39 protein-coding genes and 2 pseudogenes (1 of these 41 cut by a window edge) are annotated in these 42,744 nt (G+C 71.2%); 22 read left to right on the forward strand and 19 right to left on the reverse strand.

Annotation, left to right across the window (positions count from 1 at the left end):
• Window positions 1-309, reverse strand: partial view of a sugar phosphate isomerase/epimerase family protein gene (locus IF78_RS0103720; RefSeq protein WP_031478640.1) — the beginning only. It extends 618 nt beyond the left edge of the window; 309 of the gene's 927 nt are visible here — the first part of the coding sequence; its start codon is at window positions 307-309; the stop codon falls past the left edge of the window.
• 123 nt (window positions 310-432) lie between these two features.
• Between IF78_RS0103720 and iolC the strand changes: the two genes are divergently transcribed.
• The 6 genes and pseudogenes from iolC (at window position 433) to IF78_RS0103745 (ending at window position 7,477) form a co-directional block, all read left to right on the forward strand.
• A complete protein-coding gene (iolC, locus tag IF78_RS0103725) occupies window positions 433-1,383 on the forward strand; it encodes a 5-dehydro-2-deoxygluconokinase (protein ID WP_031478641.1) in 951 nt (316 codons plus the stop codon).
• The gene (locus tag IF78_RS0103730) at window positions 1,380-2,261 is read left to right on the forward strand and encodes a Cgl0159 family (beta/alpha)8-fold protein (RefSeq protein WP_031478643.1); all 882 of its coding nucleotides are present in this window, start codon (window positions 1,380-1,382) and stop codon (window positions 2,259-2,261) included. Before iolC ends, IF78_RS0103730 begins: the two co-directional genes overlap by 4 nt.
• Before the next feature lie 19 nt (window positions 2,262-2,280).
• Window positions 2,281-2,427 (forward strand): annotated as a pseudogene (locus IF78_RS50785) (5-deoxy-glucuronate isomerase); the annotation flags it as partial.
• A 50-nt stretch (window positions 2,428-2,477) separates the two neighbouring features.
• Window positions 2,478-4,361: a 3D-(3,5/4)-trihydroxycyclohexane-1,2-dione acylhydrolase (decyclizing) gene (iolD, locus tag IF78_RS0103735; RefSeq protein WP_031478644.1), complete on the forward strand. Its 1,884-nt coding sequence runs from the start codon at window positions 2,478-2,480 to the stop codon at window positions 4,359-4,361.
• A 14-nt stretch (window positions 4,362-4,375) separates the two neighbouring features.
• Window positions 4,376-5,878, forward strand: coding sequence for a CoA-acylating methylmalonate-semialdehyde dehydrogenase (gene mmsA, locus IF78_RS0103740; protein WP_031478645.1), 1,503 nt, complete (start codon window positions 4,376-4,378; stop codon window positions 5,876-5,878).
• Window positions 5,879-6,079: 201 nt separating this feature from the next.
• The gene (locus IF78_RS0103745; protein ID WP_031478647.1) at window positions 6,080-7,477 is read left to right on the forward strand and encodes an APC family permease; all 1,398 of its coding nucleotides are present in this window, start codon (window positions 6,080-6,082) and stop codon (window positions 7,475-7,477) included.
• A gap of 28 nt (window positions 7,478-7,505) precedes the next feature.
• On the opposite strand, the gene IF78_RS0103750 is transcribed toward IF78_RS0103745, so the two are convergent.
• From IF78_RS0103750 to IF78_RS0103760, 3 genes and pseudogenes are all read right to left on the reverse strand, one after another.
• On the reverse strand, window positions 7,506-8,339 hold the full coding sequence (locus tag IF78_RS0103750; RefSeq protein ID WP_078662290.1) for an AAC(3) family N-acetyltransferase: 834 nt from the start codon (window positions 8,337-8,339) through the stop codon (window positions 7,506-7,508).
• Between the two features lie 44 nt (window positions 8,340-8,383).
• Window positions 8,384-9,469 (reverse strand): annotated as a pseudogene (locus IF78_RS0103755) (FxsB family cyclophane-forming radical SAM/SPASM peptide maturase); the annotation flags it as partial.
• Window positions 9,470-9,624: 155 nt separating this feature from the next.
• The gene (locus tag IF78_RS0103760) at window positions 9,625-10,455 is read right to left on the reverse strand and encodes a hypothetical protein (RefSeq protein ID WP_158751258.1); all 831 of its coding nucleotides are present in this window, start codon (window positions 10,453-10,455) and stop codon (window positions 9,625-9,627) included.
• Between the two features lie 186 nt (window positions 10,456-10,641).
• On the opposite strand from IF78_RS0103760, the gene IF78_RS0103765 reads away from it, so the two are divergent.
• From IF78_RS0103765 to IF78_RS0103785, 5 genes are all read left to right on the forward strand, one after another.
• Window positions 10,642-13,293, forward strand: a complete 2,652-nt coding sequence (locus IF78_RS0103765) for a CocE/NonD family hydrolase (RefSeq protein ID WP_031478653.1) — start codon at window positions 10,642-10,644, stop codon at window positions 13,291-13,293.
• Window positions 13,290-14,153 (forward strand): ABC transporter permease, encoded by an 864-nt coding sequence (locus tag IF78_RS0103770; protein WP_031478655.1) that lies wholly within the window; start codon window positions 13,290-13,292, stop codon window positions 14,151-14,153. Before IF78_RS0103765 ends, IF78_RS0103770 begins: the two co-directional genes overlap by 4 nt.
• 147 nt (window positions 14,154-14,300) lie before the next feature.
• Window positions 14,301-15,839 (forward strand): vWA domain-containing protein, encoded by a 1,539-nt coding sequence (locus IF78_RS0103775; RefSeq protein ID WP_031478656.1) that lies wholly within the window; start codon window positions 14,301-14,303, stop codon window positions 15,837-15,839.
• 279 nt (window positions 15,840-16,118) lie between these two features.
• The gene (locus tag IF78_RS0103780; protein ID WP_031478657.1) at window positions 16,119-18,062 is read left to right on the forward strand and encodes an AMP-dependent synthetase/ligase; all 1,944 of its coding nucleotides are present in this window, start codon (window positions 16,119-16,121) and stop codon (window positions 18,060-18,062) included.
• Window positions 18,063-18,184: 122 nt separating this feature from the next.
• Complete coding sequence (locus IF78_RS0103785) at window positions 18,185-19,492, forward strand: glycoside hydrolase family 26 protein (protein WP_031478658.1); 1,308 nt, start codon at window positions 18,185-18,187, stop codon at window positions 19,490-19,492.
• Here IF78_RS0103785 and IF78_RS0103790 read toward each other — a convergent pair.
• Genes IF78_RS0103790 through IF78_RS0103825 form a run of 8 tightly spaced genes read right to left on the reverse strand, consistent with a single transcriptional unit; the run spans window position 19,483 to window position 28,877 of the window.
• Window positions 19,483-20,595, reverse strand: coding sequence for a GNAT family N-acetyltransferase (locus IF78_RS0103790; protein WP_031478660.1), 1,113 nt, complete (start codon window positions 20,593-20,595; stop codon window positions 19,483-19,485). The genes IF78_RS0103785 and IF78_RS0103790 overlap by 10 nt on opposite strands.
• On the reverse strand, window positions 20,592-21,263 hold the full coding sequence (locus tag IF78_RS0103795) for a YveK family protein (RefSeq protein WP_031478661.1): 672 nt from the start codon (window positions 21,261-21,263) through the stop codon (window positions 20,592-20,594). The genes IF78_RS0103790 and IF78_RS0103795 overlap by 4 nt, the downstream gene beginning before the upstream one ends.
• Window positions 21,260-22,402 carry a glycosyltransferase gene (locus tag IF78_RS0103800; protein ID WP_031478662.1) on the reverse strand — a complete coding sequence of 381 codons (1,143 nt, stop codon included), beginning with the start codon at window positions 22,400-22,402 and terminating at the stop codon, window positions 21,260-21,262. The genes IF78_RS0103795 and IF78_RS0103800 overlap by 4 nt, the downstream gene beginning before the upstream one ends.
• Window positions 22,399-23,190, reverse strand: coding sequence for a polysaccharide deacetylase family protein (locus IF78_RS0103805; protein WP_031478664.1), 792 nt, complete (start codon window positions 23,188-23,190; stop codon window positions 22,399-22,401). Before IF78_RS0103805 ends, IF78_RS0103800 begins: the two co-directional genes overlap by 4 nt.
• The gene (gene murJ / locus IF78_RS0103810) at window positions 23,180-24,925 is read right to left on the reverse strand and encodes a murein biosynthesis integral membrane protein MurJ (RefSeq protein WP_031478666.1); all 1,746 of its coding nucleotides are present in this window, start codon (window positions 24,923-24,925) and stop codon (window positions 23,180-23,182) included. Before murJ ends, IF78_RS0103805 begins: the two co-directional genes overlap by 11 nt.
• Window positions 24,922-26,220 carry an O-antigen ligase family protein gene (locus IF78_RS0103815; RefSeq protein WP_031478667.1) on the reverse strand — a complete coding sequence of 433 codons (1,299 nt, stop codon included), beginning with the start codon at window positions 26,218-26,220 and terminating at the stop codon, window positions 24,922-24,924. Before IF78_RS0103815 ends, murJ begins: the two co-directional genes overlap by 4 nt.
• Before the next feature lie 54 nt (window positions 26,221-26,274).
• The gene (locus IF78_RS0103820; RefSeq protein ID WP_031478669.1) at window positions 26,275-27,741 is read right to left on the reverse strand and encodes an exopolysaccharide biosynthesis polyprenyl glycosylphosphotransferase; all 1,467 of its coding nucleotides are present in this window, start codon (window positions 27,739-27,741) and stop codon (window positions 26,275-26,277) included.
• Complete coding sequence (locus IF78_RS0103825; RefSeq protein WP_031478670.1) at window positions 27,738-28,877, reverse strand: glycosyltransferase; 1,140 nt, start codon at window positions 28,875-28,877, stop codon at window positions 27,738-27,740. The genes IF78_RS0103820 and IF78_RS0103825 overlap by 4 nt, the downstream gene beginning before the upstream one ends.
• Before the next feature lie 650 nt (window positions 28,878-29,527).
• On the opposite strand from IF78_RS0103825, the gene IF78_RS0103830 reads away from it, so the two are divergent.
• A complete protein-coding gene (locus IF78_RS0103830; RefSeq protein WP_031478671.1) occupies window positions 29,528-29,833 on the forward strand; it encodes a hypothetical protein in 306 nt (101 codons plus the stop codon).
• Between the two features lie 366 nt (window positions 29,834-30,199).
• On the opposite strand, the gene IF78_RS0103835 is transcribed toward IF78_RS0103830, so the two are convergent.
• From IF78_RS0103835 to IF78_RS0103850, 4 genes are all read right to left on the reverse strand, one after another.
• Window positions 30,200-30,520: a hypothetical protein gene (locus tag IF78_RS0103835; RefSeq protein WP_031478672.1), complete on the reverse strand. Its 321-nt coding sequence runs from the start codon at window positions 30,518-30,520 to the stop codon at window positions 30,200-30,202.
• 59 nt (window positions 30,521-30,579) lie between these two features.
• The gene (locus tag IF78_RS0103840; protein WP_031478674.1) at window positions 30,580-30,900 is read right to left on the reverse strand and encodes a hypothetical protein; all 321 of its coding nucleotides are present in this window, start codon (window positions 30,898-30,900) and stop codon (window positions 30,580-30,582) included.
• A gap of 62 nt (window positions 30,901-30,962) precedes the next feature.
• The gene (locus IF78_RS0103845) at window positions 30,963-31,301 is read right to left on the reverse strand and encodes a hypothetical protein (RefSeq protein ID WP_031478675.1); all 339 of its coding nucleotides are present in this window, start codon (window positions 31,299-31,301) and stop codon (window positions 30,963-30,965) included.
• A 317-nt stretch (window positions 31,302-31,618) separates the two neighbouring features.
• Complete coding sequence (locus IF78_RS0103850) at window positions 31,619-32,026, reverse strand: hypothetical protein (RefSeq protein WP_234439756.1); 408 nt, start codon at window positions 32,024-32,026, stop codon at window positions 31,619-31,621.
• A gap of 248 nt (window positions 32,027-32,274) precedes the next feature.
• Between IF78_RS0103850 and IF78_RS0103855 the strand changes: the two genes are divergently transcribed.
• The 5 genes from IF78_RS0103855 (at window position 32,275) to IF78_RS0103875 (ending at window position 35,685) form a co-directional block, all read left to right on the forward strand.
• On the forward strand, window positions 32,275-32,988 hold the full coding sequence (locus IF78_RS0103855; RefSeq protein ID WP_031478678.1) for a glycoside hydrolase family 16 protein: 714 nt from the start codon (window positions 32,275-32,277) through the stop codon (window positions 32,986-32,988).
• Complete coding sequence (locus tag IF78_RS0103860) at window positions 32,982-33,587, forward strand: vitamin K epoxide reductase family protein (protein WP_107049873.1); 606 nt, start codon at window positions 32,982-32,984, stop codon at window positions 33,585-33,587. The genes IF78_RS0103855 and IF78_RS0103860 overlap by 7 nt, the downstream gene beginning before the upstream one ends.
• Window positions 33,588-33,677: 90 nt before the next feature.
• Window positions 33,678-34,175, forward strand: coding sequence for a tyrosinase family oxidase copper chaperone (locus IF78_RS0103865; protein WP_031478680.1), 498 nt, complete (start codon window positions 33,678-33,680; stop codon window positions 34,173-34,175).
• On the forward strand, window positions 34,159-35,019 hold the full coding sequence (locus tag IF78_RS0103870; RefSeq protein ID WP_031478681.1) for a tyrosinase family protein: 861 nt from the start codon (window positions 34,159-34,161) through the stop codon (window positions 35,017-35,019). The genes IF78_RS0103865 and IF78_RS0103870 overlap by 17 nt, the downstream gene beginning before the upstream one ends.
• A gap of 72 nt (window positions 35,020-35,091) precedes the next feature.
• Window positions 35,092-35,685 carry a DUF2087 domain-containing protein gene (locus IF78_RS0103875; protein WP_031478682.1) on the forward strand — a complete coding sequence of 198 codons (594 nt, stop codon included), beginning with the start codon at window positions 35,092-35,094 and terminating at the stop codon, window positions 35,683-35,685.
• An 83-nt stretch (window positions 35,686-35,768) separates the two neighbouring features.
• Here the strand turns inward: IF78_RS0103875 and IF78_RS0103880 are convergent, their stop codons facing one another.
• Window positions 35,769-36,728, reverse strand: coding sequence for a D-2-hydroxyacid dehydrogenase family protein (locus IF78_RS0103880; protein ID WP_031478683.1), 960 nt, complete (start codon window positions 36,726-36,728; stop codon window positions 35,769-35,771).
• Window positions 36,729-36,843: 115 nt separating this feature from the next.
• Window positions 36,844-37,515 (reverse strand): ScbR family autoregulator-binding transcription factor, encoded by a 672-nt coding sequence (locus IF78_RS0103885; RefSeq protein ID WP_031478684.1) that lies wholly within the window; start codon window positions 37,513-37,515, stop codon window positions 36,844-36,846.
• 120 nt (window positions 37,516-37,635) lie between these two features.
• On the opposite strand from IF78_RS0103885, the gene IF78_RS0103890 reads away from it, so the two are divergent.
• From IF78_RS0103890 to IF78_RS0103900, 3 genes are all read left to right on the forward strand, one after another.
• Window positions 37,636-38,673, forward strand: coding sequence for a ScbA/BarX family gamma-butyrolactone biosynthesis protein (locus tag IF78_RS0103890; protein WP_078662291.1), 1,038 nt, complete (start codon window positions 37,636-37,638; stop codon window positions 38,671-38,673).
• Between the two features lie 36 nt (window positions 38,674-38,709).
• The gene (locus tag IF78_RS0103895) at window positions 38,710-39,651 is read left to right on the forward strand and encodes an NAD-dependent epimerase/dehydratase family protein (protein WP_031478687.1); all 942 of its coding nucleotides are present in this window, start codon (window positions 38,710-38,712) and stop codon (window positions 39,649-39,651) included.
• 95 nt (window positions 39,652-39,746) lie between these two features.
• Window positions 39,747-40,520 carry an SDR family oxidoreductase gene (locus tag IF78_RS0103900; RefSeq protein ID WP_234439757.1) on the forward strand — a complete coding sequence of 258 codons (774 nt, stop codon included), beginning with the start codon at window positions 39,747-39,749 and terminating at the stop codon, window positions 40,518-40,520.
• Window positions 40,521-40,534: 14 nt separating this feature from the next.
• Here the strand turns inward: IF78_RS0103900 and IF78_RS0103905 are convergent, their stop codons facing one another.
• Window positions 40,535-41,221: a ScbR family autoregulator-binding transcription factor gene (locus tag IF78_RS0103905; protein WP_051827484.1), complete on the reverse strand. Its 687-nt coding sequence runs from the start codon at window positions 41,219-41,221 to the stop codon at window positions 40,535-40,537.
• Window positions 41,222-41,744: 523 nt separating this feature from the next.
• Here IF78_RS0103905 and IF78_RS0103910 point away from each other — a divergent pair.
• The gene (locus IF78_RS0103910) at window positions 41,745-42,389 is read left to right on the forward strand and encodes a response regulator transcription factor (protein WP_425314593.1); all 645 of its coding nucleotides are present in this window, start codon (window positions 41,745-41,747) and stop codon (window positions 42,387-42,389) included.
• 258 nt (window positions 42,390-42,647) lie between these two features.
• The coding region (locus IF78_RS45675) for a biotin carboxylase N-terminal domain-containing protein (protein WP_279617129.1) at window positions 42,648-42,744 on the forward strand (97 nt) is incomplete at its 3' end.

The following is a 42,744-nucleotide window of genomic DNA, read 5'->3' on the forward strand; positions in this document are numbered from 1 at the left end:
CGCGACGTGCGCCCAGGTCTTCTCCCAGACGGCCTCGCCGTGGTGCAGGCCGGTGAACACGGTGCCGGCCGACACCTTGAGACCCCTGCGCGCCACCTCCTCGGAGAGGACCGCGGGGTCGGTCGGCAGGTACCCGTACGGGCCCAGCTCGATCCACTCGTAGCCGGACTCGGCGACCTCGTCGAGGAAGCGCTGCCAGGGGACCTGCTGAGGGTCGTCGGGGAACCACACACCCCACGAGTCGGGAGCCGACCCGATGCGGATGCGGGAGAGACCAGGAGAAGGCGACTGAGGTGACAACGACGTCATGGCGGTCAGCCTCCGGGCAGGGGAACGCGCTGTCAAGGTCTGGTCCGAATGTCTGGACAAAACATTGACAGGGCTGTGTGGGTCGGACTACAAAGCCGGGAGAGCCGATACGAAGGGAACGCGATGGCGCACGACCTGATCACCATGGGGCGGATCGGAGTGGACCTCTACCCGCTGCAGACCGGCGTCCCGCTGCCGCAGGTCACCTCCTTCGGCAAGTTCCTCGGCGGCTCGGCGACGAACGTCGCGGTCGCCGCGGCCCGCCTGGGACGCCGTACCGCGGTGATCACCCGCACCGGCGACGACCCCTTCGGCACCTACCTCCACGAGGCCCTCCAGGGCTTCGGCGTCGACGACCGCTGGGTCACCCCGGTCCCCGGCCTGCCCACCCCGGTCACCTTCTGCGAGGTCTTCCCGCCGGACGACTTCCCGCTGTACTTCTACCGGCAGCCCAAGGCCCCGGACCTGGAGATCGACGCCCACGAGCTCGACCTCGACGCCATCCGAGGCGCCCGGATCTTCTGGATCACCGGCACCGGCCTGAGCGAGGAGCCCAGCCGTACGGCGACGCTCGCGGCCCTCGCCCACCGCGCCAAGTCCGGCATCACGGTCTTCGACCTCGACTGGCGCCCCATGTTCTGGACGGACCCGGACGCGGCCCGCCCGTTCTACGCCGAGGCCCTCAAGCACACCACCGTCGCCGTCGGCAACCTCGACGAGGTGGAGGTCGCCACCGGCGTACGCGAGCCCCACGCAGCCGCCCGCGCACTGCTGGACGCCGGTGTCGAGATCGCGGTCGTCAAGCAGGGCCCCAAGGGCGTCCTCGCCGTCAACAGCAAGGGTGACCAGGCCGAGGTCCCGCCCCTGCCGGTCGACGTCCTCAACGGGCTCGGTGCCGGTGACGCCTTCGGCGGCTCCCTCTGCCACGGTCTGCTCGAGGGCTGGGAGCTGGAGAAGATCATGCGGCACGCCAACGCGGCCGGCGCCATCGTCGCCTCCCGCCTGGAGTGCTCGTCCGCGATGCCGACGCCGGACGAGATCGAGGCCGCCCTTGCCGCGGGGGCCGTCAAGTGACCGTCGACATCGCCGAACTCGTGCGCCTGCGCACCCAGCGCCCCGAGGCGATAGCGGAGGCCGCGGCCCGCCGCACCCGCAGGCCCCTCCTCGGCGACTCCGGCCGGCTGATGATCGTCGCCGCCGACCACCCGGCCCGCGGCGCCCTCGGCGTCGGCGACCGGGGGCTCGCCATGGCCAACCGCGCCGACCTGCTGCAGCGCCTCTGCCTGGCGCTGTCCCGCCCCGGTGTCGACGGCGTCCTCGCGACCGCCGACATCCTCGACGACCTGCTCCTGCTCGGCGCCCTCGACGGCAAGGTCGTCATGGGCTCGATGAACCGCGGCGGCCTGCAGGGCGCCGCCTTCGAGCTCGACGACCGCTTCACCGGCCACCGCCCCGAGGACATCCAGCGCCTCGGCTTCGACGCCGGCAAGCTGCTCCTGCGCATCGACTACGCCGACCCGGGGTCGCTGACCACCATGGAGTCGACCGCCCGCGCCATCGACGACATGGCCGCGCGTCGACTCCCGGTCTTCGTCGAGCCGTTCATCAGCCACCGCACCCCCGAGGGCAAGGTCAGGAACGACCTGTCCGCCGAGGCCGTCACCAAGTCCATCGCCATCGCCTCGGGTCTCGGCGGCACCTCCGCCTACACCTGGCTGAAGCTGCCGGTCACCGACAACCCCGACGACATGGCCGAGGTCATGGCGACGTCCACGCTGCCCGCCGTGCTGCTCGGCGGCGAGGTCGGGGACGACCAGGAGGGGGCGTACGAGAAATGGCGCGGCGCACTCCAACTGCCCACCGTGCGGGGCCTGGTGGTCGGCCGTTCGCTGCTCTACCCGGCGGACGGGGACGTCGCGGCCGCGGTGGACACTGCCGTAGGACTGCTGTGAGGTCCCCATGACCACGAGCCGTACGTTCCGCCCACCGATCGCCTCCGGCGCGGGTAGCCGCTTTGCTTTGGCAGGAGCGAAGTGCGAGCGAAGACTCCCCGCCCGCTACGGCCCCGCGCCGGAGGTCCCCGAGACGGCCCGTCGAGTCGTACGGGGCGGCGGAACCGTACGTGAGTGGCGGATCCACTTCCGCCCGGACCACACGGAGGGTTACCGATGACCTCAACGACGAGGGCCACGGTCGCACAGGCGCTCGTCCGCTTCCTGTCCGCCCAGTACACCGAGCGCGACGGAGTACGACAGCGCCTGATCGGCGCCACCTGGGGCATCTTCGGCCACGGCAACGTCGCCGGGATCGGCCAGGCGCTCATCGAGTACGGCGAGGTCATGCCGTACCACCAGGGCCGCAACGAACAGGCGATGGTGCACGCGGCGGTCGGTTACGCGCGCCAGTCCAACCGCCTGTCCACGCACGCCGTGACCACCTCGATCGGCCCCGGCGCGACCAACCTCGTCACCGGCGCCGCCCTCGCCACCGTCAACCACCTCCCGGTCCTGCTCCTCCCCGGCGACATCTTCGCCACCCGCCCCGCCGACCCGGTCCTCCAGCAGCTCGAAGTGCCGTACGCGGGCGATGTTTCGGTCAACGACTGTCTGCGCCCGGTGTCGAAGTACTTCGACCGGATCACGCGCCCCGAAGCCCTGATCCCGTCCGCGCTGAATGCCATGCGTGTGCTGACGGACCCCGTCGAGACCGGCGCCGTCACGCTGGCGCTGCCGCAGGACGTGCAGGCCGAGGCGTACGACTGGCCGGACGACTTCTTCGCCGAGCGCACCTGGGTCGTCCGCCGCCCGGGGGCGGACCCGACCGAACTCGCCGAAGCGGTACGGGCGATCAGGTCCGCCCGCAGGCCCCTGATCATCGCCGGCGGCGGCGTCCACCACAGCCGCGCCGAGGAGGCCCTCGCCGAGTTCGCGGAGGCCACCCGCATCCCCGTCGCCTCCACACAGGCCGGCAAGGGCTCCCTGCGCTACGACCACCCCCAGGACGTCGGCGGAGTCGGCCACACCGGCACCGCCACCGCCGACGAACTCGCCCGCACCGCCGACCTGGTGATCGGCGTCGGCACCCGCTACACCGACTTCACCACCGCCTCCGGCACCCTCTTCGCCGGCGAGGGTGTCCGCTTCCTCAACCTCAACATCGCGCCCTTCGACGGCCACAAGCTCGCCGGGATGCCGCTGATCGCGGACGCCCGCAGCGGCCTGCAGGAGCTGACGGCCGCCCTCGACATGCACGCGCACCGGGTCGCCGACGGCTACCTCGCCGAGTACACCGAGGACAAGGAGCGCTGGGAGCAGCGCGTCGACGCCTGCTACGAGGCGGACGAGCCGGACGTACGGCCGACACAGCCGCAGGTGCTCGGGGCCCTGGACGCTCTGGTGGACGAGTCGGACGTGATCATCAACGCGGCCGGCTCCCTCCCCGGCGATCTGCACAAGCTGTGGCGCGCGCGCTCGCGGGACCAGTACCACCTGGAGTACGGCTACTCCTGCATGGGCTACGAGATCCCGGCCGCGATCGGCGTGAAGCTGGCCGCTCCCGAGCGCAACGTGTGGGCGTTCGTCGGCGACGGCACGTATCTGATGATGCCGACGGAGATCGTGACCGCCGTGCAGGAGGGCGTCGCGATCAAGGTGTTGCTGGTGCAGAACCACGGGTACGCGTCCATCGGCGGACTGTCCGAGGAGACGGGCGCCGAGCGTTTCGGCACGGCCTACCGCTACCGCGCGGACGACGGCACCTTCACAGGCGCCCCGCTCCCAGTCGACCTGGCCGCCAACGCCGCGAGCCTCGGCATGCGGGTGCTGCGCGCGAAGACCGTACGGGATCTGCGCGAGGCGCTCGCGCAGGCCCGGGCCGCCGACACTCCCACATGTGTCTACGTCGAGACCCAAACGGCAGACACAGTGTCGGGCCCGCCGCCGGCGCAGGCCTGGTGGGATGTTCCCGTGGCCGAGACCGCGACCCGACCGTCGGCGGTCAAGGCACGGGAGCTGTACGAACGGCACGTCTCGACCCGACGCCGCCATCTGTGAAGGAGAAACCGGTCATGACGAAGATCGTCAACCACTGGATCGGCGGCAAGACCGTCGAAGGCGCGTCGGGCACGTTCGGGCCGGTCACCGACCCGGCGACCGGCGCGGTCACCACGAAGGTCGCGTTCGCCTCGGTCGACGAGGTGGACGCGGCGGTCGCGGCCGCCAAGGAGGCCTTCGTGACGTGGGGCCAGTCCTCGCTGGCCCAGCGCACCTCGATCCTGTTCAAGTTCCGGGCGCTGCTGGACGCCCACCGCGACGAGATCGCCGAGCTGATCACCGCCGAGCACGGCAAGGTGCACTCCGACGCGCTCGGCGAGGTGGCACGTGGCCTGGAGATCGTCGACCTCGCGTGCGGCATCAACGTGCAGTTGAAGGGCGAGCTGTCGACGCAGGTCGCCAGCCGGGTCGACGTCTCGTCCATCCGGCAGCCGCTGGGTGTCGTCGCGGGCATCACGCCGTTCAACTTCCCGGCGATGGTGCCGATGTGGATGTTCCCCATCGCCATCGCGTGCGGCAACACCTTCGTGCTGAAGCCGAGCGAGAAGGACCCGTCGGCGTCGGTCAAGCTCGCCGAACTGCTGGCGGAGGCCGGTCTCCCGGACGGCGTCTTCAACGTCGTGCACGGCGACAAGGTGGCCGTCGACCGCCTCCTCGAGCACCCCGACGTCAAGGCGGTGTCGTTCGTCGGCTCGACCCCGATCGCCCGCTACATCCACACCACCGCCTCCGCCAACCACAAGCGCGTCCAGGCGCTCGGCGGCGCCAAGAACCACATGCTGGTCCTGCCGGACGCCGACCTGGACGCGGCGGCGGACGCGGCCGTATCGGCGGCGTACGGCTCGGCGGGCGAACGCTGCATGGCCATCTCCGCGGTCGTGGCCGTCGGCTCGATCGGCGACGAGCTGGTGGAGAAGATCCGCGAGCGCGCCGAGAAGATCAAGATCGGCCCCGGCAACGACCCGACCTCTGAGATGGGCCCGCTGATCACCAAGGTCCACCGCGACAAGGTGGCGTCGTACGTCGAGGGCGCGGCGGCCGAGGGCTGCGAGGTCGTCCTCGACGGCACCGGCTACACGGTCGACGGCTTCGAGGACGGCCACTGGATCGGCATCTCCCTGCTCGACAAGGTGCCGACCAGCGCGAAGGCGTACCAGGACGAGATCTTCGGCCCCGTCCTGTGCGTGCTGCGCGCCGAGACGTACGAGGACGGCGTGGCGCTGATCAACAGCTCGCCGTTCGGCAACGGCACCGCGATCTTCACCCGGGACGGCGGCGCCGCCCGCCGCTTCCAACTGGAGATCGAGGCGGGCATGGTCGGCGTCAACGTCCCGATCCCGGTCCCCGTCGGCTACCACAGCTTCGGTGGCTGGAAGGACTCGCTCTTCGGCGACCACCACATCTACGGCAACGACGGCACGCACTTCTACACCCGCGGCAAGGTCGTCACCACCCGCTGGCCCGACCCGGCGGACGCCCCCTCCGGCGTCGACCTCGGGTTCCCGCGCAACCACTGACGCCGAGCGTGTGGGGCCGTCCGGATCGCGGACGGCCCCATTTTTTTTGCGGGCCCGCGCTGCGATTCCCGCAGGCCCGGAAGTCGCGTTGTATTGCGGCTTGAACGCAACGTTAACACGCGTCAAGATGCCATCTGACAACGAATTCCGTAGGTAATCAGCCATTGACGTGATGTTTTCCGTCAATGTTGCATCCCCCTCGTGACCGACACCCTCACCCCTGTCGAGGGCGCCGTCGTCAAGGCGTCGGACAGCCCCCAGAAGCTCAAGCGCTCGATCGGCGTCGTCGGCGGCACCCTGCTCACGCTCTCCTGCGTGACCCCCGCCTCCACCCTGTTCGTCGTCGTCCCCGACCTGTTCGGCTCGCTGGGCACCGCCACCGCCCTCACGATCGCCATCGGCTCCCTCCTCTGCATCGCCGTGGCGTTCTGCTACTCGGAGCTGGGCACCCTCATCCCCAGCGCGGGCGGCGAGTACGCGATGGTGTCCACGCTGGCCGGACGGCTGGCGGGCTGGCTGGTCTTCGTACTGTCCCTGCTGGTCGTCATGATCGTGCCGCCGGTGATCGCGATGGGCACGGCCGACTACCTCGCCCCGATCGTCGATCTCGACCCGTCCATGGCGGGCGCCGCCGTCATGCTGCTCGCCACCCTCGCCGGCCTGCTCGACCTGCGCGCCAACGCCTGGATCACCGGCGTCTTCCTGGTCCTGGAGGTCATCGCCGCGGCCGTCGTGGCGGTCCTGGGCTTCGCCCACTCCGAGCGCGGACCCGGCAGCCTGGTCTCGCTGGAGGTGGCCGGCGCGGACGGCCGTACGGACACGGTGACGGCCCTGCTGATCGTCTCCGGGCTCGCGATCGCCCTCTTCGTCACCCAGGGCTTCTCGACCGCCGTCTACCTCTCCGAGGAAATGGACGACCCGCGCCGCAACGTCGCCCGCACGGTCCTGGCCACCCTCGGCATCTCGGCTGTGATCATCCTGGTCCCGGTCGTCGCCATCACGCTCGGCGCGTCGAACCTCGACGAACTGACCGGCGGCGACATCGGCACCATGGTGACGGCCTGGTCCAACTCCGCCGTCGGCACCTTCGTCAGCCTCTGCGTGGCGCTCGCGATCGTCAACGCGGGCATCGTGATGGTCATCCAGAACTCCCGCGTCCTGTTCGCCTCCGCCCGCGACAAGGCGTGGCCCGAGCCGGTCAACAACGTCCTGGCCAAGCTCGGCCGCTTCGGCTCCCCGTGGGTAGCCACCCTCGCGGTGGGCGTGCCCGGCGCGGCGCTGTGCTTCGTCGATCTCGACACGTTGTACGGCGTCACGGGGGTCTCGGTGACCGGGATGTACCTGCTCGTGGCGGTGGCCGCGCTGCTGGCCCGCCGAGGCACCCACAAGCACGGGTCGGCGTGGCGCATGCCGCTGTGGCCCGCGATGCCGGTGCTGCTGATCGTGGTGCTGGTGTACATCCTGAGCCAACAGGAGACGGAGTACCTGCTGTGGACGAGCGGCATTACGGCGGTCGCGACTCTGTACTGGGCCCTCTACCTCCGCCCGCGCCGCGACACCCGCTGGCTGGTGACGCTCCCGGAGGACGCGCGGTCCTGAGCCGGCGTAGGGCGACAACGGGTCCTGGCTACCCTCTGCCGGAACCTGTGCGGTGGACCGGCAGCCACCGGACCGCGTGATCGACGGCCGTCCTGAAAGCGAACAGCCGTGCCGTGGCCCTGCCCACCGTCGCGGTCCGGATGGCGGCGCCGCTCCGTTCGAAGGAGGCGCCGACCTCCGCGAAGTCGCTGTCGTCGAGTGCCACGTCCGTGTAACTCCACCAGGTCCGGGCACCCCGGTCCCGGATCACGCAGTGGTACTCGCGGACCGGCTTCTCGGGCACGCGGTATTCGGCCAGGTGGAACGCGGTGCACGAGGCGAAGCCCACGCCGAGGAGCAACACCTCGGCCCCCATGTCGTACAGCTTGGCCATGGGGGAGTCCTCGCCGAGGTGGCAGCGCGGTGCATGGCCGGAGACGATCTGCCGGGCGAGCGGGCCGATGGCCGCGAACGAGGTCTGGGGATGATCGCTTCGCAAGGCCTCGGGATGCGTGCGCACCTCCTCGGCGAGGCGCCCGGTCGACCGGGCCGGTGTGCGAGCGGGATCGAACGGAGGCATCCGCCGGCGCACCTCCGCTACCTGTGTGGAGGTCAGCCCTTGCACGCTCTGCCAATACAGGGGGGAAGTGTCGGAGTTCTCCGGGGTGAAGGTGGGCACCACCAGGGTGCCGTCGGGGCCGAGGGCGGCCCGGAGCGCGCGCACCACTGTGCGGCTGCCGCCCCGCACCGGCCCCAGGCCACGCAGTGAGGAGTGGGTCAACAGGACCCCGCCGCGGCGGACACCGAGGGCGCGGAGCTCCTCGGTCAGGGTCTCCTCGTCCAAGGCCGACCGGTGCGTGGGGCCGCCGAGTCTGTGCGCCATGACCACCCCTTTCAGTTCTGGCCGCCGTGGGCGGACGCCGGGAAGCGGTCCCGGAAATGACGGATCAGCTTGGCCAGGTCGGGGCAGTGGACCGACGGGTTGTCGAATCCGTTGCCGGAGCGGAAGCGGTGTGCGTACAGGCCACCGCCGCACACCCGGACCAGCGGGCACGACCTGCATGTGGCGCACAGGTCCGCCAGTCCCCGGCGCCGCTCCCGCAGGCCTGGATGGTCGGCGACGTCGTCGAGGCTGTGGGAGAAGACGTCCATGCCGGTCGCCGCCGCGCCGTCGTAAGCCGTCTTGAGCGAGTCCGCCTGCTCGATGGTGCCGTCCGTCTCGATCACCACATGGTCCACCGAGGCGGTCCCCATGGACTCCACGAAACTCGGGCCGCCCGCAAGCAGACTGAGGATGGAGGCGAAGAAGCGCACCGGCACGGGACGGCCGGTTGCGAACCACTCGTCGGCGATGGTGATCAGCCAGTCGGCGTAGGGGGTGTCCGCGCCGCCCGGACGCGCGGGCGGACGGTCCCACGTGGCGTGGGGCAGCAGGAAGTCGATCCGCGGAGGGGCCAGTTCCAGTAGGGCCGAGTAAACCCGCAGCGGATCGTTCTCGGGATCGACGGTGCACAGCAGCCCCGCGAAAAGGTGCCGGTAGCGAGGCTGCCGCAGGAGCCGGATGCCTCGCTGGACGTGCTCGTGACTGCCGCGGCCGTCCCGGAAGCGGCGGTGGCGGTCGTGCGCCGACCTGTCGCCGTCCAGCGAAACGCCGACCTTGATGTCGTACTCCTCGAAGAGCTGGCAGAAGCGCTCGTCGAGTCGTACGGCGTTCGTCTGGATGCGAAGGTCCAGCCTGCAGTGACCGTCCAGAGCCCTGTGCAGTTCCTCCGCCATGCGGCGCAGGCGCGCGTGCCCGGCCAGCAACGGCTCGCCGCCGTGCAGGATGACGTGCATGGTGTCGAGCCCGTGGGAGGCGGCGTGTTCGGCGATGCGTGCGGCCGACTGTGAGATCACTTCGGGGGGCATGACGGGTGGCCGGCCACGCCAGCTGTGGTCGGCGTGCTCGTACACGTAGCAGTGGTCACAGGCCAGATCGCAACGGCTGTGCACCTTGAGGACGAACTGCTGCAACGCCCGGGCGGCAGGACGGGTCCCGCCGTCCTCAGATGCAGGAATTGAACGTGACGGGCCAGTCTCCGTCGGCACTGTGCGCCTCCACCTCCTCCGCCAGCTCGTTCGCCGCCCGGAACTGAGCCGGGACGCGCCCGGAGGACGCACCGGGCTCTTCACGACTCTTGAGCGAGAGCGCTGCGTATCTCGATTTCGGCTGCCCGGAGGCAGTGGAGGATTCGCTCATGTGTGTCTCCCACGGCATCGATTACCCGTATGCGGACGTAAACGTTGTCGAGCAAAGAGATCGCGGGCGCCGAGAAGCGTGCGGTGTACAGGCCGTCCCGGTCGACCGTGACGCCGAGCGGTGTGCCGACGCCGAGCGCGTGCAGATCGAAGTCCTTTCCGAGGCGCAGACCCAGTGCTTCGAGTTCGGCGACGGCGGCCGCGTATCCCAGCCACTGGACGTCCGCAGCGACAACCAGCTGGCCTTTGGGCTGCACGTGGTACGCCACGCTCTCGAGCGTGGCGCTGTGCATTCCGCCGTTGCGGAGGCCGACGACCCAGACGAGCGCCGGCCGTCCTCGCAACCGCGTCCTCCTGTTCCTCGCGTTCATGTCTCGGTTCACGTAGCCGTTCCAGCCGATGATCGGTCGGACCGCTCTCGCGAACTGAGCACGCCCGAGCACAAAGGCCAGACAGACGGCCAGCAGACTGCAGAGCGCCTCCGCGTCCAGCAGGGCAAGGCGCCACGGCCACTGCTCTTTGCGGGCCGGAGACAGATTCATCCTGGTCGCTTCCCAGAACACCATGGCGGTCAGTGCGACGAGCAGAACGACGGGTGTGGTGAAGAGCATCGGATTGCGGCGTACTCGGTGCTGGCGGTCGTCGAGATGCCCTGATCCCGGCAGAGGCGCGGGCGTGCCACCTGTCATGAAGTTGTTCTCCGCCTTCGTCCAGCGGTCGCTCGGGTGTCGCACAGTGTGACAGCGCAGGAAATGTCCCACCAGAAGCTTTTCCAGACAGTTCAGGAGCCTTTTTCCGGACGGTTGGCAGGCGGCGCCACGGTGCCGAGCGATGCCTCCGTACCGCGCCCGTGGTATGCCGCCGCCCCCTCGTACGCCCGTGGGAGGGCAACAGGTTCGGCCCTCGGTCGATAACTCGCCGACAGGTTGGCCCCGTACCGTTGAAGCATGGATCTTCGACTGTCCGGACTGCGAGGACGCGTACGGAGGCCGCGACGGTGGATCGCCGCCGCGGCCTCCGTCGTGGTCCTCGCCGGTGCCGGGACATGGACGGCCGTCGCCGACGACGACGCGCCGCCGGTGCAGAGCACCGACCGGGTCATGGACATGGGCGACGGGGTGCGCGTCGACACCTCGTACTTCACCGGCGCCGGGAGTGGCCGCCGCCCCGCCGTCCTCCTCGCACACGGCTTCGGCGGCAGCAAGGACGACGTACGGCAGCAGGCCGAGGACCTCGCCCGGGACGGGTACGCGGTGCTGACCTGGTCGGCCCGTGGCTTCGGCAGGTCGACCGGCAAGGTCGGACTGAACGACCCGAAGGGCGAGGTCGCCGACGTCTCCAGGCTGCTGGACTGGCTGGCGAAGCAGCCCCAGGTCGAGCTGGACAAGACCGGCGACCCCCGGGTCGGCATGGCGGGCGCCTCGTACGGCGGCGCCATCTCGCTGCTGGGCGCCGGGTACGACGACCGGGTGGACGCCATCGCCCCGGCGATCACGTACTGGAACCTCGCGGACGCCCTGTTCCCGAACGGCGTGTTCAAGAAGCTCTGGGCCGGCATCTTCGTCAACTCGGCCGGCGGCTGCTCCAAGTTCGAGACGCGGATCTGCGAGATGTACGACCGTGTCGCCGAGTCCGGCACCCCCGACGCCCGGGCGCGCACCATGCTGGAGGAGCGCTCGCCGTCCGCCGTCGGCGACCGCATCAAGGTGCCCACCCTGCTCATGCAGGGCCAGTCCGACTCCCTCTTCCCGCTCGGCCAGGCCGACCAGGCCGCGAAGGCCATCCGTGCCAACGGCGCCCCGGTCGACGTCGACTGGATCTCCGGCGGTCATGACGGCGGCGACATGGAGACGAGCCGGATCCAGGGGCGCGTGAAGTCCTGGTTCGACCGCTACCTCAAGGACGACAAGGCCGCCGACACCGGCCCGGCCTTCCGCGTCACCCGCACCGGAGGCGTCGACTCCACCGACGGCCAGGCCACGCTGCGCGGGGCGAGCGCGGACGCGTACCCCGGCCTGGAGAGCGGCCGGAAGGCCATCGCCCTCACCGGTGGCGAGCAGAGCTTCGCCAACCCGGCCGGCGCCAGCCCGCCCGCCGTCTCCGCCCTGCCCGGCCTCGGCGGCGCGGGCGGCCTCTCGCAGCTGTCCTCGCTCGGCATCGGGGTGTCGCTGGACTTCCCGGGCCAGTTCGCCGCGTTCGAGTCGGCTCCGGTCGGCGACAACCTGCGCGTCACCGGCTCCCCGACGGCGACCGTCCACGTGAAGTCGACCAGCGAGGACGCGGTGCTCTTCGCCAAGGTCTACGACGTCGGCCCCGACGGCACCCAGCAGGTGCTGCCGTCGCAGCTGGTCACGCCCCTGCGCGTCGAGAACGCCAAGTCCGGCGAGGACGTGACGATCACGCTCCCCGCCATCGACTACGGCATCGAGCAGGGCCACCGCCTGCGCCTGGTCCTCTCCTCCACGGACCTCGGCTACGCCTCCCCGGCCGCCCCGGCGACGTACACCGTCTCCCTGAAGGGCGACCTCTCCGTCCCGACCGCGCCCGGCGTGAGCACCGCCGCCGCGGCGCTGCCGTCCTGGGTGTGGTGGCTGCCGATCAGCGCCGCGCTGATCGCCGCGGCCCTGCTGCTGACGGCCCGCCGCCGCACCGCCACCCCCGCGCCCGACCCGGAACTGGCCGAGGTCCCGCTCCAGATCACCGACCTGAGCAAGCGGTACGCGGGCTCCCAGGACCGTTACGCGGTACGGGACCTGTCCTTCCGCGTCGAGAAGGGCCAGGTCCTCGGCCTGCTCGGCCCGAACGGCGCGGGCAAGACGACGACACTGCGCATGCTGATGGGCCTGATCAAGCCGGACGCCGGCGAGATCCGTGTCTTCGGTCATGCGATCCGCCCGGGCGCACCCGTCCTCTCCCGGGTCGGCGCCTTCGTGGAGGGCGCGGGCTTCCTGCCGCACCTGTCCGGCCGGGAGAACCTGGAGCTGTACTGGCAGGCCACCGGCCGCCCGCCGGAGGACGCCCACCTCGACGAGGCCCTGGAGATCGCCGGACTCGGCGACGCGCTCGCCCGCGCGGTGCGCACGTACTCCCAGGGCATGCGCCAGCGCCTCGCCATAGCCCAGGCCATGCTGGGCCTCCCGGACCTCCTCATCCTCGACGAACCGACCAACGGTCTCGACCCGCCGCAGATCCGCGAGATGCGCGAGGTGATGATCCGCTACGCGGCCGCCGGCCGTACGGTGATCGTCTCCAGCCATCTCCTGGCGGAGGTCGAGCAGTCCTGCACCCACCTCGTGGTGATGGACCGCGGCCGCCTCGTGCAGGCCGGCCCGGTCGCCGAGATCATCGGCTCCGGCGACACACTGCTCGTCGGCACGGCCGAGCCCGTCGAGGAGCCGGTCGTGGAGAAGGTGGCGGCGCTGCCCGGCATCGCCTCGGCGATCAGCACCGACGAGGGCATGCTCGTCCGCCTGGACACCGACGGCAGCGCACAACGCCTGATCGCCGAACTCGTACGGCTGGAGGTGCCCGTCCAGTCGGTGGGCCCCCACCGCCGCCTGGAAGACGCCTTCCTCACCCTGATCGGAGGTTCCGCATGAGCACGCTCGCCGAGCGCACCGAGGTCGCCTCCGGCTACCGGGCGGGCCGTACGCTGCCCCTGAGGGTCGAGCTGATCCGCCAGCTCAAGCGGCGCCGGACGCTGGTCATGTTCGGCATCCTCGCCGTCCTGCCGTTCGTGCTGGTCGCCGCGTTCGCGATCGGCGGCGAGCCGGACGGCGGCGGTGACCGCATCACACTGATGGACACGGCGACGGCGTCCGGCGCGAACTTCGCCGCCGTGAACCTGTTCGTCTCCGCGGGCTTCCTGCTGGTCATCCCCGTCGCGCTGTTCTGCGGGGACACGGTGGCGTCGGAGGCCGGCTGGTCCTCCCTGCGCTACCTGCTGGCCGCGCCCGTGCCCCGGGCCCGCCTGCTGTGGTCCAAGCTCGTGGTGGCGCTGGGGCTCAGCCTGGCCGCGATGGTCATCCTGCCCGTGGTCGCGCTGGCCGTCGGCACGGCGGCCTACGGCTGGGGTCCCCTGCAGATCCCGACCGGCGGCTCGCTGGCCACGGGGACGGCCGCGCAGCGCCTGCTGGTCGTCGTGGCGTACATCTTCGTCTCCCAACTGGTCACCGCGGGCCTGGCGTTCTGGCTCTCCACCAAGACGGACGCCGCGCTCGGCGCGGTCGGCGGCGCGGTCGGCCTGACCATCGTCGGCAACGTCCTCGACGCGGTGACGGCCCTCGGCGACTGGCGCCACTTCCTGCCCGCGCACTGGCAGTTCGCCTGGGCGGACGCCGTACAGCCCCGTCCCGAGTGGTCCGGCATGATCCAGGGCACCGCGATTTCCATAACGTACGCCCTCGTGCTGTTCGCGCTGGCCTTCCGCGGTTTTGCCCGCAAGGACATCGTGTCGTAGGTCAACGGAAGATCACCCACCGGTCTCAACAGTCCGCCCCCGTGCCCTCTTCGAGACTCATCCGCAACGCTCCGTAGCGCACGTTCCGGCCCCCTGGCCCGTCAAAGTCGCAGAAGTCGACGTCAACGGACCAAGGGGGCACGGACGATGGAGCGGCACCGAATACGAGGGCTCCTCGCCATCACCGCGGCGGGCGGCCTACTGCTCACCGGCTGCGGGAAGGGCGACAGCGGGGACTCCTCGGCGGACAAGAACGGCGGCAGCTACGCCAGCGGCTTCCCGGCCCCCGACCACGGCAACGGCGGCACGGGGGAGCACGAGGAGGGCGACGACTCGGACTCCCGCGAGTTCGCGCCCGCCCCCGACTACCTCTCCACCTTCGCCCTGGACGTCGACACCGCCTCCTACGGCTACGCCCGCCGCACCCTCGCCGAGGGAAGCCTGCCCGACCCGTCCACGGTCCGCCCCGAGGAGTTCGTCAACAGCTTCCGCCAGGACTACGACCGCCCCGACGGCAACGGCTTCACGGTCACCGTCGACGGCGCCCGCACCGAACGCGGGGACTGGTCCCTGGTCCGCGTGGGCCTGGCCACCCGCCCGGCCGAGGACGCGGGCGAACGCCCGCCCGCCGCGCTGACCTTCGTGATCGACGTCTCCGGCTCGATGGCGGAACCGGGCCGCCTGGACCTGGCCAAGGAATCCCTCGGTGTGATGACGAACCGCCTGCGCGACGACGACTCGGTCGCCATCGTCACCTTCAGCGACGAGGCGGAGAGGGTGCTGCCGATGACCCGCCTCGGCGGCAACCGGGACGAGATCCACGACGCGATAGACAGCCTGGAGCCCACGGACTCGACCAACCTGGGCGCAGGTGTGGAGACGGGCTACGAAACAGCGGAGGAAGGCCTCCGCTCGGGCGCCACGAACCGCGTCGTACTCGTCTCGGACGCCCTGGCCAACACCGGCGACACCGACGCGGACACCATCCTCGAACGCATCTCCGCCGAGCGCCGCGAACACGGCATCACCCTCTTCGGCGTGGGCGTCGGCAGCGACTACGGCGACGCCCTGATGGAACGCCTGGCCGACAAGGGTGACGGTCACACGGTGTACGTCTCCGGTGAGGAGGAGGCCCGCGAGGTCTTCTGCGAGGAGCTGCCTCAGAACATCGACCTCACGGCCCGCGACGCCAAGGCCCAGGTGGCCTTCGACCAGACCACGGTCTCCGAGTTCCGACTCATCGGCTACGACAACCGCCGGGTCGCCGACGAGGACTTCCGCGACGACAGCGTCGACGGCGGCGAGACCGGCCCCGGCCACACGGTGACGGCCCTGTACGCCGTCCACACCCGCCCCGGCGCGGAAGGCCACCTCGCCACGGCGAGCGTCCGCTGGCTCGACCCCGAGTCCCGGGCCCCGCACGAGGAGTCGGGTCGGCTGGAGACCGGTTCCCTGGAGGACTCCGTCTGGGGCGCGAGCCCCCGCTTCCAGGTCACGGCCACGGCCGCCTACTTCGCCGACGCCCTCCGCCTCGGCGACGACCGCCGGACCGCCCTGCCGGGTTCCACCCACCTGGGCGAACTGGCCGACCGCGCGGACGAGCTGGCGACCACGACGGAGGACGAGGAGGTAGCCGGCCTCGCCGAGGCGATCCACCGGGCAAGCGACCTGACGGGCCAGGACTGACCCGCCGCCGGCGCCGAGAGGTGCCCGGCGCTGTGGCTGGGCGGGGGTGGTGGGTCGCGCGGCCCGGCGCGACGGGGTGCCGCTGCGCCACCCGTGCCGCCCCAGCGGCACGACTGCCCGCAGCTAGGGCAGGGACGCCGGAGGACGCGCACCCCCACCGAACAGCGACGGGCCGCCGCAGGCACCCCCGGCCCAACCGCCGGAGGCACAGGCATTGACCTTCCGCTACGCGCGAGTAAGTTGACCCCCCAGTAAGTCCGACTGGCACCGGGAGCCGACATGGGCGTACGCAAGGATCTGAAGCGGGCGAAGCAGCGCACTGACCTGATGGCGCGCACCAGGGTCGAGATCACGAAGGACGGCCACGGAGTGGTCCGCGAGGCCCGCACCCCACCCCTCGCCCCCCACCCGACCACCGGCACCACCGCCGACCTCCCCTACACCAACGCGGCCGAGGCCCCCGACGCCGTGATCCTCCGCCGCAAGCGGGACACCACCTGGCACCCGGTCACCGCCACCGCCTTCGCGCGCGAAGTCACCGCCGTGGCCAAGGGATTGATCGCGGCGGGACTCGAACCCGGCGGCCGCGTAGCCGTGATGTCCCGCACCCGCTACGAATGGACGGTCCTGGACTTCGCCATATGGGCCGCGGGCGGCCAGACCGTCCCCATTTACGCGACCTCCTCCGCCGACCAGGTGGAGTGGATCGTCCGCGACTCGGGCGCCCGCTACGTCATCACCGAGACGGACGAGAACACCGAGACGGTGAGGACGGGCACGGCCGGCCATCAACCGCCGCCGCAGATATGGCAGTTGGACGCGGCGCAGGCACAGACGCACGCGACCGACGCCCTCACCACCCTCACCGACCTCGGCCGCGACCTCCCCGACGACGAGGTCACCAAGCGCCGCGCGGCCCTCACCCCCGACACCATCGCCACCGTCTGCTACACCTCCGGCACCACCGGCCGGCCGAAGGGCTGCGTCCTCACCCACGCCAACCTCCACGCCGAGGCCGCCAACACGGTCGAACTGCTGCACCCCATCTTCAAAGAGGTCACCCAGCAGACCGCCTCGACCCTCCTCTTCCTCCCCCTCGCCCACATCCTCGGCCGCACCCTCCAGATCGCCTGCCTGATGGCCCGCATCGAGATCGGCTACTGCCCGAGCATCAAGCCCGACGAACTCCGCCCGGCCCTCAGGGAGTTCCGCCCCACCTTCCTCGTCGGCGTTCCGTACCTCTTCGAGAAGATCCACGACACCGGCCGCGCGACAGCGGAGAAGATCGGCCGTGGGGCGTCGTTCGACCGCGCCGACCGCATCGGCGTCCGCTTCGGCGAGGCGTACCTGAACAAGTTCCTCGGCACCGGCAAGGGCCCCGGCCCCCGCCTCTACGCCGCCTGGGCCCTGTACGACCTGCTGGTCTACCGCCGTATCCGCAAGGAACTCGGCGGGCGCATGCGCTATGCCATCAGCGGTGGGAGCCCCCTCGACCGTAACCTCAACCTGTTCTTCTACGCCGCCGGAATCCTCGTCTACGAGGGCTACGGCCTGACGGAGACCACGGCCGCCGCCACCATCGTCCCGCCCCTGAAACCCCGCCCGGGCACGGTCGGCCGGCCGGTCCCCGGCACCGCCGTCCGGATCGCCGAGGACGGCGAGGTGCTCATCAAGGGCGGCATCGTCTTCGGCTCGTACTGGAACAACCCGTCCGCCACCGACGCCGTCCTCCAGGACGACTGGTTCGCCACCGGCGACCTCGGCTCCCTCGACGAGGACGGCTACCTCACCATCACCGGCCGCAAGAAGGACATCCTCGTCACGTCCGGCGGCAAGAACGTCTCCCCGGCGGTCCTGGAGGACCGGCTGCGCAGCCGGTCGCCCATCGGCCAGTGCCTCGTCGTGGGCGACAACCGGCCCTTCGTCGGCGCCCTGATCACCCTCGACCCCGAGGCGGTGGCCCACTGGCTCGCCGTACGCAAGATGCCCGCCGACACCCCGATGGCCCACGTGGTCAAGGACCCCCGGATGCGCGCCGACGTCCAGAAGGCCGTCGACTACGCCAACGAGGCCGTCTCCCGGGCCGAGTCGATCCGCGCGTTCGTCCTGGTGGAGGGCGAGTTCAACGAGGACAACGGCATGCTCACACCGTCCCTGAAGGTCAAGCGGCACGCGGTGATGGCGGCGTACGCGGACGAGATCGAGGCGCTGTACGGCAAGTGAGCGACCGTTCGCGGTCACTCGTGCGGGCGATCCATGCCGAGCCCGTGCGCTCGATTGGTGCATTAAGCGTATATATGGCCATACGTCACTGAACGGGAGGGAGCTGTCCACAAGGAGGACGCATGGCCCCTGAACACCGCCGGTCGAGTTCCAGGCGCCCAAGGCGACTGAGGCGACTGGCGTTCCTCACCGCCGGAGTCGTCGCGTCGTCAGCCCTGCTCCCGGGCCCGGCCTTCGCGGCCGACGCCGCATCCCGCCCCGACCCGCCGCACACCGCGACACCCACACCCCCGGAGCCCACGCACTCCCCACCGGGAGCATCCGCGCGCGGCCCGGCGTTCGGGGCGTACCTCCACTACGGTCCCGTCGGCCTGGAGCGCATGAAGCAGCTGAGCCGCTGGCTCGGCGGCCACGAACTGCGCGTGGGGCACACCTATCTGCCGGGGGACGCCTGGCACAACATCGAGGGTGCGCACGGCTTCCTCGACAGCTGGGCCAAGTGGCGGCGGGCCAAGGCCGACCGGCTGCTCGTGCTCAACGTGCCGATGATGGAGCGCAACGAGGAGAACGTCCCCGACTGGGCGGTCAGAAAGCTGCTGCGGCGCGCCGCGGACGGCGCGTTCGACGACCACTTCAAGGTGCTGGCCGAGCGACTGGTCGGCCTGGGCGTGCCCGACACCGTCATCGTGCTCGGCTGGGAGATGAACGGCGTCACCTACACCCACCGCTGCGGCCCCGACCCGGACAGCTGGAAGCGGTACTGGCAACGCATCGTCACCGTCATGCGCTCGGTCCCCGGACAGAGGTTCAGGTTCGACTTCGCCCCGAGCCGGGGCATGGACGCCATTCCCTGGCCGGAGTGCTACCCGGGCGACGAGTTCGTCGACATCCTCGGCATGGACGCGTACGACCAGCCGCGCGGGCTCGACTTCGACGAGCAGGTGTCCGAGCCCTACGGCCTCCAGCACCACGTGGACTTCGCGCGCCGGCACGGCAAGCCGATCTCGTATCCGGAATGGGGCCTGTTCCGCAACGGCGACAACATCACGTGGATGCTGCGCATGCTCGCGTGGATGGACGAGCACAAGCCGGTGTACAACACCATCACCGACTACTGCCCGCACGGCGTCTGGCTGTGCTCCGACAACCCCCGGGCCTCCGCCCTGTACCGCGTACTGCTGTCCAGCCCCCTCCTGCCGCGGCCGGAACCGGGGCCGCCGGTCCCCGTCCCGACCGCGCCGACGGATTCCGCCGGCCCGGACCCGGCATCGATGCCGTCCAAGCCGCCGACGCCCAGGCCTGCGCCGACGCCGACACCCATGCCCTCCGAGCTGCCCCACTGCACATTGCTGGACCTCGCGAACTGGTTCGAGCACCAGATCGGCGGCAAGCTCTCCCTCTGCCTGCAGTGGGCTGAGCGCTACCGGTGACCGGCCGGGGCGGGGCTCCCGCGCAGGACCCGCTTGGCCCCGGCCCTCGCGGCCGCCTCGCCGGCCGCGAGGGCCAGCAGCGGCAGGGTGCGGCGCCGGGCCAGCAGAAAGCGCTGGTTGGGGACCGTCTCGGGGTGCCAGCGGTACTTGTACGGCTCGTCGCCGCGCAGCAGGCTCAGCACCCGGCGGCCGTCGCCGGCCCCGAGGTGCTCGGCGGAGGCGTGCAGCAGCATCGCCGCCACGTCCACCTTCCGCTCCCGCAACCGCGGGTGGAAGCCGTACAGATACGTGCCCGCCATCTCCCCTGACAGCAGATTCAGATTGACCGCCACCACCACCCCGTCGAGCACGAACTCCATCACCGCCGCCTGGCCGGACCGCGCCATGGGCCCCACCGACCGGACCAGGTGCTCCAGGAACCGGGGCCGCAGGTGCTCCGACGACACCTTCCTGCCCTGCCACTGCAGTCGGTGCAGTTCGAGGAGCCGGCGCAGTGCGGCCTCGGATTCGTCGTGGCGCACGACACGCCACTCGACGCCGAGCCGGGCCAGCCGCTTCACCTTGTTGCGGACCCGCTGGGCGTGCCTCGACGACAGCCGCCCGACCAGCTCGTTCACGGGCACGGCGGGCAACTCCAGGCACACGGAGTCACGCAGCCGGTGACGCGGGCCGCGCCAGCAGAGATAGACCCGCTCCATCGCGCCGCCCGGCCGCACCTCACCGAAGTCGACCAGGGCGGTGCGGGCCATGTCGGTCAGCGCGTCCGCCAGTGCCCAGGCGCCCTGCGTGGCCGCCGCGGCGTCGAGGAGCACATCGTGGAAGTCGGTGATGGCACCGCCGATCGGCACCAGCGCCGGCAGCGGGTGGTGCACCCGCATCAGCGGTGCCGCCGCCACCAGTTCACCGCCCCTGCGCACCAGGACGAGCCGCAGCCCGCCCGGCCTGCCGTACGACAGCCACCACGAGTGCAGCCACGCATGGCTCTGGAACGGCGTCGCCGACGGGCACGCCCGGTGCAGTCGTTCCCACTCCCCGGCCAGCTCCGCGAAGGCGCGCTCGTCGGTGCACAGCTCCACCGACAGCGCGCTGCCGTGCCCGCTCATCCAAGCGTTCCGCGGGCGTCGGCCGCGTTGGCCGGGCCGGGTACCGACGCCCGGCTGTGGTCCTCGTCGTCCGTGACCCGGCGCGGCCGGGCCAGCAGCGCGAGGCCGCCCAGCAGACCCCCGGCGCTCGCGCCCACGAGCGAGGTCAGCGCCGGGGACGCGGACGACGGCTCGCCGGGCTCCAGGGCACGGGCGAGGCGCTCGAACCGGATGCCGGTGGTGTCCTTGGTGTGGTCCGCCTGGGTGACCAGCGCGCGGGAGACGGCGTTGGCGATGTCGACGGCCAGGTCCGGGCGCGACGAGGTCGCCGACACCGCGACCATCGGCGCGTCCGGCGAGGTCGCCACCCGCACGCTCTCGCGCAGCGTCGCGACCGGCACACCGGCCCACACCTGCGCGTCCGCGAGCACCGCCAGCTGCGGCGCGACCCGGCCGTACGCCTGCGCGAGGCCGAGCGCGTCGGTGCCGTCGGCGCCGGTCCGGCCGGTGGGCACGGCGACGACGGAACTCGTCGCCGTGTACTCCGGCGGCCTCAACTGGCCGTAGGCGCCACCGACCACGGCACCGATCAGCGCGCCGGCCGGCAGCCACCACCACGACGGCAGTCGCATCAGCTGGGCGCGCGCGGCGTCGGACAGCGGGGCACGCCGGTCGGGGTTGTCCGTCATGAGGAACTCGCTTCCGAAGTCGAGCCGGACAGGGCGTCCGTGTACAGATCCATCAGCTGCCGGGCGGTGCGCGTGATGTCGTAGCGGTGTACGACGTCCGGGACCGTCCGCTCGCCCGGCCCCTCCGCCCGCAGCCGCAGCAGGGCGCGCGCGAACGCCCCCGCGCCGCCCGTGACGCGCCGGGCACCGGGCGCCGCGTCCGGCCCCAGGTCCTCCACGGCGGGGCAGCTCGCGTACAGCACGGGGAGGCCGGCGGCCAGCGCCTCCACGACGGCGAGGCCGAAGGACTCCTCCGGAGACGGCGAGGCGAGCACGTCCATCGCGGACAGCAGGGAGACCAGGTCGGGTGTGTGGTCACCGGGCGCGGGCAGGGACGGCCGCTCGCCGGTCAGCACCACCCGCGCCGCGACTCCCAGATCCCGTGCGGTGCGCCGCAGCGCCTCCGCCTCGGGGCCGCCGCCGACCAGCAGTAGCCACACGTCCAGGGGCAGCAGGGCCAGCGCCTGCACCAGCAGGTCGAAGCGCTTGCCCGCGGCGAGGCGCCCCACCCCGCCCACGACGTACGCGTGCTCCGGCACCCCGTGGAACGCCCGGGCCTCCTTGCGGCGCGCCTCGTCGTACCGGAAGCGGGGCGCGTCGATGCCGTTCGGGATGACCCGGATGCGCTGCCCGGGCACACCCCAGTGGCGCAGCCGTTCGGCCACCGTCGGCGAGACGGCGACCGTGGCGAGGCCGAGGCGCTCGCCGGCCATGTACAGCGCACGGACACCGCGGGTCAGCCGCCGGCCCTCCAGCCGGTCCGTGCCGATCGAGTGCTCGGTGGCCACCACGGTCTCGACTCCCGCGAGCCGGGCGGCGACCCGGCCGTAGAGGCAGGCCCGGTACAGATGGGTGTGTACGAGGTCGTAGCCGCCGGAACGGATCAGGTCGGTCAGCCGGGGCAGCGCGCGCAGGTCGAGGTTGCCGGTCATCCCGAGGTGGGTGACGCTGACCCCGTCGGCGGTGAGGCCCTCGGCGACCGGGCCGGGGTTGGTCAGCGCCACCACGTCGCACTGTGCGGGCAGATGGCGCAGCAGCAGGCGCAGTTGCTGCTCCGCGCCGCCGACGCCGAGGCCGGTGATGATGTGCAGCGCCTTCATACGCCCTCCAGGGCGCGGCCGTGGACCCGGGCCAGGCGGCGCTTGAGCTCCAGCCGCACCGGCGTGTCCGCCTGCCCGATGTGGATGCGGGGCAGCGCGAAGTCGCCGCAGCCGGCCGGACCGGGGGAGATCGCGCAGGCGTAGCGGTAACCGGCCCGGCGCACCGCGTCGGCGGCCCGCTCGTCGAGGAAGCCGTACGGGTAGCAGAAGCCCTCGATGTCGCCGCCGGTGACCGCGGCGAGCCGGTGGCGGCTGTCGTTGACCTCGGTGTGCAGCACCTGGTCCGTGGCCTTGGTCAGATCGAGGTGGGTCAGACCGTGCGAGGCGATCTCCATGCCCGCGGCCATGGCTCGTTGGATGCCGTCCGCGTCGAGCAGCGGCTTGCGCGGACCGCTCGGTTCCCAGGTGTTCTCGCCGCCGAGCAGCCCGGGCAGCACGAACACGGTCGCGGTGAAACCCCGGCGGCGCAGGATGGGCAGGGCGGTGGTGACGAAGTCCGTGTACCCGTCGTCGAAGGTGAGCCCCACCAGGCCGCGCTCCATGCCACGGGCGCGCGCCGCGAGCAGCTCGCGCACGCTCACCCCGCGCAGACCGCGGCCGGACATCCAGGCGAGCTGCCGTTCGAGGCGTGCGGGCGTGACGGTGACGTCGTACGGGTCGTCCGGGCAGTCCGAGACGGAGTGGTACATGGCGACCCACGCGGCGGTACGCCGTTTCGGGCGCCCCCCGGTGGCTGTTCCGGGACGGGGTTCGGCCGTGCGCGGCGCGGGGGAGGTGTCAGCGACCATGGCGAGGCTTTCGTGTGACGGAGCGGTGGACGGAATGCGTGACGGGAGCCAGGAGGGACCGGGCGCCCGCCGCGTCGAGGAACCAGGCCAGCGGCAGGAATACGGCGGTCACGCAGCCGCAGCCGGCGGCGACGGAGGCGGCGGGCGAGGCGAAGAGCCCCGCACCGAACAGCCCGGCACCGGTGGCGCACACGGCCGCGCACACCGGCCGGGCCAGTCCCGCGACGACCCGGCGGACCCGCACGGGCACGGTGCGCGGACCGAGGCCGTGCAGCAGGAGCAGCGCCGTGAGGGTGATGCCGGCCGCGTTGGCCCCGGCGATGCCGCGGGCGCCCCAGGGCTGAACGGCCCAGGCGCTGAGGGCGACGGTGGTGAGCGCGCCCACGCCCATCGCGCCCAGCGGGTACCAGGTGGTCCGGCCGGTCGAGAAGTACGACATGACGAGCGCCCCCACCAGCGTGTGCCCGAGCAGCCCGGCCGCGTAGACCCGCATGACGGCGGCGGTCGTGGCGGTGTCCTGCGCCGTGAACGCCCCGCGCTGGAAGAGGAGTTGGAGGATCTGCGGCGCGCAGGCCACGACCACGGCGGCGCCGAACAGGACCAGACAGGCCGTCAGCACCAGGTCCCGCTCGACCCGCTCCCGGGCCCGCCGCGGGTCGCCCTCGGCGATGGCACGCGCCACCACCGGGAAGGTGACGACACACACCATCAGCGCCAGCGACATCGGCAACTGGGCGACCTTCTGGGCGTAGTTGAGATGCGAGATGGCACCGGCGGGCAGCCCGGACGCGAAGTACCGCTCGATGAGCACCTGCGACTGCCGGCACAGGGCGAAGAGCAGGACGGCACAGACGAGGCCGAGCGCCAGGCGCTCCGCCGGCTGGGTCGCCATGCGGCTCGGCCGCACCGACCGCACCGAAGCGCCCGCGGACCGGCCGTGCCGCCCGGCGAGCCGCCGCCACAGGGCCGGTGCCTGCAGGGCGGCCATGAGGCACCCGCCCAGAGCGACGCCGAGAGCGGCGGATCGTACGCCCCACCGCGCGGCCAGCACGACCATCGTGGCGATGATCACGACGTTGTACGCGATGTAGATCGCGCCCGGAGCGAGATAGCTGCCGTGCGCCCGCAGCGCCGCGCCGCAGTACCCGGCCAGCCCGAAACTCAGCACACAGGTCGCGGTCATCCGGGTGCAGGACACCGCCAGGGACGCGTCGGGCAGGCCGGGCGCCAGGACGGAGACCAGCAGCGGCGCCCCGGCCGCGAGTACGGCCGCCGTGCCGGCGAGGGCGAGGCACAGCCGCGGCAACGTGGCGGCGACCAGGGCGTGCACGGGGTCCGGGCCGCCGATCCCACGCGCCCGCCGCGCCAGTGCCACGCTGAACGCGGGCACGAGCACGAACGCCATGCCGTCCTCGATCAGCAGCGTCGACGCCATCTCGGGCACCGTCCACGCCACCAGGAACGCGTCGGTGTCCGCACCGGCGCCGAAGAGATGCGCGAGCGCCTGGTCCCGCCCGAGCCCGAGCAGCGCCCCGGCCATGGACAACGCGACGGTGAGCAGCGTCGCCCTGGCGAGGAAGCGCCTCGAGGGACCGCCCGGGCGTGGGGCGGGGGCCGGGCCGGGGGCGTCCGTGTCGGCCGGGTGCTCGGGGCGCATGCCTTCGGCGGCGGGTGGGACGTGCATGCCCGGCGGGTGCTCCTGGGCGTCACCGGTCGTCGTGGGCGGGGGCCTCATCGCCGGCCCGATTCCGTGGCCGGTGCCGTCGTCTCGTCGCGTGCCAGCGCCCACCAGGCGGCGAGGCCGAAGCAGACGGCCGTCAGGACGGTGGAGGGGCCGCCGATGTCGGCGTACAGGAAGTTCACGAGCTGCCACAGCAGCAGCCCGCACACCGGGAGCGCGCAGTCCCGGGCGCCGTTGCCCCGCCCTGGCCGCCACAGCCGCCGCACCGCGCACACCAGCAGGGCCAGCCAGCTGCCCGCCACCGCGAGCACCCCCAGCAGGCCCTGCTCGCTGAGGAGCAGCAGGTACATGTTGTGCGGGGAGAGCAGCGGCTGACGCCGGAAGGCCTGGCCCGCTCCCTCCGTGTCGCTGCCCGACGACAGCGCGAGCGAGGCATGGCCGTCCCGGTGCGCCGGAAACGCCTTCAACCCCACGCCCGTCACCGGGTGGTCGCGCCACATGCCGGCCGCCGCCGCCCACAGGGCGTAGCGGTCGACGACCGACTGGTCGGGCGCGTCGGCCACCTCGGTGATGCTGGTCAGCCGCTCCTGCAGCACCGCCGCGCCCACACCGAGCCCGCCGACCAGCACGACGCAGACCGCGACCGCCGCCGCGAACACCTTCGCCGCCCGCCGCACCCCGGCCAGCAGCAGCTGCGCCCCGCAGGCCACCACCGTGGCGATCCAGGCACCCCGGCTGAAGGACAGCGCGAGCGGTACGAGCAGCGCCAGCGCACATCCGGCCGCCACGACGAGCTGCCGCCGCGCCGCCGCCCCGAGGGCGAGCCCGGTCGCGGCAACCACCCCGTACGAGACGACGTTCGCCATCCCCATCACGTCGGACGGCCCGAACGTCCCCACCGCCCGGATGCCGGCCCCCTGATACAGCGCCCCGGTTCCGGTGAGGTACTGGTGCACCCCGACCGCCCCCTGCCACACCGCGAGGCCGACCAGGGACCACAGCACCAGCCGGGCGCCCCGCCGGTCGCGCACCAGCAGCAGCACCGCGACCGGGACGAGCACGAACACCTGCAGATAGCGGGCCAGTCCCGTGACCGCGTCACCGGCGGACGCGGCCCCCGCCGCGGCCACCGCGACGCCCACCACGGGCAGACCGAGCACGAGGGCCGCCGTCCGGGTCAGCGGCCGCCGCGCGCGCCGTACGGTGTCCACGACGGCCCACACCACGACCAGCCCCGACGCCGCGTCCGCCGGCGTGATGCCGCTGTCCGGCACGACCGGCAGCCCCAGCAGGACGACGACCACCACCACCGGCAGCACGGACACCAGGGAGCGGGCCCGGCGCGGCATCGGCAGCGACAGCGCGAGCGGGGGAGAGACCGCCGTAGAAGTGCTCACCGGTGCTCAGCTCCCCGTCGGCCGTACGAACTGCGCCACCGTGCGCAGCAGGATGCAGACGTCCTGCCACAGCGACCAGTTGTCGATGTAGGCGTTGTCGTAGCGGCACCGGTCCTCGATCGAGGTGTCGCCGCGCAGCCCGTGGATCTGGGCGAGCCCGGTGATCCCGGACCGCATCCGGTGCCGGGCCCGGTAGCCCGGATAGACCTGGCTGAACTTGGCGACGTAGTACGGCCGTTCGGGCCGGGGCCCGACCAGGCTCATGTCACCGCGGAAGACGTTCCACAGCTGCGGCAGCTCGTCCAGCGAGGTGCGGCGCAGGAAGTGGCAGAACCGGCTCATGTCCTGGGCGTCCGCCACGCTCCAGCGGGTCGCCGCCTCGTGCGCGCTGGCGGGCCGGTGGGTGCGGAACTTCAGGATGGTGAACGGCCGCCCGTCCATGCCGATCCGCTCCTGCCGGAACACCACGCCGGGCCCGTCCATGACCCACAGCGCGAGCGCACACACCAGCAGCACGGGGGCGGCCAGCACCAGCAGGGAGCCCGAGAGCACCACGTCGAGCAGCCGTTTGCCGATGCTGCCGCGCCCCCGTCCGCTCCCCGCGCCCAGCCACCTCAGCGAGAAGCCGGCCAGCTGCCCCGCCCGTTCACGGCGACCACTGAGGCCGTACGACGGCGTCTGCGTGTCCACCTCCCACAGCACGCATCCGTACGCGGCGAGCATCCGCAGCTCGGCGGCCTTCTCCACCCTGGTGGCGGCCCCCACGACGAGCACCGTCCCGACACCGTTCTGGATGAGCGCCCGGAGCGTGTCCTGCGCCGAGGTGAGCACCAACAGCCCGGTCTCGGCATCGGTGTCGCCGACGATCTCCAGGTCGTCGGCGACGACACCCACCGGGCGGACTCCGCAGTTCGGGTGGCGCAGCAGCACGGTCGCGACGCCCCGGGCGGCCGCGAGCGGACCGACCACCAGAGCGGGACAGGGCCCGCGCCGCAGCACCCGGCGCCGGTAGCCGTGCACCGCCGCGCGACCCGCGCAGGCCGCCCCGCAGTGCACGGCAACGGCCGCCAGCAGCACGGTCATCGGGAGCGACCGCAATGGGGAGAGAGCCACGACCGCCGCCCAGCCGACGGCGATCCGGGCACAGACGGCCGGGATCTCGTCCAGCACATCGGGGACCACGGACATGCCGTACAGCGAGGCCCGGCGGTTCAGACCGAGCACGCCGAGGGCCAGCAGGGCGAAGACCAGCGGATGCCTGTGCGGCACGGGTACGACCAGGGCGGCCGGCAGGACGGCGGCGCCGTCGACGAGCCACAGCACTGCCCGGGACTCCCGCATCGGCCGACGCGCGGCCCGCCCGGCCGACGGCCGGCGTCCGCCGACCAGGCCGCCCCGGGCGAGAACGGAGAGGGCACCCTTCGTTACCCGCTGCGGTCCCGTGGGTGAGGCGACGGTGCTTTCCGCGGTCATGTGGCGATGCTCTTTCTGCCCTCGTTGGGTACGACCGGCGCGGGAACGACGCCGAGCAACTCGCGATAGACGCCGGTGACCGCGTCCGTGGTGTGCCGCAGGTCGTGGGCGACGAGCACATGCGCACGGCCCCGTGCGCCGAGCGCGGCGCGCAGCGGCTCGTCCCGCAGCAGCGCCGTGAGCGCCCGGGCCAGCGCGCCGGGGTCCTCCGGCGGCACCAGACAGGACGGCCGATGGGAGGGCGGAAGGCTCTCGCGCGCTCCGTCCACGTCCGTGACGACGACCGGCCGGGCACACGCCATGGCCTCCAGCGGGGCGAGCGCCATACCCTCCCAGCGGGACGGCAGGACCACGATGTCGGCGGCCCGGTACCAAGGGGCGACATCGGACGCGGCGCCGGTGAACTCCACCGACGCGGGCGCACCGCGGCGCAGCGACCGCGCGTCCGGCCCGTCGCCGACCAGCACCAGCCGGGCACCGGTCACCCGCCGCACCACCTCGGGCCAGGCCCGCAACAGCACGTCCTGCCCCTTCTGCCGGCACAGCCGGCCCACGCACACGACGAGCGGACCCGCCCCCGACCGCGCCCTGTCCCCCTCCGGCCGGAACCTGCCGGTGTCGACACCGTTGGGGACCACCCGCCAGGAAGCGGCGATTCCGTATCGCTCCCCGGTACGCCGCTCGGCCTCGCTCACGCACAGCACGCGCGTCGCCCACCGCGCCCCGAACCGCTCCCAGCCCAGCGCCAGCCGCGCGACGACGCCGTCCGCCGCCTCGAACGACCAGGCGTGCGGCTGGAAGACCGTCGGCAGCCGGCCGTGCACCGCGAGCCGGGCCGCGAGCCCCGCCTTCGCGCTGTGTGCGTGCACCAGGTCGGGCCGCACATCGCGCACCAGCCGCGCCAACTGCCGTACCTCGCCCGGGAGTCGGGCCGTGGGCTGGCGCGTCGCGTCCCAGCGCAGCACCGTGCGGCCCGGTGCGCGCAGGGAGTCCGGCAGCGTGCCGCCCTGCGGACAGGCCACCGTCACCCGCAGCCCCGCGGCCACCTGCGCGGCCACCAGGTCCGTCACGACCCGGGCGACACCGCCCTCGACGGGCTGCGTGACATGCAGGACGTGCGGCGCGGAAATGCGCATGACCGAGGCTGCCCTTCCGAAGAAAAGAGTCCGAACCAGCAACACGACGTGTGGCTCGCGTTCCCGATACGAGATCCCGCACCTGTTCGAGAGGGTCCGAGGGTCAACAGGGTTTCCGGATTCAGGGGGTGAGCGGCACCAGACACTTATCCATATTTAACGGTCGGGTGGCCGACCGTGTCGGACCGGCGGCGCTTTCGTACTTGTTTCCCGCACGATGTCACCCGTTTGCAGCCGCCGTGCCTGTGGTTCCGGGCCGCCCCCGATCGGCCGGAGGCCCGGACGGTGCGGGTCGGCCGGCTCCGAAAGGGCCTCTCATCAGCGGCGACGACGAATTGAACCGGGCAGTTCGGCATGGGACGCACGCGATCGGTTTGCGGGCCGTCCGCACCGGTTTAACGGTGATCACACGATCCGAAACTCGGTGGAGATGAACGCCCGTGCGCGCCCGCCCGCGTTACGCCGGCCGTGTCCGGCACGACGGGTCTTTTCGTATGAGTTCCTGGAAGTTGTCCGCGGCAGAGTTTCCAGACCGGCCCCCTCTCGTTAGCCCAGGAGAACCGAGACCGACTCACTCACGGCGTCTGCGGGCCGAAATCCCTTTCGCCGAACGCGAGTTACGGAAGTCGAGTCCCCAGGAAAGGAACATGATGAAGAACCTGAAGGCTGCCGCGGTCGTCGCCGGCTCCCTCGCCGTCGCCGGTGTCGCCGGGCCCGCCGCCGCGATCGACATGCCGGCGACGGGCCTCGTCGACAACGGGAAGACGGTCGCCCGCAGCCTCCCCTCGGCCACCAAGGTGCCGACGGGCTACGTGGGCAACAACGTCAGGCGCACGGCGGACAACGTCAAGAAGGGCGTGAACAATTCCGGCGTCGTGAAGACCCCCGTCTTCGGCGGCACCCTGCCGAACCCCGCCGACGGCCAGCTGCTCGGCGGCCTTCCGATCAACAGGTAGGCGATCCAGCCAGGCGATCAGGCAGGCGACTCGTTCCTCGACTTCGTCGCCCATCGGCTCGACGTTCCGGGTCGGCTCCGCACTCCGCGGAGCCGACCCTTCGGCGTTTCCAAGGAGGGGGGCAGAGTGCAATTGCCTTTGTGCTTTGCCACGTTGGGCCAAACGAATGAGACAGGGTGACCACAGGCGTTTCAGCGTCGTTGGTCCAAGTGAATCGGCGCTCATTCCTCCTTGTCGGCGCTCTCCGTGGGCCCTGGCCGCACTCCCATGCGGCCGGGGCCCACGCTTTTGGCACAGGAATCCCCGCACACACGCCGATGGCGGCCCACCGGATTTCCGGCGGACCGCCATCGGGCGAAGGACTGCTCAGAACAGGATGCCGCCGACGTACGAGCCGGGCTGCTCCTGGTGGACCGTGCCCGTGTTGCAGGAGGCGTAGTGCGAGTTCGTCGCGACGACACCGCCGAGGACGGATCCGTTGGACCACGGCGCGGCACAGCGGGCGTCGAGGACGGAGCCGTTGACCACGGCGATCCCCTGCTGCGGTTCGTTGACGACGACCGGGGCCGACGAGAAGCCGCTGCCGCCCTTGACGGTGGTGGTGTCACTGTCGGCGGCGGCGGTACCGCCGGCCGCCAGGACGATGCCTGCGGCGAGGGCGGAAATGGCCGTAACCTTGTTACGCATGAGCTGAGCCTTTCCGGGCTGCGTTTGGGGTTGACCTGCTCCGATGCTCGGATCAGGGGTCAGAAGAGGATGCCGCCCTTGTAGTGGCCGGTCTGCTGCTGGTTGACCGTGCCCGTGTTGCAGGAGGCGTAGTGGGAGTTCGTCGCGACGACGCCGCCGAGGACGGCTCCGTTGGACCACGGGGCGAGGCAGCGGCCGTCGACCAGAGTGCCGTTGGCGATGAGGATGCCTTGCTGGGGCTCGTTGATGACGACCGGGGCCGACGAGAAATCCTTGCCGCCCTCGACGGTGGTGATGTCGCCGTCGGCGGCGGCGGTACCGCCGGCCGCCAGAACGATACCCGCGGCAAGCGCGGAAACGGCCGTAACCTTGTTACGCATGAGCTGCCCCTTTCCGGGCTGCGTTGGGAGATTTACCTGCTGCCGATCGCTCGCAGCAGAGGTCAGAAGAGGATGCCGCCCTTGTAGTGGCCGAGCTGCTCCTGGTGGACCGTGCCCGTGTTGCAGGAGGCGTAGTGCGAGTTCGTCGCGACAACGCCGCCGAGGACGGATCCGTTGGACCACGGGGCAATGCAGCGACCGTCGACCAGGGTGCCGTTGACGATGAGAACGCCTTGCTGGGGCGCGTTGACGACGACCGGGGCCGACGAGAACCCGCTGCCACCCTTGACAGTGGTGGTCTTGCCACCGCCGCCGTCGTATTCACCGGCAGAGGCAAGGCCGGCGCCGGCGACGACAGTGCTGAGGGCGAGGGCCGTGATGACCGCGAACTTCTTGGGCAACTTGGTTCCTTCCTGAATTCACGGTTGCGCACGCTTACGAAAAGGAAACCCGTATATGCACGCATAAGTCACGGTGGGAACAATCAAACGTGGACAGATTCCTTCGGATGGCGCAATGTAACCGCCTGTTGCGGTGCCCGGCTTTGCTCTGATTCCGGGAGTGGGCCGCGCGATGCCCGCGAAAACGGGCGCCGACACGCGTCCGGCCCACCGGCAGAGTGCGGGCCGGTGGGCCGGGGTGATGGTGCGCGGGTTGCCGAGAACCGGATCAGAGTCTCAGAATTCCGGGGCCAGGGACTCGTACGGTTGCCGGGTCGTCACTGGGGAAGGAAGGAGCCGAAACCGGCGGCGGTCGGCGCCTTCAGCGGGCGGACCTGGACGGAGCCGCTGCCGGCCGGGTTCTTCACCGGAATCGTGGGCCGCTTGGCGGCATCCGGGTCCATTCCGTCCAGGTAAACGCCGGACATTCCCGCCGCGTTCTTGCTGTTCTTGTCGAACGCGCTTCCCTTCGCGATCCCACCGTCGCGGGCCAGCCGCGACACGGCATCGGTCGCCGGCACGATTGCCGGGCTCACCTTGGACGGGGACATGAGCCCGAGCGGACTGGCCGTGATACCCGATTCGCCCGTGGACGACCCCGTGGCGGCCGCCGCCGTGGCGGCCGAACCGCCCACAAGACCCGCACCGATGGCCAACGCCGCAGTGGTGAAAACTGCCTTCTTCATGATTCACCTCGCTTGAAAGTACCTCTGATCCGACGGTTGGAGAACATAGCAGTACAAGGCCGCTGCAAAAGCGCCGCGTTGCTCCATACGCGTGAAATTGGCGGGGGTGAAGAATGGAATCCACAGAGGCATTCGGAGGGATGGGCAGCTGGTCGGCGAATGGGCTGATCGTATGGTGCGCGCGGCTCGATTCGATCGTCTGCGCGACGTGAATCAGGAAAAGCGGCGGGTGACCTACCCTCGCCGCCATGACCATCGACACCGCCACGTTCACGCCGACCTGGTCGGAGGAGTTCGACGCCCCGATCGAGTGGAGCGCCAAATGGGTCGGGGACCGGACCAGCGCCTACCGCTACCGCGACCACAACCCGGACGACGACAAACTCGACTGGCTCGACCCCGGCTGTGTGACCGTCTCGGGCGGCGTGGCCACCTTCACCGCCACACCGTCCGGCCGCACCCTGGGCAACGGCAGGCGGGCCTGGCACACCGGGCTGCTCACCACCGAGTACTCCGCCGAGGGCTTCCAGGTGCGCACAGGGGACCACGTCGAGACCCGCGTCAGACTGCCCTCGGGGACCGGGGCCTGGCCCGCGCTGTGGACCTGGAAGGACGGCCGGAACGAGGTCGACTCCTTCGAGTACCACCCGGACAACCCGAACCTGCTGGAGCTGTCCAACAACGTCAACCGCGCCTCGACGTACCACTCCGACGCCGACACGATCGCCCCGGACCGGTGGGTGACCGTCGGCACCACCTACGGCGCGTGTTCCGTCGAGTGGTACGTCAACGGCGAGCGCGTCTTCTCCGACGGTACCGGCGTCGGCGACGACTGGTCGGCGTATCTGATCCTGAACCTGTCGCTGAGCGCCGGCCGGTGGCACCCGGCCCCCTGCGACCCGGCGCCGATCACCTTCGCGGTCGACCACCTCCGCGTCTACCGCGGGGCCGCACGGTGGTGACCCCCGCCCCGGCCGCCCGCCGGACCACGGGTGGCGGCCGTGCGTTCGCCCTGCTGCTGGTGGTCACCGGGGCTGCCGGACTGCTGGCCTCCTGGGTCATCACCCTCGACAAGTTCAAGCTGCTGGAGGACCCGGACTTCACGCCGGGCTGCAGCCTGAACCCGGTGCTGTCCTGCGGCAGCGTGATGGAGAGCGAGCAGGCCGAGGCCTTCGGGTTCCCCAACCCGATGCTGGGCCTGGTGACCTACGCCGTCGTGATCGGCGTCGGGGTGAGCCTGCTGGCCGGGGCAGCCTACCCGCGCTGGTACTGGCTGACCTTCGAGGCCGGATGCGTCTTCGGGATCGGGTTCGTCTCCTGGCTGCAGTATGAGTCGCTGTACGAGATCAACGCCCTGTGCCTGTGGTGCTGCCTGGCCTGGCTCGCGACGATCGTGCTGTTCTGGTACCTGACGTCCTTCCTCGTGCGCGGCGGCCTCCTGCCCGCGCCGGGCCCGGTGCGGACCCTCTTCGCCGAGTTCACCTGGGTGCTCGTGCTGCTGCACATCGGGGTCGTCGGGATGCTGATCCTGACCCGCTGGTGGGACTTCTGGACGGGCTGACCACTGCACCGTATGGGCGCCTCGGTGGTGACCGTGGGGCGTCCCGGACGGTTACCCGTCCGAACACCCGAACCGTGCGAGGAGTGAGCGATGGCCGTCAGTGCAGACGGGGTGTCCGTGGGTGCGGTGCAGGGAGCGGGCACCCAGGTGGACAGCGAGCCGAGGAAGCGGACACGGCGGGAGGTGGCGCGGCTGCTGTTCGGCTCCGGCGCGGTGGCACTCACCCCGGTGCTCGCCGGCTCCCGGCCCTCGCAGTCCGCGAACCGGCAGCGGCACACCGACATCCCCTTCGACGAGACCTACCGGGGCCGCCACATCCAGGGCGCACCGCTTCCCCTCCACGGGCTCAGCGCCCTCGGCGCCGACTGGCGCGTCACCGTGGACGGCCACCCGCTGCATCTGATGCGCCGGGCCGACGGCACCTGGCTGAGCATGCTCGACCACTACAGCTGGTACGGCACCCCACTGGAGGCGACCCGCGCGGCCGTCGACGAACTCGGACCCGGCCGACGGCTGCGCTACATGGCCCCCGGTCCGCTCGGCGGCGGGCACCCGCATGGGGAGGCCGAGCATGGTGTACGTGCGTAAGAACGTGAACAAGCTGACGGCCACCGAGAAGCGGCGGTTCGTCGAGGCGCTGCTCGAGGTCAAACGCCGTGGTGAGTACGACGAGTTCGTACGGCTGCACATCAGGCACTTCCGCGGCGACGGTGAGCGGGGGCTGCGTGCCGCCCATATGACACCCTCCTTCCTGCCCTGGCACCGCATGTTCGTGCTGGAGCTCGAGAACGCCCTGATCCGCGTCGACGACTCGGTGACGGTGCCGTACTGGGACTGGACCAGGGACCGTTCGGCCACCTCGGTGCCGTGGACCAACGACCTGCTCGGCGGGAACGGGCGACGCGGGGACCGGCAGGTGATGACCGGGCCGTTCGCCTACCGGAACGGCCGGTGGACCATCAGGGCGGGCGTCACCGACGACCGGTTCCTCACCCGGGACCTGGGCCGCTCACGCAATCCGATCAACCTGCCCACCAAGGCCGATCTGGACCGGGCGCTGAAGGACCCCGTCTATGACGTCGCCCCGTGGGACTCGACGGTCACCAAGGGCTTCCGCAACAAGATGGAGGGGTGGGGCCCCGACAGCAACCCGTGGCTCAACCACAACCGGGTGCACCGCTGGGTCGGGGGTGCCATGCTCGGCGGCGGGTCCGTCAACGATCCCGTCTTCTGGCTGGTCCACGCCTTCGTCGACATGCAGTGGCAGCGCTGGCAGCGGCGCCACCGCAACCACCGCTACCTGCCGGCGCGGCCGCCCGGCCGGGGCAGAGGCCAGGACGGCCGGATCGTCGCCCGGCACGAGAGGCTGCCGCCGTGGGACGTGACTCCGGACGAGTTGGAGGACGTGTCTAGCATCTATCAGTACGCCTAGCGGGGGCCTGTCGGTACGCCTGGCGCGGAAAATCGCTCAGCCCCGCAGCGGCACGTCCATTAGCCTCCGGGCATGGCAACCGATCCGACGGAACAACTGGTCCGGCTGTTCGCCGAGGAGAGCCGGGTGCGGGCCTTCGCCGCCGTGGCGCTGGGCGCGGGGAGCACCGAGGAGGTCGCCCGGGCGGCGGAGCTGTCCCCGAAGGAGACGGCCGTGGCGCTGCGGCGGCTGCGGGAGCAAGGCGTGGTGACGGCCGGGGACGGCGGGCAACTGGGCGTCGCGTACGGGCTGTTCAAGGAGTACGCGCGGGAGGCCGCGCGGCGGGAGAGCCAATCCGGCGGCGCCGGTGGTCCTGACTCCGGGGACGAGCGGACCGACGTGATCCTGCGGACCTTCGTCCGGGACGGGCGGCGGCTGGTCCGGCTGCCCGCGCAGTGGACCCGCAAGAAGCTGGTGCTCCGGTACATCGCCGAGCAGAGCTTCGAGCCGGGCGTGGAGTACCCGGAGCGGACCGTCGACGCCAAGCTGCGCGCCTGGTGCGAGGACAGCGACGACATCGACCATGTGACGCTCCGGCGCTATCTGGTGGACCTGCACCATCTGCGCCGGAGCGAGGGGATTTACCGGCGGCCGGCTGCGGGCACCGAGATCGCCGACAGCGCCTGACCGAGGCTGGGCGAGACCGAAGCTCCCCAGTGCCCGACCGCAGCCGTGCTTGCCGCAGGGCTCCGTCGGCGCCGTGCGGTTCCTCAGGGCAGCCGTCGTACCGGTGACCCCGCCAGGTACGCCCGGATGTCCTCGACCGCCTGGCCGTAGTACGTCGCGTAGTTGGCCCGCGAGACATAGCCCAGGTGGGGCGTGGCGAGGAGGCGGGGCGCCGTGCGCATCGGGTGGTCGGCGGGGAGGGGCTCGATGTCGAAGACGTCCACGCCGGCGCCGGCGATACGGCCCTCGTGCAGGGCGGTGAGCAGGGCGTCCTGGTCGACGATCGCCGCGCGGGAGGTGTTGATCAGGTAGGCGGTCGGCTTGAGCAGGGCGAGTTCGGGCGCGCCGAGCAGGCCCCGGGTGCGGTCGCTCAGGGCGAGATGGACGGAGACGAAGTCGCTCTCGGCGAGCAACTCCTCCTTGGAGGCGGCCAGATGGACGCCCACCTCGTCGGCGTACTTCTTGGTGAGGTTCTGGCTCCAGGCCGTGACGTGCATGCCGAAGGCGATGCCGACCCGGGCCACCCGGCTGCCGATCTTGCCGAGGCCCAGCAGCCCGAGGCGGCGGCCGTGCAGGTCGGCGCCGACCGTGCTCTGCCAGGGGCCACCGGAGCGCAGGGCGTTGCTCTCAGGCACGAGACCGCGGGCGAGGCCGAGCAGCAGAGTCCAGGTGAGCTCGACGGGCGGGGTCGAGGAGCTGGCCGTGCCGCAGACGGTGACGCCGTGTGCCTCGGCGGCGGCGTAGTCGATGACCGAGTTGCGCATGCCGGAGGCGATCAGCAGCCTCAGCCGGGGGAGACGGGCGAACAGGGAGCCGGGGAAGGGGACGCGTTCCCGGAGGGTGACGACGATGTCGAAGTCGGCGAGGGCCGCGGCGAGGGCGTCCTCGTCGGGGAAGTGGGCGGTGAAGGGGACGACCTCCACGTCGTCCGCGAGCGGCGACCAGTCGGCGGCCTCGGTCGCCACGTTCTGGAAGTCGTCGAGCACAGCACAGCGCAGCCGCACGGTGGGTCCTTTCCATGGCTGGATGAAACCGACTGTACGGAACCGGGGCGGTGAGGAGGCCCCGGTATGAACCCGAGATTAACCGACCGATCGGTTTTGTTACGGCCAAGTAACACTAACTCCGTGCCACCGAGGAGGCGGTCTCGGGGGCATGGCCCTGGTACTCGAGGAAGACGCGCCTGCCGCGCTCCGGGGAGAAGTCGAGGGCGGCCAGCATCGCGGGCGTGGAGATACCGGGCAGGACGTGGCGGAGCATGACGGAGACGCGATGGTCGAGGTCGTCGCGGTTGCAGTGGGCCTGTGACATCGCCTGGACGCCGGCGAAGGCGCCGGTGAGGAACTCCGCGGTGTCGGTCACGTCGATGTGCGGCAGGAGTTCGCCCTGGCCGCGCGCCTCGGTCAGGATCTGCTCCAACTGATCGGTCCAGGCGCGGAACGCCGCGCTGCGGTCCAGTTCGGCCGCGCCCTGGTCGAGGGCGAGGGAGACGCCGGCCTGCACCAGCGGATCGTGCTGCAGCCGGTAGGCCATGACCATGCCGTGGTCGACGAGTTTCTGCAGCTTGCTGGATTGCTCCGGGAACCGGTCGATGGGCATCTGGGCTTCCAGGACGCCGAGGGCGACCTCTTCCTTGGAGGAGAAGTGGAAGTACAGGGCACCCCTGGTGACCCCGGCGCGGCCGAGGATCTCCTCGATGGTGGCCGAGGCGTAACCACGCTCGCCGAAGACCTTCGCGGCCGCCTCGAGGATCGACCTGCGCGTTCTGATCGCGCGGTCCTGCTGGGCCATGGGTCCCTCCACCGTATGCACGCGCAACATCACGACGCGTATTGAAAAGAAAACCGGATCACACGTATCTTATGCGGCGGGTGAGGACGCCTCGCTCTGGTGAGTGACTCGGGGGGAGCCATGGACCGGACGCAATACGTCGGCGCGACCGCACGGGACGAGCAAACCACAGGCGCTGTCGCGCCGGTTCCCTCAACCGCCTTATGGCATACGGAGATCAGCGGCGAGCAGGTGCACCGGCCGGATCCCCGGGACGCCTTTCCCACCGGATGGCGCCGCCTGGACGACTCGCACTTCCAGGTCAGGGCCCGCTGGCCGCTGCGGCACCGGCTCTTCGCCGAGGCGTCCGGGCGCTTCCAGGACCCGTTGCTGATACCGGAGATACTGCGTCAGAGCACGATGTTGCTGGCCCACGCCGTGTTCGAAGTGCCCATCGGCGGGCTGTTCGTGATGCAGCGTCTGAGTTACTCGACCTCGCCGGCCGGACTCGCGTTCGACCGCTCCACCGAGGACGTCGTCGCCGACATCACCTGCGGCGATGTGCGGCGCCGGGGTCGTCGGCTGGCGGGCATGCGCTGCGACATGGTGCTGCGCCGCGCGGGCCGGGTGATCGCGGTCGCCGGCGGGCGGGTCGACTGCGTCTCGGAAAGGGCCTACCGCCGGTTGCGCGGTGAGCGGTTGTCGATGACCGGCCGTCCCGTGCCGCTCCTGCCGGGACTGCCGCCCGCGGCCGTCGGCCGGACCGACGCCGCCGCCGTCGTACTGGCGCCGTCTCCGCGGCCCGGGGCCTGGCAGCTCAGGGTGAACACCGCGCACCCCACGCTGTTCAGACGGCCGAACGACCATGTGCCGGGCATCGTGCTGCTGGAGGCGGCCCGGCAGGCCGCGACGGCCTTCTCGCTCTTCCCGGGCCTCATGATGGCGACCGGGATGGACATGGTCTTCTGCCGGTACGCCGAACTGGACCGCCCCTGCTGGATAGAGGCCGACCCCGTACCCAAGGACGACCCCGACCCGGCCACCGTCCGGGTGCGGGGCCTGCAGGACGACGGTGAGGTCTTCCACTGCACCGTGACGGTCACGGCACCGGGGCCCGCCGTACCCGACCTGGTCCTCGACGGCCCCCGGAGCGAGTCCGTCACCGACCGCCGGCCATGACGTGCGAACCGCCGGCCGAGGGGAGAGCAGACCACCTTGTCACCACTGATCCTCATCACCGGAGCCAGCGGCTTCATCGGCGGCCATGTCGTGGCCGCCGTCCGGGAAGCGGGCTCCGTCCCGTCCCCGGTCCGGCTGCTGCTGCGCGACCCCGGGAGCCGGCCGCCGGAGCCCGTTGCCCTGGCGGCGGACGTCGTGAGGGCGGACCTGGCCGACCCGGCATCCCTGCGCGGGGTCTGCGACGGCGTCGACGTCGTCCTGCACTGTGCTTCCCACATCGGGGACGACGAACGGCGCGCCGAGGCCGTCAACGACCACGGCACCCGGGCCCTCGTCGAGGAGGCGACACGCGCCGGGGTGGCCCGTGTCGTCCAGGTGAGTACGGCCGCCGTATACGGTCGGGGGCCCTTCACCGGCGCGCTGCCCGGCGAGCCGCCTCTCGCGCCGGCCTCGCCGACCAGCCGTTCCCGTGCCGCCGCCGAGCGGCATGTGCTGGACGCGGGCGGCGTCGTACTGCGTCCGCACCTCGTGCTCGGGGTGGGTGACAGATGGGTGGTGCCGGGGCTGGCCGCCCTGATGCGAGCGCTCTCCGCGCGGCTGAAGGGGTGCGCCTCGCGTCACTCCGTCATCGACGTACGGGCGTTGGGGCGTGCCGTGGTCGCCGCCGGGCTGTCGGGCCGGGACCTGGCGGGCGTGCATCACGTCAACCACCCCGAGCCGGTGGACGGTTCGGAACTGCTGGACACGGTGGCCGACCGGCTCGGCCTGCGCCTGCCGGGCCCGCCCCTGGACATCGACGAGGCCCGGACCCGGCTCGCCGGGCAGCCTCGGGCACTGCACCACCTCGGCATGCTCGCCGTGGACCACTGGTTCGCGGACGGCGGCTTCTGGGCCTGCGCCGGCGCGGATCCCGGACCGGGGTTCGCGCGGAGCCTGGCCGAACACGCGTCGTGGTACCGGGATGCCGTGGGCCGCTGACGGGCGCGTCTCCTTCCCGTACGCCCGGCTTCCTGCTTCCTGCCTTCCGCTTGCTGCCTCCTCCTTCCACCGTTACTTCGATACACAGGGTCTTCGTGGATACCAAGCGCACACTGACAGGCAAGATCGCACTGGTCACCGGGGCCGGCCGAGGCATCGGCAGAGCCATCGCCGGGCGGCTGGCTCAGGACGGGGCGCTGGTCGGCGTCCACTACGGCCACAGCGAGGCCGCCGCCGCGGAAGTCGTCGCGGAGATACGGAAGAACGGCGGACGGGCCTTCCCGGTCGGGGCGGAACTCGGGGTGCCCGGTGACGCCGACGCCGTCTTCGAGGCCTTCGACGCGGGGTTGCGCCAGGAGCGGGAGGAGCGTTCGCTCGACATCCTGGTGAACAACGCCGGAGTGAGCGGGTCGGGGCCGGTGGGGCAGGCCGTTCCGGAGGTATTCGACCGGATGATCGCCGTGAACGCCAAGGCGCCGTTGTTCCTCGTGCAGCGGGCGCTGCCGCGGATGCGGGACGGCGGGCGCGTCATCAACATCTCCTCGCTCGCCTCACGGCACGCCTTTCCCGAGTCCGTCGCGTACGCCATGTCCAAGGGTGCGCTGGACACGATGACCCTGTGTCTGGCGAAGGAGCTCGGCGGTCGCGGCATCACCGTCAACACGGTCGGGCCGGGGTTCGTCGAGACGGACATGAACGCCCGGCGCAGGAAGACCCCTGAGGCACGGGCCGCCCTCGCCGCGCGGTCCGTGTTCGACCGAATCGGCAGGCCCGCCGATGTGGCGGACGTGGTGGCGTTCCTGGCCTCGGACGACTCCCGCTGGATCACCGGGCAGTACCTCGACGTCAGCGGCGGCACCGACCTGTGACGGCGACCCGCGGGTCAGGGAGCGGCCGGGCCGGCCGGAGCCGGAACGAAACCCGTGCGCACGGCCGCGTTCGACGCCTGGTGTGCCGTGTCCGTGCCTGCGGGATCCAGGTGCGTCAGCGTCTCGGGAGCGGCCAGGTTGGGCAGCAGCACTTCCCAGAAGCCGGTGACGGTGAAGCAGGACAGCCACTCCGGGTTGGAGCGGCTCAGCACCTCGAATCCGATGGTCGAGGCCACCAGTACCCCGGTCAGCTGCTGTTGGTGCACGCCCTGGACGAGCAGGTGCTCGTCGGCCGCCTCGGCCAGGAGCTGCTGCACACAGACCTGCCACTCCTGACGCAGATTCAGGTCCGTGCCGTTCGCGCCCTCGCAGCTGAGCAGGAAGCCGGCGCGTACGACGATGCTCCGCCGGAGCACGTCTGCCAGGGCGTGCGAGAGGTCGACCAGCGTCTGGAGCGCGCTGGTCCGGCGGCGGTGGGCGAGGCGCGCGGCTCGGCGCAGTGCGTGCGAGGCCTCGGCGCGCAGGGCCTCGGCCAGGGCCGCCTTGTTCTCGAAGTGGAAGTGCAGCGCGCCCGAACTGACTCCCGCCTCGGAGCTGATGGCGGACAGTTTCGCCCTGTCGTAACCGTGCCGCTGGAACTCCTGGGCGGCCGCCAGCAGCAACGCGTCACGGGTGCGGGTGGCCCGTTCCTGCTTGGTCATCGTCGGCCTCGCGCACGGACCGTGATTTCCCGTGTGTTCACTTCCAGGCTCCTCTTGTACTCATGGCCAGGTGAGGGAGGGTGCCCCGCGTCCCGTGCGGGAGCCCTCGCGCCAGTAGGAAACCGATGCGGCTCGCACCCGGGGCGAGCCCATGTGAGCTGGATCATAACAAACCATCTTGACTGTTTGTCAGCCTCTTGCCTGGTCAGGCGCGGGCGAGGGGTGCGCACGAGGGGGTGCGGCAGGTGACCATCATTTGCCTGCAGTTTCGCTGAACTACGCCTGATAGGCCCTGATTTGACGTTCCGTTGAACGTCATTTGGGACAGCGGCCCATTGACCTGATTCTCATTGACATACCGGAGGATCGGTTTGTAGGTTTCCTGTGTCTGTTCAGAAAGCGAATGATTCAGACAAAGCTGGACGAGCTAGGGGGACTAATGAGCCAGCGTGCTACGAATCTGAAGGAGCCTCACATACCGGCTCCTCGCCGTGGGGAGGTGACAGCCTGGCGCGTTCTCGTCGTGGAGAACGACGCAGCCGAGGCCGAAGCCCTGGTCCGCGCACTCAAGCGCCATGGCCATGAGGTGGACAGCGTCACCTCGGGCGGCGCCGCACTCCAGTCGTACGCGGACGCCGATCTCGTACTGATCGATCTCGAACTCCCCGATCTGGACGGGCTGGAGGTCTGCCGCGGCATACGGTCGACCTGTGACGTCCCGCTGATCGCCGTCACCGCACGCGGGTCGGAACTCGACCGTGTGCTCGGTCTGCAGGCGGGTGCCGACGACTACCTCGTCAAGCCCTACGGGTTCCGGGAACTCATGGCGCGGATGGAGGCGGTCATGCGCCGCGTCCGGACTCCGGCGCCCACCACGAGGGTCGTCAGCCACGGACCGCTGCGGATCGACGCCGGCTCTCGCGAGGTCACCCTGCACGGACGTGCCGTGGACGTGACCCGCAAGGAGTTCGATCTGCTGTACATGCTCGCCTCCAACCCCGACACGGTCATTCCCCGCAAGCGCCTCATCCACCAGATCTGGGGCGACTCCTGGTCCCGGCGGACTGTTGACACACACGTCAGCAGTCTCCGCAGCAAGCTCGGCGGCAGTGGCTGGATCATCACTGTGCGCGGCGTGGGTTTCCGATTCGGCGGGGTGAGCGGCTGAGAGCCCGAGGCGGCCCTTCAAGGGAGACGGTTGAAAAAGGGGCACCCCCCGGGCAGGGGGGTGCCCTTCCTCATTGATGAGGTCATCTGGCGACTTGGCATTCCTCTGAAGTTTTTCGACCTTTCCGTGAAGTTGCTCGGACACAGGCGCACAGGGCCTGCGGAATCTGACCTGTTCCTGAAAGGAACGCCCTTGAAGGGCGACGAGGCGCGGACGAGGCTTTCAAGCACGGTCCGTGACGAATGAGGAGAACTCGTCGTGCGCAAGGTGCTCATCGCCAACCGTGGCGAAATCGCTGTCCGCGTGGCCCGGGCCTGCCGGGATGCCGGCATCGCGAGCGTGGCCGTCTACGCCG

Origin of the sequence: Streptomyces bicolor, assembly GCF_000719285.1 — a bacterium.
Lineage (GTDB): Bacteria > Actinomycetota > Actinomycetes > Streptomycetales > Streptomycetaceae > Streptomyces > Streptomyces bicolor.

Coding starts and splice junctions, on each gene's coding strand:
- IF78_RS0103855 (WP_031478678.1), top strand. CDS start 32,275: ATGACCATCGACACCGCCACGTTCACGCCGACCTGGTCGGAGGAGTTC.
- mmsA (WP_031478645.1), top strand. CDS start 4,376: ATGACGAAGATCGTCAACCACTGGATCGGCGGCAAGACCGTCGAAGGC.
- IF78_RS0103875 (WP_031478682.1), top strand. CDS start 35,092: ATGGCAACCGATCCGACGGAACAACTGGTCCGGCTGTTCGCCGAGGAG.
- IF78_RS0103765 (WP_031478653.1), top strand. CDS start 10,642: ATGGATCTTCGACTGTCCGGACTGCGAGGACGCGTACGGAGGCCGCGA.
- IF78_RS0103885 (WP_031478684.1), bottom strand. CDS start 37,515: ATGGCCCAGCAGGACCGCGCGATCAGAACGCGCAGGTCGATCCTCGAG.
- IF78_RS0103805 (WP_031478664.1), bottom strand. CDS start 23,190: ATGGTCGCTGACACCTCCCCCGCGCCGCGCACGGCCGAACCCCGTCCC.
- IF78_RS0103750 (WP_078662290.1), bottom strand. CDS start 8,339: ATGGCGCACAGACTCGGCGGCCCCACGCACCGGTCGGCCTTGGACGAG.
- IF78_RS0103865 (WP_031478680.1), top strand. CDS start 33,678: ATGGCCGTCAGTGCAGACGGGGTGTCCGTGGGTGCGGTGCAGGGAGCG.
- IF78_RS0103905 (WP_051827484.1), bottom strand. CDS start 41,221: ATGACCAAGCAGGAACGGGCCACCCGCACCCGTGACGCGTTGCTGCTG.
- iolC (WP_031478641.1), top strand. CDS start 433: ATGGCGCACGACCTGATCACCATGGGGCGGATCGGAGTGGACCTCTAC.
- IF78_RS0103840 (WP_031478674.1), bottom strand. CDS start 30,900: ATGCGTAACAAGGTTACGGCCGTTTCCGCGCTTGCCGCGGGTATCGTT.
- IF78_RS0103775 (WP_031478656.1), top strand. CDS start 14,301: ATGGAGCGGCACCGAATACGAGGGCTCCTCGCCATCACCGCGGCGGGC.
- iolD (WP_031478644.1), top strand. CDS start 2,478: ATGACCTCAACGACGAGGGCCACGGTCGCACAGGCGCTCGTCCGCTTC.
- IF78_RS0103830 (WP_031478671.1), top strand. CDS start 29,528: ATGAAGAACCTGAAGGCTGCCGCGGTCGTCGCCGGCTCCCTCGCCGTC.
- IF78_RS0103795 (WP_031478661.1), bottom strand. CDS start 21,263: ATGACGGACAACCCCGACCGGCGTGCCCCGCTGTCCGACGCCGCGCGC.
- IF78_RS0103770 (WP_031478655.1), top strand. CDS start 13,290: ATGAGCACGCTCGCCGAGCGCACCGAGGTCGCCTCCGGCTACCGGGCG.
- IF78_RS0103815 (WP_031478667.1), bottom strand. CDS start 26,220: ATGCCGCGCCGGGCCCGCTCCCTGGTGTCCGTGCTGCCGGTGGTGGTG.
- IF78_RS0103850 (WP_234439756.1), bottom strand. CDS start 32,026: ATGAAGAAGGCAGTTTTCACCACTGCGGCGTTGGCCATCGGTGCGGGT.
- IF78_RS0103800 (WP_031478662.1), bottom strand. CDS start 22,402: ATGAAGGCGCTGCACATCATCACCGGCCTCGGCGTCGGCGGCGCGGAG.
- IF78_RS0103785 (WP_031478658.1), top strand. CDS start 18,185: ATGGCCCCTGAACACCGCCGGTCGAGTTCCAGGCGCCCAAGGCGACTG.
- IF78_RS0103780 (WP_031478657.1), top strand. CDS start 16,119: ATGGGCGTACGCAAGGATCTGAAGCGGGCGAAGCAGCGCACTGACCTG.
- IF78_RS0103825 (WP_031478670.1), bottom strand. CDS start 28,877: ATGCGCATTTCCGCGCCGCACGTCCTGCATGTCACGCAGCCCGTCGAG.
- IF78_RS0103820 (WP_031478669.1), bottom strand. CDS start 27,741: ATGACCGCGGAAAGCACCGTCGCCTCACCCACGGGACCGCAGCGGGTA.
- IF78_RS0103835 (WP_031478672.1), bottom strand. CDS start 30,520: ATGCGTAACAAGGTTACGGCCATTTCCGCCCTCGCCGCAGGCATCGTC.
- IF78_RS0103790 (WP_031478660.1), bottom strand. CDS start 20,595: ATGAGCGGGCACGGCAGCGCGCTGTCGGTGGAGCTGTGCACCGACGAG.
- murJ (WP_031478666.1), bottom strand. CDS start 24,925: ATGAGGCCCCCGCCCACGACGACCGGTGACGCCCAGGAGCACCCGCCG.
- IF78_RS0103870 (WP_031478681.1), top strand. CDS start 34,159: ATGGTGTACGTGCGTAAGAACGTGAACAAGCTGACGGCCACCGAGAAG.
- IF78_RS0103890 (WP_078662291.1), top strand. CDS start 37,636: ATGGACCGGACGCAATACGTCGGCGCGACCGCACGGGACGAGCAAACC.